Annotated in this window: 59 protein-coding genes (2 of these 59 running past the window's edge); 51 read left to right on the top strand and 8 right to left on the bottom strand. The window is 39.8% G+C overall.

Features of this window, described 5'->3' with window-relative positions:
• The 9 genes from IGJ04_RS08075 to IGJ04_RS08035 all read left to right on the top strand — a co-directional run.
• On the top strand, window positions 1-401 hold the 3' portion of the coding sequence (locus IGJ04_RS08075) for a WxL domain-containing protein (RefSeq protein ID WP_002354838.1). It extends 334 nt beyond the left edge of the window; only the last 401 of its 735 coding nucleotides appear in the window; its start codon lies beyond the left edge, outside the window; its stop codon occupies window positions 399-401.
• Between the two features lie 4 nt (window positions 402-405).
• Window positions 406-1206, top strand: coding sequence for a WxL domain-containing protein (locus IGJ04_RS08070; protein ID WP_002385162.1), 801 nt, complete (start codon window positions 406-408; stop codon window positions 1204-1206).
• Window positions 1207-1965: a WxL domain-containing protein gene (locus tag IGJ04_RS08065; protein WP_002383195.1), complete on the top strand. Its 759-nt coding sequence runs from the start codon at window positions 1207-1209 to the stop codon at window positions 1963-1965.
• Window positions 1966-2070: 105 nt separating this feature from the next.
• A complete protein-coding gene (locus tag IGJ04_RS08060; RefSeq protein ID WP_438840106.1) occupies window positions 2071-3150 on the top strand; it encodes a DUF916 and DUF3324 domain-containing protein in 1080 nt (359 codons plus the stop codon).
• Between the two features lie 104 nt (window positions 3151-3254).
• Window positions 3255-3740, top strand: a complete 486-nt coding sequence (locus tag IGJ04_RS08055; RefSeq protein WP_002372750.1) for a hypothetical protein — start codon at window positions 3255-3257, stop codon at window positions 3738-3740.
• A complete protein-coding gene (locus IGJ04_RS08050) occupies window positions 3715-5196 on the top strand; it encodes a helix-turn-helix domain-containing protein (RefSeq protein WP_438840105.1) in 1482 nt (493 codons plus the stop codon). The genes IGJ04_RS08055 and IGJ04_RS08050 overlap by 26 nt, the downstream gene beginning before the upstream one ends.
• 236 nt (window positions 5197-5432) lie before the next feature.
• Window positions 5433-5930 (top strand): RNA polymerase sigma factor, encoded by a 498-nt coding sequence (locus tag IGJ04_RS08045; protein WP_033625735.1) that lies wholly within the window; start codon window positions 5433-5435, stop codon window positions 5928-5930.
• A 24-nt stretch (window positions 5931-5954) separates the two neighbouring features.
• Window positions 5955-6839, top strand: a complete 885-nt coding sequence (locus tag IGJ04_RS08040) for an RsiV family protein (protein ID WP_010824032.1) — start codon at window positions 5955-5957, stop codon at window positions 6837-6839.
• A gap of 129 nt (window positions 6840-6968) precedes the next feature.
• Entirely contained in the window at window positions 6969-8105 is a 1137-nt protein-coding gene (locus IGJ04_RS08035; RefSeq protein ID WP_002367472.1) for an ArgE/DapE family deacylase, read from the top strand.
• 52 nt (window positions 8106-8157) lie between these two features.
• Here IGJ04_RS08035 and IGJ04_RS08030 read toward each other — a convergent pair whose 3' ends face one another.
• On the bottom strand, window positions 8158-8949 hold the full coding sequence (locus IGJ04_RS08030) for a hypothetical protein (RefSeq protein ID WP_010713701.1): 792 nt from the start codon (window positions 8947-8949) through the stop codon (window positions 8158-8160).
• A gap of 163 nt (window positions 8950-9112) precedes the next feature.
• Here IGJ04_RS08030 and IGJ04_RS08025 point away from each other — a divergent pair, with 163 nt between their 5' ends.
• The 3 genes from IGJ04_RS08025 to IGJ04_RS08015 all read left to right on the top strand — a co-directional run bounded on the left by IGJ04_RS08025 (window position 9113) and on the right by IGJ04_RS08015 (window position 10846).
• Window positions 9113-9496: a YccF domain-containing protein gene (locus IGJ04_RS08025; RefSeq protein ID WP_002358999.1), complete on the top strand. Its 384-nt coding sequence runs from the start codon at window positions 9113-9115 to the stop codon at window positions 9494-9496.
• Window positions 9497-9584: 88 nt separating this feature from the next.
• Window positions 9585-10061: an Rrf2 family transcriptional regulator gene (locus IGJ04_RS08020; protein ID WP_002408372.1), complete on the top strand. Its 477-nt coding sequence runs from the start codon at window positions 9585-9587 to the stop codon at window positions 10059-10061.
• 155 nt (window positions 10062-10216) lie between these two features.
• Window positions 10217-10846 (top strand): NAD(P)-dependent oxidoreductase, encoded by a 630-nt coding sequence (locus IGJ04_RS08015; RefSeq protein WP_016614229.1) that lies wholly within the window; start codon window positions 10217-10219, stop codon window positions 10844-10846.
• Window positions 10847-10924: 78 nt separating this feature from the next.
• Here the strand turns inward: IGJ04_RS08015 and IGJ04_RS08010 are convergent, their stop codons facing one another.
• Window positions 10925-12130: a sunset domain-containing protein gene (locus tag IGJ04_RS08010; protein ID WP_010706981.1), complete on the bottom strand. Its 1206-nt coding sequence runs from the start codon at window positions 12128-12130 to the stop codon at window positions 10925-10927.
• 191 nt (window positions 12131-12321) lie between these two features.
• Between IGJ04_RS08010 and IGJ04_RS08005 the strand changes: the two genes are divergently transcribed.
• The 12 genes from IGJ04_RS08005 to pepG1 (IGJ04_RS07950) all read left to right on the top strand — a co-directional run bounded on the left by IGJ04_RS08005 (window position 12322) and on the right by pepG1 (IGJ04_RS07950) (window position 25882).
• Entirely contained in the window at window positions 12322-13566 is a 1245-nt protein-coding gene (locus IGJ04_RS08005) for a competence/damage-inducible protein A (RefSeq protein WP_438840104.1), read from the top strand.
• A 113-nt stretch (window positions 13567-13679) separates the two neighbouring features.
• Window positions 13680-14726 carry a recombinase RecA gene (gene recA, locus IGJ04_RS08000; protein ID WP_002354860.1) on the top strand — a complete coding sequence of 349 codons (1047 nt, stop codon included), beginning with the start codon at window positions 13680-13682 and terminating at the stop codon, window positions 14724-14726.
• Between the two features lie 396 nt (window positions 14727-15122).
• Window positions 15123-16679: a ribonuclease Y gene (rny, locus tag IGJ04_RS07995; protein ID WP_002354863.1), complete on the top strand. Its 1557-nt coding sequence runs from the start codon at window positions 15123-15125 to the stop codon at window positions 16677-16679.
• Window positions 16680-16838: 159 nt separating this feature from the next.
• Complete coding sequence (locus IGJ04_RS07990; RefSeq protein WP_002354864.1) at window positions 16839-17636, top strand: TIGR00282 family metallophosphoesterase; 798 nt, start codon at window positions 16839-16841, stop codon at window positions 17634-17636.
• A 73-nt stretch (window positions 17637-17709) separates the two neighbouring features.
• Window positions 17710-18096: a RicAFT regulatory complex protein RicA family protein gene (locus tag IGJ04_RS07985; protein ID WP_002359008.1), complete on the top strand. Its 387-nt coding sequence runs from the start codon at window positions 17710-17712 to the stop codon at window positions 18094-18096.
• Window positions 18097-20673, top strand: coding sequence for a DNA mismatch repair protein MutS (gene mutS / locus IGJ04_RS07980; protein WP_002354867.1), 2577 nt, complete (start codon window positions 18097-18099; stop codon window positions 20671-20673).
• A 31-nt stretch (window positions 20674-20704) separates the two neighbouring features.
• Window positions 20705-22837 (top strand): DNA mismatch repair endonuclease MutL, encoded by a 2133-nt coding sequence (gene mutL / locus IGJ04_RS07975; protein ID WP_010713705.1) that lies wholly within the window; start codon window positions 20705-20707, stop codon window positions 22835-22837.
• A 24-nt stretch (window positions 22838-22861) separates the two neighbouring features.
• A complete protein-coding gene (locus IGJ04_RS07970; protein WP_002378827.1) occupies window positions 22862-23416 on the top strand; it encodes a Maf family protein in 555 nt (184 codons plus the stop codon).
• Window positions 23417-23547: 131 nt separating this feature from the next.
• Window positions 23548-23985, top strand: a complete 438-nt coding sequence (gene msrB / locus IGJ04_RS07965; protein ID WP_002354871.1) for a peptide-methionine (R)-S-oxide reductase MsrB — start codon at window positions 23548-23550, stop codon at window positions 23983-23985.
• Between the two features lie 174 nt (window positions 23986-24159).
• Window positions 24160-25131 carry a ribose-phosphate diphosphokinase gene (locus IGJ04_RS07960; protein ID WP_002381060.1) on the top strand — a complete coding sequence of 324 codons (972 nt, stop codon included), beginning with the start codon at window positions 24160-24162 and terminating at the stop codon, window positions 25129-25131.
• A 231-nt stretch (window positions 25132-25362) separates the two neighbouring features.
• Entirely contained in the window at window positions 25363-25506 is a 144-nt protein-coding gene (gene pepG1 / locus IGJ04_RS07955; protein ID WP_002392696.1) for a type I toxin-antitoxin system toxin PepG1, read from the top strand.
• A 232-nt stretch (window positions 25507-25738) separates the two neighbouring features.
• A complete protein-coding gene (pepG1, locus tag IGJ04_RS07950; RefSeq protein WP_002392696.1) occupies window positions 25739-25882 on the top strand; it encodes a type I toxin-antitoxin system toxin PepG1 in 144 nt (47 codons plus the stop codon).
• A gap of 240 nt (window positions 25883-26122) precedes the next feature.
• On the opposite strand, the gene IGJ04_RS07945 is transcribed toward pepG1 (IGJ04_RS07950), so the two are convergent.
• From IGJ04_RS07945 to IGJ04_RS07935, 3 genes are all read right to left on the bottom strand, one after another.
• Complete coding sequence (locus IGJ04_RS07945; protein ID WP_010706987.1) at window positions 26123-26716, bottom strand: PBECR4 domain-containing protein; 594 nt, start codon at window positions 26714-26716, stop codon at window positions 26123-26125.
• A gap of 461 nt (window positions 26717-27177) precedes the next feature.
• Window positions 27178-27828 carry a beta-phosphoglucomutase gene (gene pgmB / locus IGJ04_RS07940; RefSeq protein WP_002354875.1) on the bottom strand — a complete coding sequence of 217 codons (651 nt, stop codon included), beginning with the start codon at window positions 27826-27828 and terminating at the stop codon, window positions 27178-27180.
• A gap of 14 nt (window positions 27829-27842) precedes the next feature.
• Complete coding sequence (locus IGJ04_RS07935; RefSeq protein ID WP_438840103.1) at window positions 27843-30587, bottom strand: glycoside hydrolase family 65 protein; 2745 nt, start codon at window positions 30585-30587, stop codon at window positions 27843-27845.
• 261 nt (window positions 30588-30848) lie between these two features.
• Here IGJ04_RS07935 and treR point away from each other — a divergent pair, with 261 nt between their 5' ends.
• The 3 genes from treR to IGJ04_RS07920 all read left to right on the top strand — a co-directional run bounded on the left by treR (window position 30849) and on the right by IGJ04_RS07920 (window position 33435).
• Window positions 30849-31562, top strand: a complete 714-nt coding sequence (treR, locus tag IGJ04_RS07930) for a trehalose operon repressor (RefSeq protein ID WP_002354877.1) — start codon at window positions 30849-30851, stop codon at window positions 31560-31562.
• Window positions 31563-31941: 379 nt separating this feature from the next.
• Window positions 31942-32640, top strand: a complete 699-nt coding sequence (locus tag IGJ04_RS07925; protein ID WP_033625718.1) for a WxL domain-containing protein — start codon at window positions 31942-31944, stop codon at window positions 32638-32640.
• 93 nt (window positions 32641-32733) lie between these two features.
• On the top strand, window positions 32734-33435 hold the full coding sequence (locus tag IGJ04_RS07920) for a WxL domain-containing protein (protein WP_016618608.1): 702 nt from the start codon (window positions 32734-32736) through the stop codon (window positions 33433-33435).
• 40 nt (window positions 33436-33475) lie between these two features.
• Here IGJ04_RS07920 and mscL read toward each other — a convergent pair whose 3' ends face one another.
• Complete coding sequence (mscL, locus tag IGJ04_RS07915; protein WP_002354883.1) at window positions 33476-33925, bottom strand: large conductance mechanosensitive channel protein MscL; 450 nt, start codon at window positions 33923-33925, stop codon at window positions 33476-33478.
• Between the two features lie 208 nt (window positions 33926-34133).
• Here mscL and yfmF point away from each other — a divergent pair, with 208 nt between their 5' ends.
• The 7 genes from yfmF (at window position 34134) to IGJ04_RS07880 (ending at window position 41380) form a co-directional block, all read left to right on the top strand.
• Window positions 34134-35402 carry an EF-P 5-aminopentanol modification-associated protein YfmF gene (gene yfmF / locus IGJ04_RS07910; RefSeq protein WP_002398177.1) on the top strand — a complete coding sequence of 423 codons (1269 nt, stop codon included), beginning with the start codon at window positions 34134-34136 and terminating at the stop codon, window positions 35400-35402.
• Complete coding sequence (gene yfmH / locus IGJ04_RS07905; protein ID WP_010824020.1) at window positions 35395-36699, top strand: EF-P 5-aminopentanol modification-associated protein YfmH; 1305 nt, start codon at window positions 35395-35397, stop codon at window positions 36697-36699. Before yfmF ends, yfmH begins: the two co-directional genes overlap by 8 nt.
• A gap of 167 nt (window positions 36700-36866) precedes the next feature.
• Window positions 36867-37733, top strand: a complete 867-nt coding sequence (locus IGJ04_RS07900; protein ID WP_010776182.1) for a RodZ domain-containing protein — start codon at window positions 36867-36869, stop codon at window positions 37731-37733.
• Window positions 37734-37857: 124 nt separating this feature from the next.
• The gene (locus IGJ04_RS07895; protein WP_002359021.1) at window positions 37858-38070 is read left to right on the top strand and encodes a hypothetical protein; all 213 of its coding nucleotides are present in this window, start codon (window positions 37858-37860) and stop codon (window positions 38068-38070) included.
• 98 nt (window positions 38071-38168) lie between these two features.
• The gene (gene pgsA, locus IGJ04_RS07890) at window positions 38169-38747 is read left to right on the top strand and encodes a CDP-diacylglycerol--glycerol-3-phosphate 3-phosphatidyltransferase (protein WP_002365382.1); all 579 of its coding nucleotides are present in this window, start codon (window positions 38169-38171) and stop codon (window positions 38745-38747) included.
• A gap of 249 nt (window positions 38748-38996) precedes the next feature.
• Window positions 38997-39596, top strand: a complete 600-nt coding sequence (locus IGJ04_RS07885; RefSeq protein ID WP_002359022.1) for a MarR family winged helix-turn-helix transcriptional regulator — start codon at window positions 38997-38999, stop codon at window positions 39594-39596.
• Entirely contained in the window at window positions 39596-41380 is a 1785-nt protein-coding gene (locus tag IGJ04_RS07880) for an ABC transporter ATP-binding protein (protein WP_438840102.1), read from the top strand. Before IGJ04_RS07885 ends, IGJ04_RS07880 begins: the two co-directional genes overlap by 1 nt.
• Before the next feature lie 258 nt (window positions 41381-41638).
• Here IGJ04_RS07880 and IGJ04_RS07875 read toward each other — a convergent pair whose 3' ends face one another.
• Window positions 41639-42526 carry a MurR/RpiR family transcriptional regulator gene (locus IGJ04_RS07875; RefSeq protein WP_002383224.1) on the bottom strand — a complete coding sequence of 296 codons (888 nt, stop codon included), beginning with the start codon at window positions 42524-42526 and terminating at the stop codon, window positions 41639-41641.
• Window positions 42527-42902: 376 nt separating this feature from the next.
• Between IGJ04_RS07875 and gnd the strand changes: the two genes are divergently transcribed.
• The 13 genes from gnd to IGJ04_RS07810 all read left to right on the top strand — a co-directional run bounded on the left by gnd (window position 42903) and on the right by IGJ04_RS07810 (window position 52966).
• Entirely contained in the window at window positions 42903-43838 is a 936-nt protein-coding gene (gnd, locus tag IGJ04_RS07870; RefSeq protein WP_025188761.1) for a phosphogluconate dehydrogenase (NAD(+)-dependent, decarboxylating), read from the top strand.
• A 12-nt stretch (window positions 43839-43850) separates the two neighbouring features.
• The gene (locus IGJ04_RS07865; protein ID WP_002375530.1) at window positions 43851-44852 is read left to right on the top strand and encodes a D-isomer specific 2-hydroxyacid dehydrogenase family protein; all 1002 of its coding nucleotides are present in this window, start codon (window positions 43851-43853) and stop codon (window positions 44850-44852) included.
• Window positions 44853-44866: 14 nt separating this feature from the next.
• On the top strand, window positions 44867-45970 hold the full coding sequence (locus IGJ04_RS07860) for an iron-containing alcohol dehydrogenase family protein (protein ID WP_002401114.1): 1104 nt from the start codon (window positions 44867-44869) through the stop codon (window positions 45968-45970).
• 12 nt (window positions 45971-45982) lie between these two features.
• A complete protein-coding gene (locus tag IGJ04_RS07855; protein WP_438840101.1) occupies window positions 45983-46819 on the top strand; it encodes a PTS mannose/fructose/sorbose/N-acetylgalactosamine transporter subunit IIC in 837 nt (278 codons plus the stop codon).
• A gap of 20 nt (window positions 46820-46839) precedes the next feature.
• Complete coding sequence (locus IGJ04_RS07850) at window positions 46840-47712, top strand: PTS system mannose/fructose/sorbose family transporter subunit IID (RefSeq protein WP_002354903.1); 873 nt, start codon at window positions 46840-46842, stop codon at window positions 47710-47712.
• Window positions 47713-47733: 21 nt separating this feature from the next.
• A complete protein-coding gene (locus IGJ04_RS07845; RefSeq protein WP_002354904.1) occupies window positions 47734-48240 on the top strand; it encodes a PTS system mannose/fructose/N-acetylgalactosamine-transporter subunit IIB in 507 nt (168 codons plus the stop codon).
• Between the two features lie 76 nt (window positions 48241-48316).
• Window positions 48317-48769, top strand: a complete 453-nt coding sequence (locus IGJ04_RS07840; RefSeq protein WP_002354905.1) for a PTS sugar transporter subunit IIA — start codon at window positions 48317-48319, stop codon at window positions 48767-48769.
• Window positions 48770-48792: 23 nt separating this feature from the next.
• The gene (gene uxuA / locus IGJ04_RS07835; RefSeq protein WP_425134928.1) at window positions 48793-49866 is read left to right on the top strand and encodes a mannonate dehydratase; all 1074 of its coding nucleotides are present in this window, start codon (window positions 48793-48795) and stop codon (window positions 49864-49866) included.
• A gap of 4 nt (window positions 49867-49870) precedes the next feature.
• Complete coding sequence (locus IGJ04_RS07830; protein ID WP_438840100.1) at window positions 49871-50524, top strand: bifunctional 4-hydroxy-2-oxoglutarate aldolase/2-dehydro-3-deoxy-phosphogluconate aldolase; 654 nt, start codon at window positions 49871-49873, stop codon at window positions 50522-50524.
• Between the two features lie 314 nt (window positions 50525-50838).
• On the top strand, window positions 50839-51309 hold the full coding sequence (locus IGJ04_RS07825; protein WP_010713713.1) for an ASCH domain-containing protein: 471 nt from the start codon (window positions 50839-50841) through the stop codon (window positions 51307-51309).
• 176 nt (window positions 51310-51485) lie between these two features.
• Window positions 51486-51704 (top strand): YdbC family protein, encoded by a 219-nt coding sequence (locus tag IGJ04_RS07820; protein ID WP_002381076.1) that lies wholly within the window; start codon window positions 51486-51488, stop codon window positions 51702-51704.
• 16 nt (window positions 51705-51720) lie between these two features.
• A complete protein-coding gene (locus IGJ04_RS07815) occupies window positions 51721-52605 on the top strand; it encodes a YicC/YloC family endoribonuclease (protein ID WP_002383232.1) in 885 nt (294 codons plus the stop codon).
• A gap of 55 nt (window positions 52606-52660) precedes the next feature.
• Complete coding sequence (locus tag IGJ04_RS07810; RefSeq protein WP_438840099.1) at window positions 52661-52966, top strand: hypothetical protein; 306 nt, start codon at window positions 52661-52663, stop codon at window positions 52964-52966.
• 43 nt (window positions 52967-53009) lie between these two features.
• Here the strand turns inward: IGJ04_RS07810 and IGJ04_RS07805 are convergent, their stop codons facing one another.
• Window positions 53010-54491 (bottom strand): DUF1958 domain-containing protein, encoded by a 1482-nt coding sequence (locus IGJ04_RS07805; protein WP_438840098.1) that lies wholly within the window; start codon window positions 54489-54491, stop codon window positions 53010-53012.
• Window positions 54492-54713: 222 nt separating this feature from the next.
• Between IGJ04_RS07805 and gmk the strand changes: the two genes are divergently transcribed.
• The 4 genes from gmk to priA all read left to right on the top strand — a co-directional run.
• On the top strand, window positions 54714-55328 hold the full coding sequence (gmk, locus tag IGJ04_RS07800) for a guanylate kinase (RefSeq protein ID WP_002354915.1): 615 nt from the start codon (window positions 54714-54716) through the stop codon (window positions 55326-55328).
• Between the two features lie 4 nt (window positions 55329-55332).
• Window positions 55333-55635, top strand: coding sequence for a DNA-directed RNA polymerase subunit omega (gene rpoZ, locus IGJ04_RS07795; protein WP_002354916.1), 303 nt, complete (start codon window positions 55333-55335; stop codon window positions 55633-55635).
• Window positions 55636-55785: 150 nt separating this feature from the next.
• Window positions 55786-55932 carry a putative holin-like toxin gene (locus IGJ04_RS07790; protein WP_002383235.1) on the top strand — a complete coding sequence of 49 codons (147 nt, stop codon included), beginning with the start codon at window positions 55786-55788 and terminating at the stop codon, window positions 55930-55932.
• A gap of 345 nt (window positions 55933-56277) precedes the next feature.
• On the top strand, window positions 56278-57196 hold the start of the coding sequence (priA, locus tag IGJ04_RS07785; RefSeq protein WP_002365371.1) for a primosomal protein N'. The gene runs 1514 nt beyond the window's last position; 919 of the gene's 2433 nt are visible here — the first part of the coding sequence; it begins with the start codon at window positions 56278-56280; its stop codon lies beyond the right edge, outside the window.

The following is a 57196-nucleotide window of genomic DNA, read 5'->3' as shown; positions in this document are numbered from 1 at the left end:
CAGGTCCCAACTATGTTCAGGTAACGGATAAACGTGGGACACAAGAAGGCTGGACGTTAAGCGCTGTACAAAATGCGCAATTCAAAACAGCCCAAAATGAAGAATTAGTTGGGGCCGCTTTGTCGATTGCCAATGCAGGTGTGACATCGATTGTTGATGCCGCATACGCGCCAACACCAACAGCAGCACATACCTTTGTTCCTGGAACAGAAGTAGAATTAGTCAAAGCAGAAGATGGCAAAGGAATGGGGACTTGGGTCTATCGTTTTGGGAAAGATGCGACAGAAGGTGCTACTGCCGTGAAATTAAATGTCCCAGGTAAAGCGATTAAATTAGCAAAAGAATATCGTACGACCTTAACATGGACATTGAAATCTGTACCAACGAATGTTGGAGGCTAAGTAAATGAAAAAAACAGTCGTCTACTCCTTGTTATTCGGAACAATGTTGCTTGGCGCCACTGTTCCTGCTGAAGCGGCGACGGTCGTTTTTGATAGCGAACAGTCGATTGTTTTTACCCCAAGCACAGATGGGACGGATCCAGTAAATCCAGAAAATCCTGATCCAGAAAAACCAGTTCGACCAGTCGATCCAACGAATCCTGATGGACCTAATCCAGGTACCCCTGGGCCGCTTTCCATCGATTATGCCTCAAGTTTGGATTTTGGGAGTAATGAGATATCGAATAAGGATCAAACGTATTTTGCCAGAGCGCAAACCTATAAAAATCCAGATGGTTCAGCAAGTGAATTGGCAACTGCTAATTATGTGCAAGTAAGTGATTTACGGGGAACCAATGCTGGCTGGGTTTTAAAAGTGAAACAAAATGGTCAATTCCGTAATGCAGAAACATTACACAAAGAATTAACAGGCGCCACCGTTGCCTTTACTGAGCCCAGTGTGCGCTCAAATGCGACGGACGTATTGCCGCCAACTGCTACCGCAAACATTCAATTAGATGCTGCGGGCGCAGAAACTGTTGTCATGCAAGCCCCAGAAAAGACCGGCGCCGGAACGTGGATCACGCTGTGGGGGCAAGCAGAAAAAGTGACCGAAAAAAATCAACAAGGACAGCAAGTAAATGCCACAATCACACGGGCAATCTCACTAACTGTTCCCGGGAAAACCCCTAAGGATGCAGTACAATATAAAACAACTTTGACTTGGCTACTTTCAGATGTACCAGTAAATAATGGAGGGAAATAAATGAAAAAGACAAAAGTAATGACATTGATGGCAACCACAACTTTAGGCGCATTGGCACTTGTACCAATGAGTGCATTAGCAGTCGACGGTGGTGAATACCAAACAAACGGAGCGATTCAATTTGCACCAAATACGAACCCAACGAATCCAGTTGATCCGACGAATCCAGATCCGGATAAACCAATTACGCCAGTTGATCCAACTGATCCGACAGGGCCTAAGCCAGGGACAGCAGGTCCGTTATCCATTGACTATGCATCTAGCTTATCTTTTGGGGAACAAACGATTACCTCAAAAAATATGACCTACTATGCAGAAACACAAAAATACAAAGATAATGCTGGTGCCGACCAAGAAGGCCCGAACTTTGTTCAAGTCTCAGATAATCGTGGGACTGAAACAGGTTGGACGCTAAAAGTAAAACAAAATGGTCAATTCAAAACTGAAGCCAACCAAGAACTAACAGCGGCTAAAGTAACTTTAAGCAACGGACGCGTGGTTTCAGCTTCACAATCTGCAAAACCAACGACAGCGCCAGCTACGATTGAATTAAACCCAACTGGAGCTGAATCAGTGGTCATGGCTGCTGGCGATAAAGAAGGTGCAGGTACGTACTTAATGAGCTGGGGCGATAGTGTAGATGCCGCTAAAACAAGTATTTCATTAGAAGTACCTGGTTCAACCACAAAATATGCGAAAAAATACACGACAACTTTTACTTGGACTTTGACAGATACACCTGCTAACACAGGAAACTAAGAACGACAGCATACACGCAAGATCGGGATATAAGTCAAAAATTTTTGGCTTATCTTTCGGTCTTTTGGTGCTTATAATACAACAAAGAATGACAGACATAGGAGAATGAATATGAACAGATGGAAAGTATATGCAACGGTAATCGCTTGTATGTTATTTGGCTGGATTGGCGTGGAGGCGCACGCTTCTGAATTTAATTTTGCGGTCACACCAACAATTCCCGAAAATCAAGTGGATAAATCAAAAACCTACTTTGACTTAAAAATGGCGCCTGGTGCCAAACAAACCGTAGAAATTCAGTTACGCAATGATACAGATGAAGACATTACCATTGAAAATACGGTGAACTCAGCGACAACAAATTTAAATGGCGTAGTAGAATATGGCCAAAACGGGATCAAACCTGACAAAACTTTACGCTTTAACTTAAAAGATTATGTGGAAGCACCGAAAGAAATCATCTTGCCGAAGCATTCCCAAAAGACCTTACCTTTAACCATCACGATGCCTAAAGATTCTTTTGATGGCGTGATGGCTGGCGGTATAACACTCAAAGAGAAAAAGAAAGAAACCACGACTTCTGCGGATCAATCAAAAGGGTTAGCTATTAATAATGAATACTCCTATGTTGTGGCTATTATTCTTCAGCAAAATGAGACAAAGGTTCAACCAGATTTAAAATTACTGGGGGTTAAACCAGGCCAAGTCAACGCGCGAAACGTCATCAATGTTTCTTTACAAAACCCACAAGCGGCCTACTTAAACCAATTACATTTAATCAACACTGTTTCAAAAGGAGGCGAAACGCTTTACCAATCCGATACTGAGGATATGCAAGTGGCGCCAAACTCTAACTTTAGTTACCCAATTTCTTTAAAAGGGGAACGATTAACGCCAGGGAAATATGTCTTGAAATCAACAGCCTATGGTGTAAAAGATGAAAAGGGCACCTATCAAGTCAAAGGCGCCAATGGTGAAGAACGGTACCTGTACAAATGGGAATTTACAAAAGAATTTACTATTTCTGGGGACGTCGCTAAAGAATTAAATGAAAAAGACGTAACCATTAAAGGAACCAATTGGTGGTTGTATCTACTGATTGCATTAATCATTATAGCGCTGCTCTTATTGATTTTCTTCTTGTATCGTAAAAAGAAAAAAGAGGAAGAACAACAATCTGAGTAATAAAAAGGGCTATCTATTGACAAAAAGGGTTTTCCTTGTAAAAGTAAAGGTACTTTTACAAGGAATTGCTTCCCATAAAGTAGAGGTAGAGAGAGTGAGAAGCCATGAGAAAAAAGTATCTTTTTTTATTTAGTTCTTTGCTAATTTTTACGGCTGTCGAAATAGAACCAATTCAAACATTGGCGACACCTATTTATAATCCCTTAGAACCAACGGAAGAAATTCAACCAAAACCAGAATCAATCACCCCTCAGGAAAAGTCAGAACCGGAACAACCTGCGCCAACCCCTCAGGAAGATCAAAAAACTACGGTTCCTTCTGAAGAAAAAAAGCCTTCACCCAAGAAAAAAGACAAACCTGTGGAGAAACCGGCAATGTCAAAAGAAAAAAAGAAACAAACAAAAGAAACAACGGCTCATCCCCTACAAGTGAATAAAGATTTTGTCTTTCCTAACGGACTTGGTGCAGGCGGCGATGAAGAATCTGAAAGCTATTTAGCAGCGGTTGGGTACTTTCTTTCAGGAAATGGATTGTATGGGAAAAAAATGGATGTGAGAGAAGTCTATGATATTGATGATGTTTTTAAATAAAGTGGATAAAAGAAAAATCGCCTTATTTCAGTTACTGGAAAATGCACCGATGTTAACAGAGTCAAAAGAAACCGTAATGCAGGAGTTAGAATTATCTGAATTTATCGTGAACAAAACGGTCGCTGAATTAAATGCTGATTTTATTGAATTTGGTTTATCAGAGGGTTTTCAAATTGTGAGCGATGGTATTTTCTTAACGCTTAATGAATCAGGAACGGAAACTTCTGCTACTTTGATTGATTGCTATATTAAAGAGTCGTTACGTTTTGCTATGTTTCAAGATTTCTTTTTTCAGCGTTTTGATTCTGTAAATGAGTTTGCGTTAGAACACTTTGTTAGTCACACATTGGCTTATAAGGAGTTCAAGGAATTAAAGAAAATGCTGGAAAATTATCAAATTACAATTAATAAAGAATTTCACTTGGTGGGAAATGAAACCAATTTACGCGAAGTAACAACACTGGTTTTTTTACAATTATACCAACGTGATTTTTCATTGTACGGTAAAAAAGTTTTAGAGCAGATTCGGAACTTTGAGCTATTTTTTTCTGAGAAGGTTCATCTTAATCAGCGTGCGGGCTATGCACAAGCTAAATGTTTTCATTTTTTGGCGGTTTCTTTAGTACGAACGCAGCAACAGTTTTATGTAGAGAAAAAAGTAGATTCGCAAGTGTTAAAACAATTAGCCGGTGACAATCAGCAGAATGTTTTCAATTGGTTAGAGAGTCTTCAAATCCCAGAACCACAACGAACAAACGAAGGCAATTATTTACTCTTATTTTTAATTGCTGAAGAGTGGCTTCAAGTAGCTTCAGCAGCACTTTGCCAAAGATTTGCAGAAATTCAACAATTGAATCGTGACTTGTTAAGCTATTTAAAAATACAATTTCAGCTTTCCGAGGAAGTCCTGCAAGGTTTTGAACAAAAAGTAACAATCGTACATTTTAAATTGTTCCATTTTCCAATAGAAGCAAACTATAGTTATCGCAAAATGGATATAACCTACTTTGCAGAAACGTATACAGAGTATTTTTCTGCTAGTCGACAATTTATTCAAGAACAAAAAACGAATCCCGCTGTTTGGGATGCCAGACAGTTTTTATTTTATCGGTATCTGTTGTTAATGGTGGATGCGTTACCATTGAAAAAAGTTTTGGCTCCGATTACATTGTGTGTCGACTTTTCCTTTGGTGAAGCCTATAATCGTATGATACAAAAAAATATTGAAAAAATTACGGAATGGAATATCATTTTCAAAGCACATGTAGATGAAAGTGTACAATTAATTTTATCGGATATTCATTTTGTCGATTGGCCTGAGATTACCCAAATTATTTGGCTAGCGCCACCACGTCCTGTTGATTGGTCGCATTTTATTAAAACGCTGAGTGCACTAAGACCGCACTCGGGAGAAGAAAACAAGGTCGGGACAGCACCGCTTAGCTCCGAGAAATAAGAAGAAATTTCCGGAAATTGTTCTTTAATTTTTGGATAATTTCGGCTTATTTCCGAAGGAGCTGGTTCTGTTCCCGCCGTTTATCAGATTTTGAGCGTGGAGCAAAAATCCAAAGTGATTTTTGTACCGCGCTTTTTCTTTTAGAATATAAAAATTAAAAATAATAAAAAAGTTGAAACTTTTTATGCTTGTGATTCGTCTATATAAGTGTACAGGAAAGGAGGTTCCAGAAATCGATGGTTTTCGATGGTTGGAAAAGAAAAAAACAAATTCGTGCGTTAGAAACGCTTGTTGATACCAAATATGAAAAAATGTATCGCATTGCCTTTAACTATACACATTCGAAAGAAGATGCCTTGGATGTGATTCAAGAAAGCTTTGAAAAGGCACTGAAGGCCATCCAAAAAGGACCCGATATTAAGGATTTTGACGCGTGGTTCTTTCGAATTCTGCTTTCTGTAGCGACAGATTATTGGCGTAAAAAGAAACGAGAAGCTGTTCATATTGAAAAAGATGAACATGTGTTAGCTCTTTTAAATAATCCCCAACGCAGTTTTTTAGAAATTGAAGAAATTATTAATCAATTAGATAGTCCCAATCGTGAAATTATTCTATTAAAATTTTTTGAAGGATTTACGCTAAAAGAAATCGCTTTGATCCTGGATATTAACGAAAACACGATTAAAACGAAGATGTACCGCAGTTTGAATGAACTCCGAAGTCTAATGAATTAGTAAAAGAAAGGAAGCGAAAAAATAATGGAAGATTTTGTAAAAAGTGTTGTTAAAAACTTTTCAAAAGAATACCGCCAACAACCGTTGCCAACGGATCTACAAGCGGAAGTCAAAGCGCGTTTTCATAAAGAGAAAAAGCGGTACACCTGGCTTCGTTTTAGAAACCGCTCACTGCAAAGTAGTGTAGTGGTGGCTTGTGGCTTTGTCTTATCAGTCAATTTGTTTCCAGGTTTTAGTGAAGCAGCCCGCAACATTCCTGTGTTAGATAAAATTGTTCAATTAGTCACCATCAAAACGTTGACAGCGAAAAAACAGGAAAGTGAAGTAAACATCGATGTCCCTAAAATCCAAACATCCCAAGAATCTTCAGTAGCCGACACGCTCAACAAAAAATACTTGAAAGAAGCCCAAACAGAATTTCAACAAGTCAAAGGGCAATTGTTTGATGGTTCTCGTGTTTCAGTCACTGGAGATTATGAAAAAGTTGTGGACGACCGTCGCTTCCTAGTGGTCAAACGAACCTTCACAGAAATTAAAGGCAGCTCTGCGACGACAACGAAATATGACACCATCGACAAACGAGCCAATGTTGTCGTTTCACTCCCCTTAATTTTTAAAAATGATTTTTACATTGATGTCATTAGTAGTGAAATTAAACAACAAATAGCAGACCAAATGAAGAACGATAGCAATAAAATATACTGGTCCGAAAAAGAGGATGCCCCCAGTGATGTTCAACCCTTCAAAAAAATTAAAAAGGACCAACCTTTCTATATCAATGAAAAACACCAATTAGTGATTGTGTTTTCTCAAGGAGAGATTGCGCCTTACTATATGGGCACCCCTGAATTTGTGATTCCTAATCAAGTCATTGAGAATGAATTGGCAGCGCCTAATTATTTAAAATAAACTCAGTAAAAAACACGCGACATTTCTTAAAACTGTCGCGTGTTTTTTACTGACCTAACCAAGTCAGTTGCGGTTTTACTGAGAGAAGCGTACACTAGAATTAAGCATAACAAGAAAGGGCGAATGGCAATGGAAAAATCAGAAAAAATTAGTATTTTACAAGATGTGGTTAAAATTAAATCTGTAAATGGAAACGAAGAAGAAGTGGCAATCTATTTACAAAATCTTTTGAAGAAATATGAGATCCCTTCTGAACTTGTTTCTTATGCACCAAATCGTAGTAGTTTGGTTGCTTATTTAGGTGAAAACCGAGAAAAAGTCTTAGGGTTTAGTGGCCACATGGACGTGGTTTCTGAAGGGGACGAAAGTCAATGGACTTTCCCGCCATTTGCGGCCCATATTGAAGGAAATAAATTGTATGGCCGTGGCGCAACGGACATGAAAAGCGGCTTAGTCGCAATGGTTTTAGCAATGATTGAATTAAAAGAAAAGGAAGTTCCATTAAATGGAGCGGTTAAATTTTTAGGTACAGTTGGTGAAGAAGTCGGTGAGCTAGGTGCTGGCCAATTAACTGAAAAAGGCTATGCGGATGATTTAAGTGCCTTAGTCATTGGAGAACCAACCAATTATAACTTGATGTATGCGCACATGGGTTCAATTAACTATTCTGTTGTGTCACACGGAAAAGAAGCCCACAGTTCGATGCCAGAAGAAGGCATTAACGCGATTAATAATTTGAACGAATTTATTACAGAAGCAAACCAACAAATGGCGGAAGTCACAGCAAACTATGAAAATCCTGAATTAGGTCGAACGATTCACAATGTAACCGTCATTAAAGGTGGCACACAAGTGAACAGTATTCCAGGTCAAGCAGCCTTGCAAGGGAATATCCGTTCAATTCCAGAATTTAGCAACGACCAAGTCATTGCGTTATTACAAAAAATTGTCGATGAATTGAACAAAAAAGAAAAACATCAGTTAGAATTAACGATTGATTACAATAAAATTCCTGTAAAAGCTGAGAAAGATTCTGCGTTAATTCAAGCCATTCAAGCCCAATTTGATCAACCATTACCATTAGTGACAAGCGCTGGGACCACAGACTTAGCTGAATTTACTAAATCAGACAATACATTTGATTGCGTTGTCTTTGGACCAGGTGTGACCACTACTGCACACCAAGTCGACGAATATGTCGAAATTGATAATTATTTAGATATGATTGATAAGTATCAAGCGATAGCAAAAAGTTATTTAAATTAAAAAAGTGTCGCGCCTGAATCATAAAAATCAGGTGCGACATTTTTTATAAGGTTTATTCCACCACAGTCCATTCATTTAAAGTTTTGCCGTTCTCATCAACTAGCTCTAACCAGCTGTTTGTTCCAGCAAAATAGAGAAACAAGCCGACTTCATTAACGCTTTTTAAGATGATATCTTCCGTTGTGACAAAGTCTTTAAATTGGCCCTTGCGTTCATCACGAAGTTTTTCACCAAATCTAGCGGAGAAACCGACAGACCCGTCTTTATTTAAAGGGGCTTCTGGCATCATTGTCGCGCCAGCTTTAATAAGCATTTCATTGCGCTTTTGCCAAAAAACAGTTGCTTTGCTTTGTCGAGTATCAATATAAAAAGGAATTTGGCTAACTTCTTTTGTCCATTTGTGGCGTGCTTTGGCTGGTCTGGCTTTCTTCGGCGCCGGTTTTTTAAACAGAGAGTAGCCAAAACGTTCCAAGATAAAGGTGACTGTTTCTTTATAGTTAGTCACTGTCGCTACCGCACTTTTCGGAATTTTGACTGTCGTTGGGGTTGCTTCCAATGTTAAACCACTTTCTTTCGCATCATCTAGGAAAGCTTGCGCTAAATAGGCAAGTTCTGTGTCCCAAGTCGGTTTCAATAAAATCGAGTGATCAAAAGAAACTTCTTTATATGTAGCTTTTTCTTCAGCAAGTCCTAAAGCAACTAGTTGGTTATCTCTTAGCAAGAAAAGAATCGCTGCCTCTTTTTTCGGTAATTTAGTTGTTTGTTCAATGATTAAGTGGGCCTGATCGGCTAAATCAATGAGTGTCTTTGTTTTTTTTAAATCAACGGTTAAATGTAAGTCCATGAAGTCTACTCCTTTATCGTTAGTTTCTTCATTGTATCATGAAACACCGTCTTCGTCTTTTAACGAGTCAGCAACCTTACAATATTGTTTGAAACAAAAAGAAGCTTTCATGGTATACTTACTCACATGCATAATTTTTAATGAGGAAAGTAGAGGAACAAGAATGAAAACACTTGGCAATATTTTATGGTTCATCTTTGGCGGCTTTTTTGGTGGCTTATCGTGGCTATTCGCAGGCGTGATTTGGTGCATTACAATCATTGGTATTCCGATTGGTTTACAATGTTTCAAATTAGCGGGATTGAGCTTTTGGCCGTTTAAAAAGCGAGTCGTGTATAGTGATAGCGGCGTATCTTTGGTGGTAAACATTATTTGGCTGATTATCAGTGGACTACCATTAGCAATTGGGCATTGTATTAGTGGCTTGTTGCTTTGTCTGACAATCATCGGTATTCCGTTTGGGCAACAATCCTTTAAATTGGCGAAATTAGCGTTAATGCCGTTTGGGGCCCGTGTTGTTTCAACAAATGATTTTTATTTTGAATAGTCAGAGGTTTCTCATTGACAAATAAAACGAAACAGCGTATTCTGTAAATGTAACAAATAACGTTACATTTAGTTTGGAGTGATTAGACATGGCCATGTCAACGAAATTAAGTGTTGCGATTCATATTTTAAGTTTGATTGAAACAGGTCCTCAAGAACAAGTGACTTCTGAATACATTGCTTCGAGCGTGAATACGAATCCAGTCGTTGTTCGACGACTAATGAGCCAGTTAAAAAAAGCCGGCTTGATTCATTCCATGCGTGGAGCCAATAAAAATACCTTATTAAAGAAACCAGAAGAGATCTCACTGTATGAAATTTATACAGCGGTTGAATTGGAACGAGAGATTTTCAATATTCATCAAAATCCTAATCCAAACTGTTCCGTTGGGGCAAATATCCAATCGGTACTAGAAACTGAATTTACTAAAGTGCAACAAAAAATGGAAGAAGAATTGAAAAGCATCACCTTAGCAGATGTGATTCATGAAATAGAAGTTAAGAGGTCGGGAAAGAAGTGTTCAGCTCCGAGAAATAAGAAGGAATTTCCAGAAATTGTTCTTTAATTTTTGGAGAATTTCGGCTTATTTCCGAAGGAGTTGCTTCTGTTCCCGCCGTTTATCGGCCTCTAAGCTTGGGAAAAATTCAAAGTGAATTTTTTTCAAGCTCTACTTTTAAAGTGTCAAATGTAACTATTTTAGTTCTATTTAAAAATGAAAGGATGATTTACATGAAAGTAGCAGTATTAGGAGCAACAGGAAAAGAAGGACAATTACTTTTAGCAGAAGCTAAACGTCGCGGGATGGACGTGACAGCCATCGTTCGTAATGCCTCAAAAATAACAGATGGCACACCGACCATTGAAAAAGATGTTTATCAATTAACAACAGAAGATATTCAAGCGTTTGATGTATTAATTAGTGCCTTAGGATTCCCTAATGTGCAAGATTTCCCCAAATCTACCCAGCATTTGATTGAGATTTTAACCAATCAAAAAACGCGCTTGTTTGTCGTTGGGGGCGCTGGAACCTTGTATGTGGACCCAGAACACACAACTCAATTAAAAGATACACCATCATTCCCAGCAGAAATTCAGCCATTAGCTTCGGCGATGGGCGAAGCTTTAAACTTATTGAAAGAAGCTCAAAACATCCACTGGACCTATATTAGTCCTGCAGCCATGTTTGATGCTGAAGGTCCTGCGACAGGCCATTATGAAGTCGCTGGCGAAGAATTAACAACCAATAGTCAAGGTGACAGCTACATTAGTTACGCAGACTACGCCGTTGCCATGTTAGATGAAGTGGAAAGTAATGCACACCCAAATCAACGAATTAGTGTGTATCAATAAAAGAAACAAGAAAAATGGGGCCTCCGTTAAAACAACGGAGGCCCCATTTTCTTGTTTGATTAATTATTGCTAATGTATTTACTGTTTGGGTGCTCGGTATCCTGCTGCTTCTGCTTCTTCAACAGTAGAGAACCAAGCCACTGGATTAGTGGTTCTATTATAATATCTACTTCCAGGCACATGATAAATTCCATTACGTGACCCTTTAATTAAGGCGTTACCGCTTGGTGCTTCCGCAGCAGCCGTCTCGACTTCCGCCGGCGCCTGTGCGGCTTGTTGCGCCTCTGCTTCAGCTTGCGCTTTTGCTGCCGCTTCGGCTTGTTCTTTTTGCGCTTTTTCAGCGGCTAGTTTCTGAGCTTCTGCTTCTTTTCGTTGTTTTTCTTTGTGGGCATCTAATTGAGTTTTAACAACGGCTACCCGTTTTGTTAAAGCTTGATTTGGGGAGTTTAAAGCGTCAATTTGTTTGACCGCTTCATTATAGTAAGCTTCATTGGTTGGTTCTTGTTCAGCTTTTTCAACAGCGGCAGTTGCACTGGCGACTAATTGTTCATTTTTTTCTTTTTCAGCGATAGCGGTTTGAACAGTCGTTAATCGTTGTTGAAATCCTTCTTTGCCAACTGGGGCAGCAGCTACTAATTTTTCAGCTGCTTGATAATCGCTTTTACTTTTAGATTTTTCAGCAGTTGTAACTGCTTCATCAACAGGTACTGCTTTTTTGATTTTTTCAAGGCGATCATTGTATTCCTCGTATTCTTGACTTAATGAAGATACTAAGGTTGCGGCTTCATCATAGTTTTTCTGAGAAGGTTGTTTTTCAGCGTAAGCTAAGGCTTTTTCTGTTTTGGCCAATTCTTGTTCAGAATCTGTGATGCTCGCAATAAATTCTTTTGATGGTGTGACTTCGACTGATTTTTCAACTTTGGTATCTTTCTTCTCAGCCACAAAGGTGATTTTTTGCGTTTTTTCATCGGACAGTTTTACTTTGTAAGCAAACGTTTTGTCTTTTGTTTTTACTTCCTTGCCATTGGCCGTTAGTTTGCTGTTGCCATCGTATTCGCCTTTGATGGTGGCTGAGCCATTGGCATCGGTTTCAACACTCTCTGCATCAAGTGAAAGCGTTGGGGAAGAATCTGTCGTGGCAACCCCACCAATAAATAGAGCGGCACTTGCTAATGCGGCATAGCCATATTGTTTTTTCGGTTGTTTCTTAATTAATGCTTTGATAGTCAGTCCCCCGCTGACAAGTAACCCTAATAGACCCAAAAGTACTAATACTACACTCATTCATTTCTCTCCTTTCGATATAACGTTATTATACAATGTATTGTGAGAAAATGAACATTTTTTTCGTAATAATTAATAAATTTCCTGATAAAAAAATTATTTCCTGAAGCTCAAATTCTTTTGTAAAAATTTTGTTGTGCTAAAATGGAAAGTGAGTTTAACTACGTATGTTATTAGAGAAGGGGAAATCAATGAAAGCAGAAATCATTGCAGTCGGAACAGAGTTATTACTGGGACAAGTAGTGAATACCAACGCCACCTTTTTATCAGAAGAGTTAGCTGCGCTAGGCATCGATGTTTACTATCAGACCGTTGTTGGTGATAACGGCGGCCGCTTAGAAACGCTACTAACAGAAGCAGAACAAAGAAGTGATTTAATTGTCCTTTGCGGAGGGCTAGGACCTACAGAAGACGATTTAACCAAGCAAGTTGTCGCACAACATCTCCATAAATCATTAGTAGAAGATCAAGAAGGATTGAACCGCTTGCACCAGTTTTTCCAACAGTCTAAGCGGCCAATGACGGAAAATAATCTACGACAAGTGTTAGCCATTGAAGGTGGACAAGTTCTTCAAAACCCGACAGGATTAGCGGTTGGTTCTTTCGTAACAGAAGGCACAACAAGCTATTTGCTCTTACCAGGGCCGCCCAATGAATTAATTCCGATGTTCCAACAAGCGGCACGACCTTTATTGATTGATGCGTTTCCACAAGAAGAACAATTGATTTCAAGAGTCTTGCGTTTTTATGGCATTGGTGAATCACAGCTGGTGACCGAGATTCAATCGTTGATTGCGCACCAAACGAATCCAACCATTGCGCCTTATGCTAAGGCTAATGAAGTGACACTTCGTTTAACAGTTAAAACAAAAGACTTAGTAGCTGGCGAAGAATTATTAACAGCGACGGAAGAAAAGGTTTTAGCTAAAGTGGAAGACTATTTTTATGGGTATGGGGATGACAATAGTTTAGCCAAGGTAACAGTGGATTTGTTATTACAAAACGGACAAACCGTCACGGCTGCTGAGAGCCTCACCGCTGGCCTATTCCAAAGTACACTGGGGGAAATTGCGGGTGCTTCGAAGATTTTTAAGGGAGGCTTCGTGACGTATTCGCAAGAAACAAAAGAGAACTTTTTAGGAATTTCTCATGAACTTTTAGAAGAACATGGCACGGTAAGTGAAGCGTGTGCCAAAGAAATGGCAGAGAAAGCGCGTCAGTTAGCTAAATCTAACTATGGTTTATCATTTACTGGGGTCGCTGGTGACCCAATCGAAGGTCAACCGACAGGCACTGTTTGGATTGGGCTGGCGGAAGAAGGCCAACCAACCGTTGCAGAATGTTTCCATTTTAACCGTGACCGAAATTATATTAGACAGAGTGCGGTTATGCGAGGGTTAGATCTTTTGCGGCGCCGAATCATTAATAAAAAATAAATATGCGAATGTTTGTTCGGTTTTTTCTTGCTTTTTTGGTACAAAAGAGATATGATAGACCTACTAACAGGAAATGAAAAATAAGTTTATATAAATTAAAGGAGGATTATCCATTGGCAGATGATCGTAAAGTGGCTTTAGATGCCGCACTGAAAAAAATTGAAAAGAACTTTGGGAAAGGTTCTATTATGAAATTAGGCGAAAAAGCTGATCAAAAAATTTCAACTATCCCTAGTGGTTCTTTAGCGTTAGATGTTGCATTGGGCGTAGGTGGGTATCCACGTGGCCGAATTATTGAAGTATATGGTCCTGAGAGTTCAGGTAAAACAACTGTTTCTTTACACGCAATTGCAGAAGTGCAACGAAATGGTGGAACAGCCGCTTTTATCGATGCTGAGCATGCATTGGATCCTCAATATGCGGAGAAACTAGGCGTTAACATTGATGAATTACTTTTATCTCAACCAGATACGGGTGAGCAAGGCTTAGAGATTGCCGATGCCTTAGTTTCAAGTGGTGCGATTGACATCGTTGTCATCGACTCGGTTGCTGCGTTAGTTCCTCGTGCAGAGATTGATGGTGAGATGGGAGCGAGCCATGTCGGCTTACAAGCTCGACTAATGTCTCAAGCACTACGTAAATTATCAGGCTCAATTAATAAGACAAAAACAATTGCTATTTTCATTAACCAAATTCGTGAAAAAGTTGGCGTGATGTTCGGAAATCCTGAAACAACTCCTGGTGGACGTGCATTGAAATTCTACGCAACGGTTCGTCTAGAAGTCCGTCGTGCAGAACAGTTAAAACAAGGAACAGACATCGTCGGTAACCGGACAAAAATTAAAGTCGTTAAAAACAAAGTGGCGCCACCATTTAAAGTGGCAGAAGTTGATATCATGTATGGCCAAGGGATTTCCCAAGAAGGCGAATTACTAGATATGGCTGTGGAAAAAGACCTTATCAGCAAAAGTGGTGCTTGGTATGGCTACAAAGAAGAACGAATTGGCCAAGGCCGTGAAAATGCCAAACAATACATGGCGGATCATCCTGAAATGATGGCAGAAGTGTCTAAATTGGTCCGTGATGCATATGGCATCGGTGACGGTTCAACCATTACAGAAGAAGCAGAAGGTCAAGAAGAACTGCCTTTAGATGAATAAATAACGAGTGAATACGACTCGTTAAGAAGAAAGACAACACTTACTGAACAGGACAGGTGTTGTCTTTTTTTGTTTAGAACTAAATTGTTAAATAGACTGTTGTCCATGTCCGAACCCATCCACATCAAGCAGCTTAGTCAAACAGCAGACTATGCGGCGTTTGTTCTAAAATTTAAACAATTCGTGACGGCGGAAACCTAAAAATGTGACGTTGTCTAATATTTGCTGCCCTTTCCAAAAGAAAGGGCTTTTTTAAGTTGACACCTTTCGCGACAAACATTAGAATAAAATTGTGTGTATGCACAAATATGCAAGTAGGCATATTGATAATTGATTTTAGTTTATCAAAAAACTACAAGATATGAATTAACAAAAAGATAGTATGGAGGTGGAAATATGGTTTTAAATATTCTCCTCGCTATCGTCGGTTTGATTGTCGGTCTTGGTTTAGGATTTGTTATTGCAAAGTCACGTCATGATAAAGCAATAAATGGTGCAAAAATTTCAGCGTCGAGTATTCTCGAGAACGCTCGGAAAGAATCAGAAACACTGAAAAAAGAAGCATTGCTAGAAGCTAAGGAAGAGAACCAGAAGTATCGTTCAGAAATTGAAAGTGAGTTGAAAGAAAGCAGATTAGAACTTAAATCTCAAGAAAATCGTTTAATTCAACGGGAACAAACGTTGGATCGTAAAGATGACTCTCTTGAAAAACGTGAAGGCTCACTGGAAGAAAAAGAAGAGAAACTTGGTGCTAGACAGCAATTAATTGATGAGCGAGAAAAAGAAGTAGAAAACTTAATTAATCAGCAACATCAAGAATTAGAACGAATTGCTTCCCTTTCAAAAGAAGAAGCAAAATCGATTATTATGAAGTCAACAGAAGAAGAGTTGAATCATGAACTAACCTTGATGGTCAAGGAGTCAGAACAACGTGCCAAAGAAGAATCTGATCGCAAAGCGAAGAACTTGCTTTCCCTAGCAATTCAACGTTGCGCCGCCGATTCTGTTTCTGAAACAACTGTTTCCGTGGTCACTTTACCAAATGATGAGATGAAAGGTCGCATTATTGGTCGTGAAGGACGTAATATTCGTACATTGGAAACATTAACAGGGATTGACTTAATCATTGATGATACGCCAGAAGCGGTTGTGTTATCCGGATTTGATCCAATCAGACGAGAAATCGCTCGAATGACCTTGGAAAAATTAATCCAAGATGGTCGGATTCATCCCGCTCGCATCGAAGAAATGGTAGAAAAATCACGTAAAGAAATGGATGAACGGATTCGTGAATACGGAGAACAAGCAGCCTTTGAAGTAGGTGCTCATACGTTACATCCTGATTTAATTAAAATTTTAGGCCGTTTACGTTTCAGAACAAGTTATGGTCAAAATGTCTTGAACCACTCAATCGAAGTAGCAAAACTGGCTGGCGTTTTAGCCGCCGAATTAGGCGAAGATGTTCAATTAGCCAAACGTGCAGGTTTACTACATGATATTGGGAAAGCATTGGATCATGAAATTGAAGGTTCTCACGTTGAGATTGGCGCAGAATTAGCTGCGAAATATAAAGAAAATTCAGTAGTTATTAATGCCATTGCCTCGCATCATGGTGATGTGGAAGCAACCTCAGTTATTTCTGTTTTAGTGGCAGCCGCAGATGCGTTATCTGCAGCCCGTCCAGGTGCACGTAGTGAATCGTTAGAAAACTACATTCGCCGCTTAGAAAACTTAGAAAATATTTCTAATAGTTTTGAAGGCGTTGATTCAAGTTTTGCTGTTCAAGCAGGACGTGAAGTTCGTGTCATGGTGAAACCAGAAGAAATTTCTGATTTAGAATCTGTTCGTTTAGTTCGAGACATTCGGAAGAAAATTGAAGATGACTTGGATTATCCAGGACATATCAAAGTAACGGTTATCCGTGAAACACGTGCCGTAGACTATGCGAAATAAAATAAAAAGCGAATAAGTATCGCGTGTAGTGTCTCAACGAACAATTGCAAGGATTGTTCGTTGAGACACTTTTTTTAATCTTTTAAAACCAAAACTTTCTTTTCAAAGCGAAAACAACTATAATAAACAAGAGATGTTAAAAAGAGAAGAGGAACCTTTTTGCGTATATTATTTATAGGAGATGTTGTCGGTTCTTTAGGAAGAGAAGCCTTAGCAACGTATGTCCCTAAATTAAAGAAAAAATATCGTCCACAAGTGACCATTGCCAATGGTGAAAATGCGGCATCTGGTCGGGGAATTACTGGCAAGATTTATAAGAAATTTTTGCAAGATGGTGTCGATGTTGTTACGATGGGTAACCATACGTGGGACAACAAGGATATCTTTGAATTCATTGATGATGCGAAGAAAATGGTTCGTCCAGCGAACTTTCCAGAAGATGTGCCTGGTCAAGGAATGGTTTTTGTGAAAGTCAATCAATTGGAACTAGCGGTGATTAATTTACAGGCCCGCACATTTATGGTGCCATTGGAAGATCCTTTCAAGAAAGCCGCCGAGCTAGTGGCTATCGCTCGCAAACGGACACCGCTCATTTTTGTGGATTTTCATGGCGAAACGACGAGCGAAAAACAAGCCATGAGCTGGTTTTTAGATGGCCAAGTTTCAGCCGTTGTTGGAACACATACGCATGTTCAAACAAATGATGCTCGGATTTTACCGAAAGGGACAGCCTTCTTAAGTGATGTCGGTATGACCGGTCCTTATGATGGGATTTTAGGAATGAAGCGTGAACCGATTATTGAGAAGTTTATGACAGCATTGCCGAAGCGCTTTGAGGTAGTCGAAACAGGGCGGACAATTTTATCTGCCTGTATTTTAGAGATTGATGACCAAACGGGCCAAGCGAAGATGATTGAGCCGATTCAGATTAGCGAAGATCGCCCGTTTCAAGAATAATAGAAGAAAAGTTAATCTCGGATAATTAAGAGGTTAACTTTTTCTGCTCTTATAGAAAAAGTGCCGGTGAAAGATGAAGGTGAAAAAAATGGAGCCGTTGAATTTAGATGCACAAAGTAATAAAGAATTAGAAAAATTGTTACATTTAATTGGACAAGATGAAGTCATTCAGCGCTACCAAGCGATTGAAGAAAAGGTAAAGAAAAACAAAAAGCTGACAGAATTAGTGGAAGAAATTAAAGCTGCGCAAAAAGATGCGGTTCAATTTGCTCACTATGGCAAACCAACTGCTGAAAAAGAAGCCATTCAACGAGCTGATGCGAAAACAAAAGAATTTGATGAGCACCCACTCGTTGTAGCCTACCGCGAACAACTGATCGAAGCCAATGACTTAGTCCAACATGTCACGGCGCTCATTCAATACCGCGTGAACGAAGAGCTAGAGAAGGAAGGGAATTAAATGCCACAAAAGACAAAAAATACACCCATGATGGAACAATATTTATCCATTAAGGCCCAATACAAGGATGCGTTTTTATTTTATCGCTTAGGTGATTTTTATGAGTTATTTTATGAAGATGCTATCAATGCAGCGCAAATCTTAGAATTGACGTTAACCAGTCGTAACCGCAATGCGGATGATCCGATTCCTATGTGTGGTGTTCCTTATCATGCCGCGCAAGGCTACATTGATACGTTGATTGAGCAAGGCTATAAAGTAGCGATTTGTGAGCAAGTGGAAGATCCAAAGACTACCAAGGGCATGGTCAAACGAGAAGTGGTGCAGTTGGTAACGCCAGGAACGGTGATGAATAGTAAAGGCTTGGAAGCCAAAGACAATAATTACTTAACCGCTGTGCTAACAGATGGTAATCAGTTCGGTTTTGCCTATGTAGATTTGAGTACAGGCGAATTAAAAACAGCAGTCTTGGCTGATGAAGAGGGCGTTTTGAACGAAGCTTCTGCGTTGCAAACAAAAGAAATGGTCCTAGGTTCAGGGATTCCTGAATCGTTAAAAGAGAACTTAAGTTTACGTTTAAATATCATCTTTTCGACACAAGAAACGGTGGAAGAAAATGCCGAGTTTAGTTTTTTAACCAATGAACTGATTAATCCATTAGAAATTGAAATTACAGGCAAATTATTATCTTATTTATCCGTTACCCAAAAGCGGAGCTTGTCCCATATTCAGAAAGCTGTGGAATATCAGCCAGATCATTTCTTGAAAATGGATCATTATTCTAAATTCAATTTAGAATTGAGTCAGTCGATTCGAACAGGACAGAAAAAAGGGACTCTTTTGTGGCTATTAGATGAAACGAAAACAGCTATGGGCGGCCGTTTGTTGAAACAATGGTTGGATCGTCCGCTAATTCAGGAACGTCAAATTAAGGCGCGTCAAGAAATGGTGCAATCCTTATTAAATGCCTATTTTGAACGCTTAGATTTGCAAGCAGCATTGACGAACGTTTATGATTTAGAGCGGTTAGCAGGACGCGTGGCATTCGGCAGTGTGAATGGGCGTGATTTAATTCAATTACGGACCTCTTTAGAACAAGTACCAACGATTCGACAGTTAATTGTCGGGATCAATCAAGGGGAATGGGATGATTTGTTAGTCGACTTAAACCCTGTTGAAGATTTAGTGGCATTGATTGCGACGGCGATTAATGAAGAAGCCCCTTTACAAATTACTGAAGGAAATGTTATTAAAGACGGCTATAACGACCAATTAGATGAATACCGTGATGCCATGCGCAATGGTAAGCAATGGTTAGCGGAGTTAGAAGCGAAAGAACGCCAAGAAACAGGGATTAAAAACTTGAAGATTGGCTACAATCGTGTCTTTGGTTATTTCATTGAAATCACTAAGTCAAATTTAGCGAATTTAGAAGAAGGAAAATACGAGCGTAAGCAAACATTAGCTAATGCGGAGCGCTTTATTACGCCCGAACTAAAAGAACTAGAACGTTTAATCTTAGAAGCCGAAGAAAAATCAGTTGAACTAGAATATCAATTGTTCTTGGCCGTGAGAGAACAAGTGAAAACGAACATTGATCGGTTGCAAACACTGGCTAAAACCATTAGTGCGGTTGATGTTTTACAATCTTTTGCAACAATTAGTGAACGGTATCAATACGTTCGACCAACGTTAAGAAGTAACACGAAAAACTTGGCGATTGTCGAAGGACGACACCCAGTCGTGGAAAAAGTTTTAGGGCACCAAGAATACATTCCAAACAGTATCCGCATGAACCCAGAAACAGATATTCTCTTGATTACTGGACCAAACATGTCAGGGAAAAGTACCTACATGCGTCAATTGGCTTTGACGGTGGTCATGGCGCAAATTGGCTGTTTTGTACCAGCGGAAAGTGCTGAAATGCCAATTTTTGATCAAATTTTTACACGGATTGGGGCCTCTGATGACTTAATTGCAGGGCAAAGTACCTTTATGGTAGAAATGATGGAAGCCAACCAAGCACTGCGGCACGCCACGCCTAACAGCCTAATTTTATTTGATGAATTAGGACGCGGCACGGCAACCTATGATGGAATGGCGCTAGCCCAAGCCATCATTGAATATATCCATCGTGAAGTACAAGCCAAAACGTTATTCTCTACACATTATCATGAACTAACTGTTCTAGATGAAACCTTAAAAGGCTTGAAGAATATTCACGTGGGCGCTGTCGAAAAAGATGGCGAAGTGGTCTTTCTTCATAAAATGATGGAAGGACCTGCTGATAAGAGCTATGGGATACATGTTGCTAAAATCGCTGGTTTACCAAGCCCGCTTTTAGAACGAGCAGCCACCATTTTATCCGCTTTAGAAGCGGAAGAAACAACGATTCCAAGTTCAGTTCATCATGAAGAAGTTTCAGAAGTCCATGAAGAAACCGAGCAACTTTCATTATTTAAAGAAGTTTCAACAGAAGAATTAAGTGTCATTGACACATTGAAGAAAATGAATCTATTAGAAATGACACCACTAGATGCGTTAAACATGCTTCATCAATTGCAAAAACGTATCTAATTAGGAACCGAACCGGTTAGGAGGTCGTGAAATGGGGAAAATTCAAGAACTATCCGAACAACTAGCCAACCAGATTGCTGCTGGTGAAGTTGTTGAACGTCCCGCTTCTGTCGTCAAAGAATTGGTGGAAAATGCACTGGATGCAGGAAGCACCCAAATTGATATTTTTATTGAAGAAGCTGGCTTGAAAACCATTCAAATTATTGATAATGGTGAAGGAATTGCCAAAGAAGATGTACTGAATGCCTTCAAACGCCATGCCACAAGCAAAATTCATACAAGAGATGATTTGTTCCGAATTCGCAGCTTGGGGTTCCGAGGCGAAGCCTTACCAAGTATTGCCTCAGTTTCTGAAATGATTGTCGAAACTGCCACAGCTGAGGAAGAAGAAGGCAGCTATGTGATTCTAAAAGGGGGCAAGGTCGAAGAAAACCGACCAGCAGCACTCCGTAAAGGCACAAAAATGACCGTTTCTAATTTATTTTATAATACGCCTGCTCGTTTGAAATACGTCAAAACGATCCAAACGGAATTGGCCAATATTGGTGACATTGTCAATCGTCTGGCGTTAAGTCACCCTAAAGTCGCTTTTCGCTTAGTTCATGACGGCCACAAAATGATGAGTACAACAGGCAATGGTGATTTAAAACAAACGATTGCGGGGATTTATGGCATTAGCACCGCAAAGAAAATGTTGAAAATTGAAGGAAAAGACCTTGATTTTACTTTGACAGGGTATGTCTCATTGCCAGAAGTCACACGGGCCAGCCGCAACTATTTATCAACGATTATCAATGGTCGTTATATTAAAAATTTCGCGTTAAATAAAGCAATTGTAGCCGGCTATGGTTCGAAACTAATGGTGGGGCGTTTTCCAATTGCTGTGTTAGAAATTGAAATGGATCCGCTGTTAGTCGATGTCAATGTCCATCCTACTAAGCAAGAAGTTCGTTTAAGTAAAGAAAAAGATTTAATGGCATTAATTGAACAGGCGATTCAAGAAGTGTTGAGCCAAGAACAGTTGATTCCCAATGCGGCAGACAATTTGCGTTTTAAAAAGAAACTACCGCCAGAACCTAAAGCCGAACAAATGGAAATTCCTCTATCGACTGAACAACCTGCGGTAAAACAACGACCGGGCAGCTTAAGCTATAATCCTGCAACGGGTCGCTTCTATGCGGAACATGCGACAGACGAAACACCAGTCTCAAGCGCCCCTGAAACTGTCAACCAGACAGAAAGAGCAGTGGATCCAATGGACGACCCATTTGCGCCGCCAGTGCCAGAATCAACGAGTGTAGCGGAAGAAACGTCAGCTTACGAAACCTCTTCGGCAGCTGCTGATTCCGCAAATCATTGGGAAACAGCTAGTAATGAGCAACAGGTAATAGCCGAAGAAACGAAAATAACTGAAGTGCCTGATTCAGAACCTTCTCTGCGTTCATCAGAGGCTGCTGACGAGGTTTTCCAAGAAGAAATGAAACTTCACCCGGAATTCGATGCCAATAGCGCTGCGAGCCAAAGAGAACTGAAACAAGCCCTGAACAAGTTGGAAGAAGAACGACCGACAGAACGTTTTCCTGAGCTAGAATACTTCGGTCAAATGCACGGAACTTATTTATTCGCACAAAGCAAAGATGGCCTGTTTATTATCGACCAACACGCTGCCCAAGAACGAATTAAATACGAGTACTTCCGTGAAAAAATTGGCGAAGTCAGTGATGATTTACAAGAACTATTGGTACCAATCGTTATTGATTATCCAAATAGTGATGCCTTGAAAATTAAAGAGCAGAAAGAAACCCTTGCGGAAGTCGGCATCCATTTGGAAGACTTTGGACAAAATAGTTTCATTGTGCGGGCGCACCCAACTTGGTATCCTGCAGGCGAAGAGGAAAGCATTGTTCGCGAGATGATTGACATGTTGCTAACAACTGGCTCGGTCAGCGTGAAAAAATTCCGTGAAGCAACTGCCATTATGATGAGCTGTAAGCGATCCATCAAAGCCAATCATTACCTCAATGAGCAACAAGCACGCGTGCTATTAAAAGATTTAGCCTTGTGCGAAAATCCGTTTAATTGTCCGCATGGACGTCCGGTGCTGATTCATTTTACGAATTCAGATATGGAACGAATGTTTAAACGCATTCAAGACCCCCATTAAAAAGAAACGAGGCGTCATCAATTTATGCAAATTATTTTAGCATCCCAATCTCCTCGCCGTCAGGAGTTATTAAAGCGTGTGGTCCCAGCTTTTACGATTGCACCAGCCGATATCGATGAAACTGTTGGCAAAGACGGCTTACCAGCAGAATATGTGGCGCAAATGGCTGCCCAAAAAGCAGCGGCTATAGCAGAACAATCCCCCGAAGCACTAGTCATTGGCTGCGATACAATTGTGGCATTGGCGGGAGAAATCCTCGGTAAACCGACTTCTCGGGAAGACGGTTATCGCATGTTGCGCCTGTTAAGTGGCAAAACACATGACGTGTATACAAGTGTGACGTTGAAACAAGGGGAAAAAGAGCGCTCCGCGACAGTTCATTCAACCGTTACGTTTTATCCACTGACAGACACGGAAATCCATGCGTACTTAGATACCGCAGAATATGCCGACAAAGCAGGCGCTTATGGTATCCAAGGACAAGGGGCATTACTAATTGAAGCAATCGCCGGCGATTATTACGCCATTATGGGCTTACCAATTGCCAAAGTAGCCCGACTACTAAAAGAATTCAACTAATAAAAGACAGTCCTTTTCATTCGTCAAAAGAGAAAGGACTGTCTTTTACTATGCAAACTATTAGGTGCCTGTTTGGCAAACGTGGTATCATTGAACCCAATAAATTGAACAGAAGAAAAGGAGTGGACAGAATGACAAAACCAACAGAAGAAGAATTAAAACAAACCTTGACGGATCTTCAATATGCCGTCACACAAGAAAACGCAACAGAACGCCCTTTTTCAGGAGAATATGATGACTTTTACCAAGACGGAATCTATGTAGACATTGTTAGTGGCGAGCCGTTGTTTAGCTCCCTGGACAAATACGATGCTGGTTGCGGCTGGCCATCCTTTACCAAACCAATTGAAAAACGTGGCGTCAAAGAAAAAGCTGATTTTAGTCACGGCATGCACCGAGTAGAAGTTCGCAGTCAAGAAGCAGATTCACATTTAGGGCATGTTTTCACTGATGGCCCACTCCAAGAAGGCGGCTTACGTTATTGCATTAATGCGGCAGCTTTGAGATTTGTGCCAGTGGCAGATTTAGAAAAAGAAGGCTATGGCGAGTACCTTTCTTTATTCAAATAATCCTCATTTTTTAGACAAATACGATAAAATAGTTAGAAGAAAGCGACTTTTGATGAATATCTTGTATGAAATACAGAAAATCTCTTGATTTATTTGGCTAGGACTACTATTATTTTAGAAGGAAAGTATTGTTCAGTTTTAACGAATTGGCTGAAATAGAAAGTGGAGGTTCTAATGTCGAAACATTATTTTGATCCAAGATTGAAAATCTTTTCTTTGAACTCTAATCGTCCCTTAGCAGAAAAAATTGCGGATGCTGTGGGTGTGGAGCTAGGAAAGTGCTCTGTAACACAATTTAGTGATGGCGAAATTCAAGTGAATATTGAAGAAAGTATTCGTGGTGCACATGTTTACGTCATTCAATCAACAAGTAGCCCTGTTAACGATAACTTAATGGAACTATTAATCATGATTGATGCGTTAAAACGTGCGAGTGCTAAAACAATTAACGTGGTTATGCCTTATTATGGGTATGCACGTCAAGACCGTAAAGCACGTGCCCGGGAACCAATCACTGCTAAACTTGTTGCAAACATGATTGAAAAAGCTGGCGCAACAAGAATGTTGACATTGGACTTACATGCGGTCCAAATTCAAGGATTCTTTGATATTCCAGTGGATCATTTGATGGGTGCACCATTAATTGCCGATTACTTCATCGAACACGGCATTCAAGGCGATGACGTCGTTGTCGTTTCCCCTGACCATGGTGGTGTAACGCGTGCGCGTAAATTGGCAGAATTCTTAAAAGCACCAATTGCGATCATTGACAAACGTCGTCCAAAAGCGAACGTAGCAGAAGTAATGAATATCATTGGTCATGTGGAAGGCAAAACATGTGTCTTAATTGATGACATGATTGACACAGCGGGGACAATTTCTCTTGCTGCAAACGCATTGAAAGAAGCCGGAGCAAAAGACGTTTACGCTTCTTGTACACATCCCGTTTTATCAGGACCAGCCTTACAACGTATTGAAGATTCAGCAATTGAACGCTTAGTTGTAACAGACTCTATTTACCTATCGGATGATCGTAAAATTGCAAAAATTGACGAAGTCAGCGTTGGTGAATTAATCGGAGATGCGATTAAACGTATCCACGAAAACAAACCAGTTAGTCCGTTATTTGAAACAAAAAATAAATAATTACAAAAAACCGCCTACATCATTTTTCTGATGTGGGCGGTTTTTTCTCTAAATCATTTTATCTAAAAATATATTTTAACCTGAATATTTATTAGGCATTCATGATATACGATAAGTGTAGAGAAGTTAATGCGGAGGCAAGCGCAAAGGAACATGCGCTTTGCGACGAGCATCGCAACAAAGTGAGAAGCGTAGGAGCAGAGACTTTCCTCTTTCGGTGAGGTGGTGCGTATGAGCGTACTTCCAAAATTTACAGAAAGGAGAGGCCTTTTGTCAGCATATGAAACAATTCAGACGATCCTAGGGTTTGGTATGTTTACCATTGCTTTGATTGCACTGATTGTGAAATTGCTTAAAAATGACAATAAAAAATAACCGTCAACTTTGACCGAGTACGGTTATTTTTAAATAATTCAAAAAGTCACCGTCTTAAACGGCTCTACATCAGAGAGGTATGTTGAAGCATATCTCTCTTTTCATTACTATCATAGCACAATTTCCTAAAAAAATATATTTGAAACTAATTATTTTTTAGTTTCACATGGTATAATCTAAGTGTAGAGAAGTTATGGCGGTGGCTATCTAATCTGAAAGTGAGGTGGTGCGTATGAGCGTACTTCCAAAATTTACAGAAAGGAGAGGCCTTTTGTCAGCATATGAAACAATTCAGACGATCCTAGGGTTTGGTATGTTTACCATTGCTTTGATTGCGCTGATTGTGAAATTGCTTAAAAATGACAATAAAAAATAACCGTCAACTTTGACCAAGCACGGTTATTTTTAAATAATTAACATGGTCACCGTCTTAAACGGCTCTACATCAGAGAGGTATGTTGAAGCATATCTCTCTTTTCATTTTCATTATAGCACATTTTCCCGAAAAGTACGAATAAATTTAGCGTTAATCCGTGAAATCCTAAAAGCTGTTAAAGAGGAGAAAAACCTCTGGGCTTTTTCTCTTTGCCTATAGTCTGTTTAGCCCGCTTTTTTGTTAAAATTTATCGTAAACTTCAATTACTGAGGTGCTATTCAGCTCAGACTTACTTATTTTAATTACTTCATGGGATTCAGTTAAAGATTTCGATTGGCTCTTTCGTGGCTGATTTATTAACGATAATAAAGATTGTGGGACGTACTTTTTGTTATTCTCTTTACATGTTAACGCCACAATCATTTTGCCTGAACGAATTGCTTTTTCATACTGTAAATTATAAAATTTTCCTCCATCGCATATTCGTACACCTGGAGAAATAAGCATTTCTAATAGAGAAATTACTTGTAATTTTTGGCCTGTGGTTCCATCATCTTTAGGTTTAATCCCGCGCAGTGAAACTTTATTATTTTTTAAAGCTCTGTAAAATTGAGTAGCCTTAAAACGAAATTTACAGCTCCCTTGTTTATCTATTTGATAATAGTCAACTCCGCATAAATGCATAAAATTCCCAGCTTCAAATTGAACGTTCATTTCTAACAATTTCTTTGTTTTCCGATGTTGATATGTATAAGTGAACATATGATTATTGAAGTTGGTGTCATAAATTAAGAACGCCTTTCTAATTGTGTCAAAATCTTTTTTCTCAATCATTAGTTTCTCCTATAAATAAAGAAGCCAAGCTTAGCTTGCCTTCTTTAAACTTCAAATATAATTCAGGTTTTTCTGTTGCTCACCAACTATTGGCTCTACGTCCAATTCTATATCGAGTTTTTCTGTTGCTCGCCAACTATCGGCTATTACTTCCGATTTCAGTATTGAGTTATTATGATGCCTGATCATCAAGAAACATCTACTTGTTTCTAATAAAAGTCTACCACAGAACCACGTTCAACTCAATCCTTTTTAATCCAATAATGGAGTGTAATGACAATAAAAAATAACCGTCAACTTTGACCAGCACGGTTATTTTTAAATAATCCAAAAGGTCACCGTCTCAAACGGCTCTACACTAGAGAGGTACGTTGACGCATCTCTCTCTTTTCATCTACATTCTAGCATAGATACAATGTAGATGAAAAGAGGTGCCTGCTGCTAAAGGTTCTTGTCCTTCTTTAGCGATTGAGCAGTGCATCAACGCTTAGTTCAGTCATTTCAGAGACTTGCATGTCGGCTCCGATTAAGGGTTGGCTGGCCGACAAGCCGACGGCATAGATGCCCGCGGCTTTCAAGCCGTCAATGCCTGATTGTGCATCTTCAAAGCCAATGGCGTTTTGCGGTAGCACGCCAATACTGTCAGCGGCGGCTAAAAAGATTTCAGGATCAGGTTTGCCTTTGCTTAACGAGTCGGGATCGACAATTGTGGCGAAGTACGCGCGCACGCCTAATTTTTCCAAAATCAGGGGGGCGTTTTTTGAAGCCGAAGCCACGGCACAGGGAATGTGACGTGCTTGGGCTTGCTGTAGCAATGGCACGACACCAGGTAAAACATCTTCTGTCGTTAAATGTTCTAATAATTGAACGTAGTGGTCATTTTTTTGCTGAGCTAAGGCTTCTTTTTCTGCTGGAGTAAACGCATTTTCACGGTGGCCATGGGCTAAAATGCGGTCCAAGGAATCCATCCGACTAATGCCTTTTAATGTTTCGTTGAAGGTTTCGTCAATGGAAATGCCTAGCGAATCGGCCAACGCTTTCCAAGCTTGATAATGAAATTTGGCGGTGTCAGTAATGACACCATCCAAATCAAAAATAAATCCAATCGTCATTGTGGTTCGCTCCTTTATTGATAATGTACTTCTTTTGGTCGTTCGGCGGTTAACGGAATCAACGCGCTCTGAACCAATAATTGTGTATCTTTATCTGCTGTAATCGTGACACTGGTTTGTGTTAATGAAAATTGATACGTCACGCCTTGATGAATAAACTGGAAGGCCAGCGCTTGCCAATGTTCAGGTAAGTTTGGACAAATTGATAACTCGTTCTGGCGCGTGTCAACGCCTGCATACGTCGCTAAAGTAACGTGAATCGTCGCAGCCATGACCCCTGTATGAATCCCTTCAGCGGTCGTGCCACCTTGAATGTCACGATAATCGGAATACAACGCTTCTTGATAAAGTTGCCAAGATAGCTCATGGAATTGCGCCATTTCTGCCAATTGGGCATGAACAATTCGTGATAAAGTCGAACCATGAGACGTCCGTTTTAGATAATACAAAAGATTTTTTTCCAAATAATCCGCAGGCAATTGATACCCTAAATCTTCTAAAATTTGATCCACCCGAGTTTTGTCTAAGTTGTAGAACAACATTAACGTGTCGGCTTGTTTCGCCACTTTGTAATCATCGGGGGATTCTCCTTCGGCTTTTAAAATTCGATCCATGCGGTAAATATTGCCGTATTTCTCTTTCATCGCCGCCCAGTCAATCTCTTTTAAGCCGAAATACCCTTCATATTGTGCAATAATGCCGTCAGAATTAACTTCAATTTCCAGTGAATTTTGAATTTGCTGCATGCGGGCTAAATCAGCCGAAGTAGTCTGAGTTTTGGCAAAAAGTTGTGCCTGTTCTTCCTCAGAGAAAAGTGCCAAAATGTTGGTTAATTCTTCGAATAGCCAAACCACCATCAAATTCGTATAGGCGTTGTTTTTCAAGCCGCTTTCCGTTTGGTCTGGATAGCCCTCGTGAAACTCATCAGGTCCCATCACTTTATCAATAAAGAACCGTCCTGTTGCGTCATCTAACGTCGCAGCGCTGTTCCAAAATTGAGCGATTTCTAACAACATTTCGCCGCCATATTGTTTCATAAATTCATGATCCTGTGTACTATGCCAATACAACCAAGCATTGTAAGCAATCGCCAAGGACATATGCCGTTGCAGAATACTATGATCCTCGCCCCAATGTCCATTCAACGGATTTAAGTGAAGTTTTTGCGTGGTTTCACACCCGTCACGTCCTGATTGCCACGGATACATTGCGCCACGATACTGGCTAGCCGCCGCATTTTCCTTCGCCTTCTCTAATCGATGGTAGCGATACAGCAACAATTGTTTCGCCGTGTCAGGATAATGTTGAATATAAAAAGGTAAAATAAAAATTTCATCCCAGAAAATATGTCCACGATACGCTTCACCATGCAAGCCTCGGGCGGTAATCGAGACGTCCAATGCTTGGGCTTGGTTACTAAAAGGCGAAGCCGAAGCCAGCAAGTGATAACTGTGAATCCGTAAAAGTTTTTGAGACATCAAATCGCCTGTCACAGTAATGTTGGCTTGTTGCCAAAGAGTTTGCCAAGCGCAGGCGCTTTCCTGAGCGGCGGCCGCAAAAGAGTCTTTCGGCGTAAACGGTACCTGCCAACTTTGTTCGGCGTGGCTGGCTTGCACATAGACTTGTTTTTCTAGCGTATAGCGCGTGCCTTGGTGCGCCATCACGGTCACCACTTGGGCGATTTTTTCCGCTTCTTCTTGAATCATAATGGCTTCTTTTTCAAAAAAATCACCGGTTATCAAGGCCGTTTCTCGGACGCTCAAGTTAGATTGATTGGTACAAACCTCAATCACGGTTTTGTTTTCCTGCGCGCTTAATGCTGTCACCTGAAAATGTTTCGCTGTTAAGTTACGATACCGCGCCACGTTGTAGTTGTAGACACTGCCATCCGTGACGGTTTTCAAAGTAATCGGGGCCGAAAAGTTTAACGGCTCAAACGTATATTGCAGATGATAGTCATTCGGCTGCGCCATATTGGCGATTTTTTTCGTCGTTAATTTAATTTGCTGATTGTGGGCATCTTTCAAAATCATTTCTGCGACAAACAACCCCGTTTTCAAGTTCAATTGACGATGTACTTGTTGTAGCGTGTCTGGAGAAATCGTTAACCAGTCAGTGGCATCGCCAATTTTTAAAGCGATGTGTTGTTTGTCAGGAGCATTGACGAAATCTTCATTTTCCACTACTTGACCCGCAACTTCCGAAGCCGCTGTATTATAAAGCCCCGCAATGTAGGTCGCTGGATAATGATCATCAGAAATCGTCATCTCAGGTGTCGTGCCGCGTAAGCCTAAAAAGCCATTGCCGACAGTTAACAGGGACTCCACCGCATATTCATTTTTCCCAGGCACGTAGCCATAATAGTCCAAATGCCAAGCCAAATACTGCCGTTTTTCTTCAAATGCTGCCAGCAGATTCGGTGCCGCCGCTTGTTCGGCTGCTGTTAAAAGTGGCGTGTTCAACTGTTCTGCGAATGCTTGAATCACCGCTTGCGGAACCAGCGCCAACGTTTCCTCTGGCGAAAAGAAGTCCGCTGGGAAATCAGCCACAATTCCCCCCAGAATCGGCGCAGCCTCTGCCACAATCAATTGGCACAGTTCAGGAACCGTTTCTTCGATAGTCAAGGCTTCAAAAGGGAACGTTTTTTGGTGAAGCGGTTCCAATTTATGGTTAAAAAAAGTCGTCGTTAGTTGGTTCGTTGCGAATGTTAATTCTAAAATGGTCATGTTTGGCGCCTCCTTGTGAACTTGTATAGACATGTTTCGTTTGACTACAGTATAGTATGAACGAATCAGAATTACAAGGATTTTCCCTAGATTCTTGGGAAAACTTTTCCAGAAGGGGGCAGCAACAGACTACGCTGGGTCCGAAAAAAAGGCGGTCAAGCAGTGGTTTGGCTGGGGGAGTCAGTGGCGTAAGCAAGGCAGAAAGTGCGGGGGATTTTTCTGACCAGCTCTAGGTTTTTCGGAGGGAATATGCTATGCTTTTAGAAAAGAAATTGTTGGTAGAGGAGGATCGGCATGAACAAGTTTCATGACATATTTTTAGAATTAGAACAACAAATTGTCCAAGGCGACTATCAGCCAGGCGATTTATTACCTAGTGAAAATCAATTAGTGGAAACTTACAATGTTTCCCGTGAAACAATTCGGAAAGCCTTGAATTTACTGATTAACGCTGGCTACATTCAGAAAAAGCAAGGCAAAGGCTCGATTGTCTTAAACTTTAAAAAATTTAATTTTCCTATTTCAGGGGTGACCAGTTACAAGGAGTTACAACAAACGCAACATATTGAAAGTCATACTCATGTGGTTTCCTTAGAAGAAATTCCTGTAGAGCGCAACTTGGCTCAGTTGACTGGTTGGACCGAAGGGGCCCCTGTTTGGCGCTTAGTTCGGCAACGGGAGATTGAAGGGGAAGTCGATATTTTAGATATTGATTACTTGATTAAAGAGATTGTCCCTGAACTGCCGAAGCATCGTGCCGAAGATTCGATTTTCGATTATTTGGAAAACGACCTTGGCTTGGCGATTAGTTATGCCCAGAAAGAAATTACCGTGGAACCGCTCACAGAGATGGACAAGCAACTGATTGGTGAAGTCGAAGGCAATCATGTCGTCGTGGTCCGCAGTATCATGAACTTGGAAGATACTCGCTGTTTTGGCTATACGGAATCCCGTCACCGCTTAAACAAATTTAAGTTTGTGGAATTCGCCCGTCGCCGCAAGTTGTAAGGCGCAGTGACTAGCAAACACAAAAACGGCTGTCATTAAATGAAATTTGAAGATTTTTTCGCCGAAATCGCGGATAAATTTATAAGAATTTAGGAGAAAACGTCAAAAGGTAAGAGTTGAACCCTTACTTTTTGACGTTTTCTTGCTGTTTATTAATCGATTTTGCCGCGAAAATCATTAAATAACACTTTCAAATGTCAAAAAGTGTTGAAATTTATGTTTAAAACCAAGAGATATCATTGATATTAAAAGAACTGTTGATTTTTTCTATGCGCGGTTAAATATTTAAAATCACAGACACAGGGGAATCTTGTATAATTAAGGCCATAGCTTCAGAAGTACATTCTGGAAATTCTTAAACAAAAGGAGACGTACATAGATGAAAAAGAAATTATTTGCAAGTTTACTCGTTGGCAGCGCAGTTGTTGGGGCTAGCTTGGCGCCTCTTTCGGCACAGGCTGTCACGACAGGAAATACACCAGTACAGGTAGAATTTGAAGGTGGAACATTGCAAGATCAGGGGGATGATACTGGCCCAATCGTAGATCCCGATCCGACGCAACCGAATACGAATTTTGACTTATTAGCCATCCCGAAAATTTTTGACTTTTCTCCCGTAAAAATTGGTGAGGATGTAACCGCTATTAGACCCATTTCAACTGCGCCAAAATCGATCATGGTGGGTGATGTCCGCGGAACCAAAGAAGGTTGGCATGTCACTGGCGAAGTAGTGGGCATGAGCAATGGCACAGATACATTAGATGGACAGATTACTTTTGGAATGACACCATACTATGCCATATTCAATGAAAGTACGAGTTCTTACGGGGGCTTCAATACTCTGAATGGCATGAATATCGCTAATGATCCAACGGCCCCTAGCTTTAACGGTGCGAGCCTTAAGATTGGTGGCGGCGCCGCGGCTTTAATTAACGCTCCTCTAGGAAAAGGGCAAGGGACTTGGTCAGGTCGTTTAGATAACTTAACGTTAAATGTAACGACACCGATGCAAGAACTGAAAAAAGGCGCGTATACAGGAAATGTCACCTGGAATCTTGTCGCAGGACCAGCGATTTAAGCATAAACAGGTAAACAATAGCGGACGAAAGAGCTGTTTAAATGGTCTTCCATCCGTTCTTAAACAATCAATTAAAAAAGAGAGGTATGCAAAATGAAAAAGAAATTACTCGCAAGTTTGTTGGTAAGTAGCGCAGTGGTTGGCGCTAGTTTGGCACCACTGTCGGCACAGGCTGTGACGACAGGGAATACGCCAGTGCAGGTGGAGTTTGGTGGAGGATTATTACCAGACCAAGATAATAACAGTGGTGGGTCGACAGCACCTGAACCAGGAACACCCAACACGGATTTTGATATACTTGCTATTCCAAAGTATATAAATTTTGCTCCTTCAAAAATAGGGGAAGATCTTTCAGCTATTAAAACTAGCTTGGTCCGTAAACTTGTTCATGTCGGCGATGTACGTGGAACAAAGGAAGGTTGGCATCTAACTGCAGAAATCCCACAAATGATTAACGGAACCGACAAATTAGACGGAGAGCTTAACTTTAACTTGTCCGCTTATTATTCTGTATTTAGACTGGAAGAATCAGGAGGGCGCTACGTAATTTCAGCAAATCAAGATGGGACTAATATTCAAGATGACCTTAGCGCTCCAGATTTTATTGGAACAAATATAAAGTTGGGGAGTGGCGCTGTTACATTAGTTAATGCACCGACAGGCAAAGGGCAAGGAATGTGGGCTACTGACTTGGAAAATCTAACGTTAAACGTTACAACCCCAATGCAAGAGCTGAAAAAAGGCGCTTATACAGGTAACATCACCTGGAATCTCGTGGCAGGACCATCAATTTAAGTCCAAACAAAAAAGTCATCCCCTCAGGATGACTTTTTGCTTATTTCTCTGTGAAGGTGCTGTCTGTTTTGACAGTTTCAGCAGGCGGTGTTTGCGCCGCTAGCAAGTCGCGAATTTCTTTTAAGTAATCTTCGCTCGTTGGTACCACTTCTTCTTCTGCCGCTTCTTCTTTTTTGCCACGGTTTTTCATTTTGTTGGCCGCTTTGACAATCAAGAAGAGGACGAAAGCCGTAATTAAAAATGTAATAAGTGCACTAATCACGCTACCAATATTGAATTCAACGCCTTCGACTTTATAAACAAGGGCACCTAATGCATCGTCGGCACTCTTTTTCCCAGTCGTCAAGACAAAAATCAGACTAATTAACGGGGTAATCAAGCCTTCCACCACTTGTGTCACGATTGCAGTAAACGCACTACCAATGACAACACCGACGGCTAGATCTAAGACACTTCCGCGCATGATAAACTCTTTAAATTCTTTAATCATTCTTTTTTCCCTCCTCACTTTAAAAACAGTATACCGAATCTTCTTGAAAATTTGAACTGAAAAACTCTTATCATTCAGAAAGCACCTGAAGCTGTGTTATAATGGAGCTATTGGAAAAAACATTAAAAAATGCTTTAGAATTTACGCGATACATATATTTCACAGCATTCTTTAGGTAAGATGAAGCAAATGAAGGAGCGATGCGGCAATGTCTGTTCAATTAGTTAAAGGCGTGAATTTACACGTCATTCCTACAGAAAAATATAAAACGGTGCGTCTTTTAGTCCGCTTTAATACACGATTAAATCATGAAACCATTACAAAAAGAACGCTGTTGTCCAGTTTGATGGAAACCAACAGCTTGAATTACCCGAATCAAGTCAAGTTAAGTGAGCGTTTGGCGGAACTTTACGGCGCCAGTTTTGGGATTGGCGTTTCCAAAAAAGGCAATCAACATTGGTTTAATATTTCTATGAACATTGTCAATGATCATTATTTACAGGATAGTCAGGTGCTTGCCGAAGCGGTGGATTTTTTGAAGGAAATTATTTTTGCCCCCAATATTCAAGCGGGCCAATTTGAGGCGGAAACCTTCCAACGGGAGAAAGAGAACTTGAAAGCGTACTTGGAAAGTATTGTGGAGGATAAGCAAACCTATGCTTCTTTGGCGCTTCAAAGTGTCTATTTTAATCAATCGGAGGATCAAAAAATCCCTAGTTTTGGGACCGTTGCGGCGTTAGCTGAGGAAACAGCGGCGTCATTAGCAGCGTATTATCAAAAAATGCTGGCGGAAGATCAAGTGGATATTTTTGTTTTAGGTGATGTCAATGAGGCGGAGCTAGTGCCACTATTCAAGCAATTACCGTTTACGCCTCGTGAAGAAGGCAAAGCCGCGATTTTCTACAATCAACCAATTCGCAATGTGATTGAAGAGCGGACCGAGCGTGAGGTGTTAGCCCAATCGAAATTAAACTTGGCTTACAACACAGATATTTATTATGGCGATAGCTATTATTTTGCGTTGCAAGTGTTTAATGGGATTTTTGGCGGTTTCCCGCATTCTAAATTATTTATGAATGTCCGTGAGAAAGAGCATTTAGCGTATTATGCTTCTAGTAGTATCGACACCTTCCGTGGCTTCATGACGGTTCAAACAGGAATCGATGGCAAAAATCGGAATCAGGTCTTGCGTTTGATTTCGACAGAATTGGAAAATATTCGCTTAGGTAAGATTAGCGAATTAGAAATTGAACAAACGAAAGCAATGTTAAAAAATCAGTATATCTTAGCGTTAGATAATGCAGGCGCGTGGCTGGAAAAAGAATACTTGAACGAATTAATGCCGCAGACAATGCTGACGGCGGAGGAATGGATTGCGCGGATTAATGCCGTGACTATTCCAGAAATCCAAGAAGTAGCCAAACGCTTGGAACTTCAAGCGATCTTCTTTTTGGAAGGAGAAACGGAAAATGATTAAAAAAGACTATGCACAAATTAAAGAAACATTGTATACAGAAACACTGGAAAATGGGTTAAAGGTTTACCTATTACCGAAAAATGATTTCCAAAAAACGTATGGCTTGTTTACGACCGATTATGGTTCCATTGACAATACGTTCGTGCCAATTGGTCAAGAGGAAATGATTGAAGTGCCTGACGGAATCGCCCACTTTTTAGAACATAAAATGTTTGAAAAAGAAGATGGCGATGTCTTCCAAAAATTTGGGCAACAAGGGGCTTCAGCGAATGCCTTTACCAGTTTTACGAAAACGAGTTATTTGTTTTCAACGACGGATCAAGTGACACAAAATCTAGAAACGTTGCTTGATTTTGTGCAATCGCCGTATTTCACGAAGGAAACGGTCGAAAAAGAAAAAGGCATCATCGGACAAGAAATTCAAATGTATTTAGATGATCCTAACTGGCGCTTGTTCTTTGGTATTTTAGGTAACCTTTATCCGAAACATCCATTGCATATTGATATAGCCGGCACAGTGGCAAGTATTGCGGAGATTACCGCAGAGGATTTGTATACATGCTACAATACGTTTTATCATCCAAGTAATATGACCTTATTCGTGGTAGGGAAAATGGACCCTGAAGCGTTAATGGCGTTCATTCGTGAAAATCAAGCGGCGAAAGAGTTTCCTGCCGCCCAACCTATTCGTCGGCATTTTCCTGAAGAAACAGCTGCCGACATTGTCAAAGAGAGCGCCATTGAAATGGCGGTCACACGGGCAAAAGTGCTTGTTGGCTTGAAAGGCTTAGATGAAGTGCCAACAACGGGTCGTGACTTAATGAAATATCAAATCACCGTGAACTTGTTGTTACAATTATTGTTTGGTAATACCTCTCAAAACTATTTGGCTCTTTATGATGAAGGCTTGTTAGATGATAGTTTTAGTTATGACTTTAATTTAGATCGCAGTTTCCATTTTGCGGATATTGGCGGCGATAGTGAGCAACCAGAAGTCTTAGCAGAACGAATTGAAGCTATTTTATTATCTGCCACAACAAGTCCAGAATTAACGGAAGAAAATTTGTCCTTATTGAAGAAAAAAATGATTGGTAAATATTTCCAATCCTTAAACTCTTTAGAGTATATCGCCAACCAATTTTCACAATCATTGTTTGGGGAAACCACGCTGTTTGATAAGATTGAAGTCATTGAAAGTATTCAATTAGCCGACGTCCGCCAAGTAGCAGAGACCTTTATTCGTGAAGAAGGATTGAGCCGTTTCTACATGTATCCTAAAGGAGAAACCGAGCAATAAACCAACTGTTTAAGAAAAAGAAAAATCTTTGAAATCTTTCAATTTTGTTATCCTCAGTTGGCTTCTTTTGTGGTATTCTTAAAGGACGGGAATGTTTTCCTTGGCAATTGAAAAAGACTGATGAGACAATCGATAAATTAACAAAATAGACTGGAGAAGATGGACGAGTGGCCAGCGTAAATATTGGAGAAACACTAAAAGAAGCAAGATTGCAGAAGAACATCACAATTGATGAACTGCAACAAATGACAAAAATTCAAAAAAGATATTTAGAAATTATTGAACAAAACGATTTTGAGTCCTTACCAGGCACCTTTTATGTGCGGGCGTTTATCCGCCAATATGCAAGTGCGGTCGGCTTAGATGGCAATCAATTGGTAGATATCTATGATGGCAAAGAGCCTGAAATTGTCGAAGAACCCAAGCCAGTGTATGAAGAGCTTGAAGGATCACGTAAGCAATTGCATGACGAAGAAAAGCAATCCAGTTGGTTACTGCGGAACTTACCAGCCATTGCCTTTTCGTTAATTGGTTTAGCCATTGCGGTCGTAGTGCTGTACATTATGTGGCAAGATCAAAAAGCCGAACCGATTATTCAAACACCGGCAACTAGTGCCAGTGTGGAAAAACCCAAAGAATCAAGTCAAGCCCCAGAAAGTAGCACACAAAGTAGTACACCGCCGTCTTCTTCAAGCGAACCAGAGAAGAAAACAGCTGTGGCTGTGGTGAGTGATGCTAACAATCAAGTGACTGCAACGGTTAAAGATGCGAATAGTCCAATCAACATTACCTTTAAAGGCACTGAAGGCTCTTGCTGGATTGGCGTGATGGTCGATGGCAACTATACGTACCAACACACCCTGCAAGCAGGAGAAACAGAAACAACAGCTTTACCTGCGAATGCCGCCAATGCAACACTGATTTTAGGCGCCTCAAATAACGTCGCCATTCAAGTCGATGGCGCCGATTTAACACTGGAAAAAACGCCAGTTTTAATTCGTAAGGATGTTACATTAGGGATTACGTATCGTTAGAAATGGTGTAAGAAGAATCTGGATAAACTGTCAAACGGCAATTATTCCAGATTCTTTTCTTTTATAATTAACAGCGAATGGTTAAAAAGACGACAATAATAATTCAAGAGAGAAGGGGTTATCAATGCTTAAAATAGTTAATAAAAAATTTAATCTTATCACCATATTTTCAATCGCTCTGTTGGTCATGGGCTTCTTGATTGTTGGCTTACAACTGTATTTCTACTTTATCTATGGTTCTAAATTTTTAGACAGTATCACATTGATTGGAATGATTAATTTAGGTTTAGGCTATTACCAGCTCTTTCTAAAAAAAGGCAAGAATATTTCTGAATAAACGGTCAAACGGCAATTATTCCAGATTCTTTTCTTTTTTTCGTGACACTGCCAGCAAGATAACGTAAAATAGAACAGGAGAAGGAAGGGGCAATTGAAGTGAATTTACCAAATAAATTAACAGTTTTAAGAATATTTATGATTCCGATTTTTATTATTATTGTGTCAGTGCCAATGGACTGGGGAACGATTAGTTTTGGCGACACAACGTTAGCCGTTACCCAATTAGTGGGCGCGATTATTTTTGCAGTTGCTAGTTTTACAGACTGGTTGGATGGCAAAATTGCCCGTGCGCAAGGCTTGGTGACGAACTTCGGAAAATTTGCGGACCCATTAGCGGACAAAATGCTAGTGATGACCGCTTTTATCGTCTTAGTTGGTCAAGGCAAAGTACCCGCTTGGATTGTAGCAATTATTGTTTGTCGTGAATTGGCAGTAACTGGTTTACGGTTGTTATTAGTCGAACATGGCGAAGTAATGGCAGCAGCTTGGCCGGGAAAAGTAAAAACAGCTACCCAAATGGTTGCAATTATTTTACTATTCATTAACAACATTCCATTTTCAGCACTTCATCTACCACTAGATCAAATCATGCTATATGCCTGCTTGATTTTCACCATTTACTCTGGTGTTGATTATTTTGCTAAGAATAAAGATGTTTTTAAAGGTTCGATGTAAAGAGAGAATCAAAACGCTTGGCTTGTGCCAAGCGTTTTTTTAGTATTCATGATTGAATGGACAAATAGATTTTTAAGTAGAGGAACAGATGAATCGATAAAACAAATCGGCAGTTTCTGTATGCTATTTTTCATTTTGGTTATATCTACATACAAATAATTAGTTCGTTGTTGACAAAGTAAACTAAATAGATTACTATTTAGTTCGTTAGCTTATATATAAACTAAATAAATTTTTTTGGAGGAAATTATGAAAAAAACAGATATTTTAAATAAACTATTAAAAATTGCTCAACAACCTTACTTAATCTTTGCTTCTAGCATAGAGGAGAAACCAGATAACACTTTTGAAACGTTAAAATTGCTTGCTTCTGAAGAAAATGTAACAGCTGGAAGAATCGCTGAATATTTAGATATAAAACCTTCTAGTGTGACACAAATCATAAAAAAATTAGAGTCTGTTAAAGCAGTTAAACGAGTCAAAAATGAATCAGATGCTCGGGTCACATTCGTTGTATTGACCGATAAGGGACGAGAAAGTTTAAGTACTCAAGGAAATATTTCCAATGGATTTAATGAAGAAATGTTTAAGGGCTTTTCAGAGGAGGAACTAGAGTCTTTAAATAATTATTTAGAACGTATAGAAAAGAATATTTCTAGTGAAGAATTTTTAGATAAAATTGAAACAATTTTTGGCGACGATAAAAATTGGGAACATTTCAGAAAAATATCAGCTAGATATGGTAGAGCTAGAGAACAGATGATGGGACATGATGGCTTTGGTAGATTTGGTGAATTCAATGGTGAATACGGTGGCTTTGAAGGATGGAAGAGAGGTCGGAGAAGATAATGGCAGTAGGTGGAGGCGGCAAAAATAGTCATGATTCTATCCGAGCAGATAAAACAAAATTTTCGTTTAAAGAATTTTTAGGCTTAATCAAGATGACAGAGCCTAACTATTTACTGCTTGGCATTGGGATGATATTTCTTGTGATTTCTTCTAGTATCCAAGTGTACGTTCCAAAACTTGCTTCAAGTTTAGTCAATAATTTTCAAAAGGGAGTAGATTATAGTTTATTAGGTAAAGTTGTTGGATTATTTATATTTTCAGCACTCGTTTCTGCATTAGGAGGGACAATTTTAGGTATTTTTGGTGAAAATGTCATCCAAAATATGCGTAAACGCTTATGGAATAAATTAACTATTCTAAAAGTTTCTTATTTTGACTCTGTTAAAGCGGGTGAAATATCCAGCCGGGTCGTAAATGATACTAATCAAGTTAAGCAATTGTTAGCCGTTACTTTTCCTCAAACAGTTGCCAGTGTGATTACAGTTATTGGTACGGTATATATGATGATTAAAATGGATTGGCATATGTCGCTTGCTATGGTAATTGCTGTTCCTGTTGTAATCCTTTGTATGATTCCAGTAATGGCATTTGGTTCAAAAGTTAGTCACATTCGCCAAGATGCTATGAGTCAATTTAACGGACTTGCTACTGAAACGTTGAGTGAAATTCGTTTAGTCAAAACTTCTAATGCTGAATCTCAGGCGCAGGTTCGTGCTGCAAATGAAGTGGATCGGTTATTTAATGTAGGGAAAAAAGAAGCAATATTTGATGCATCTATGCAACCAATTATGATGATGGTCTTTATGAGCATGGTATTTGGGCTATTAGCATATGGGATGCATCGAATTGCCGTTGGTGTGATGACAATCGGAACATTGATGAGTTTCTTAATGTATCTATTTAATCTTATTGGTGCCATGCCAATCATTGCGACGTTATTTTCTGAAGTAGCTAAAGCAGCAGGATCAACGCGACGAGTGCAAGAATTGTTATCTAGAGAACCTGAAGACTTTGAAAGTGGACAAGATATTGATTTATCGGAAAAGACTTTATTAGTTAAAAATGTAAAATTTTCTTATGAAGATGCACCAGAGGAACCTATCTTAACAGACATTTCTTTTACTGCTCAGCCAAACCAAGTAATTGCTTTTGCTGGCCCATCAGGTGGCGGGAAATCGACGATTTTTAGTTTAATTGAAAGGTTTTATGAACCTACAGAAGGACAAATTAAATTTGGAGATATTGACATAAAAGATATCAAATTATCAGATTATCGTCGTCAAATCGGCTTTGTATCACAGGATTCTGCGATTATGGCAGGGACAATCAGAGATAATCTAACGTATGGCTTAGCAGAAAACTTCTCAGATGAACAACTATGGGATGTCTTGGAACTAGCATATGCGCGAAAATTTGTAGAAGAAATGCCAGATAAATTGAATACGGAAGTCGGTGAACGTGGCGTTAAAATTTCTGGAGGACAAAGACAGCGTATTGCAATTGCTCGTGCATTCTTGCGGAATCCCAAGATTCTAATGTTAGATGAAGCTACTGCTAGCCTAGATTCAGAATCTGAGATGAAGGTTCAAGAGGCATTGTCCAATTTAATGAAGGGCCGAACGACATTGGTTATTGCCCATAGATTGTCGACAATTGTTGATGCGGATAGCATTTACTTTGTTGAAAAAGGGAAAGTAACTGGTTCAGGAAAACATGATGAGCTAGTAAGTAAACATAAAACTTACGCTAAATATGTGTCCGAACAATTTAAAGTAATGGAATGAACGAAATAAGCAAACTTAAAATGAAGCTAAGACAACACATGCATTTAACTAATTGTCTTAAGATTTAGAAAGAACTTGGACATAACCCCCAGGTTCTTTTTTCTAATTTATTTTTACCCACAAGATAAAAAGCGACCAAAAAATTGGTCGCTTTTTAAATACCTCCATGGTAGTTCACTTGCTTCATAAAATGTAGAGTCACGGTATAAAGCCAATTTGCGAGGACCGATATTACAAAAATAAGCACCATTCAGATCTTTACGACAAATAATGCGGATCGGTCTTAGTTGTGCTAATGTTATCACGGATTTTTTTCAAGGAATCGGCATTTTGATCAAAATTGTGATACATCGTATTTGTGTATAAAATATCCATTACCGTTAAGTAACTAATCCGTGAAGCCAAGGATTCCGCACGAAACAAGCCTTCTTCGGTGACGACAATAATTGCTTCGTCGGACAAGCCTGCCAACTCTGAACCGCTGTTACCGGTTAACGTAATCATTTTTGCGTTGGTTTTTTTAACTTGTCGTGCTAGGTTGATTGATTCTTTGGTTTTGCCTGAATGGGAAAAAATAAACACGCAATCTTCACTGGTTAATTTTGTGACAAAACTTAACTGCATGTGGTAATCAAAAATGTAGTTGCATCGATAGTTGGTCCGAATGAATTTATGGAAACTATCAAAAGCCACAATAGAGGAGCCGCCTTGCCCAAAAAAGTGAAGCGTTTTGGCAGAGTACATCAAAGCCAACACGTTATCTAACAGCTCTTTTGTTAAGAACTGTGTGGCGTTACTGAGGGAATAAATATTGGCTTGTAAGACTTTTTTAGCAATCGTAATACTATCATCATCTGGTGAAATATCATCGGCGCCATTCACGCTATTGACGTTTTGAAAAGTCGGCTGATAATTAGAATTTCTGGCGATATCAATTTTAAATTCTTGGAACCCAGAATAGCCAATCTTTTTTACAAATTGATATACGGAAGATTGGGAGACGCCAATTTCGTTGGCCAGACTTTCTAACGTCATTTGTGTCAATAATGATTCAGAATGAACAAAGTAATCGGAAATTTTCTTTTCTGTGAGGCTCAAATTCGGTTTTTTGATCCGAATCCGTTGATCCAAATAGTGGTTTTTCATTAACACGTTCCTCCAATCTTATTTTTTAAAAATAGAATGAATGCCTTTTCATTGTTGGTATAGACTGATTATAGTGGAAAAAGAGGACAAATACAATTTCTCTTTTTCTCCACAAAAAAGAAATTCTTTAAAAAAAGCCCAAAAAAAATAAATAATCTTTTTTCTGAAAAATGAAGGGGTCTTGAAAAGACTTCTCTCAACTAAAGAAAGTAGCCAGTAAAAAGAACGTGATACCAAGAGATTTACTTGTGTTTTTTGTATGAAAGCTCCTTAAAAATAAAAACGTTTTACCTTTTGAGTAGGCAAGATTTTTGCTAAAAAATAAAAAATATTTTTTTAATTAGTGTAATCGTTTACATTATTTTTTTTATCCTTTATGATTGAAGTATCAAAAGAGGCAGGTGAAAGAAAAATGGACATTGGCTTTATTGGACTTGGGAAAATGGGTTTGAACATGGCATTAAATGTTCACGAACAAGGCTGGCCCATTATTGGCTTTGATGTGACAAAGGAAGCAAGAGCGACTGCTAGAGAACAGGGTCTTTCCGTTGTAGATTCGTTGTCAGAATTGTTGAAAGCGCTTAACAAAAGGAAGGTGATTTTTTTAAGTACCCCCGCTGGTCAGATTACCAATCAATTAGTGGCAGAATTGGTAGAGCAATTAGCACCAGAGGATATCATTGTGGATAGTGGCAATTCAAATTTTCATGATAGTGTCGCGAATGCTCAGCTTGCTGAGGAAAAAGGAATTTATTTTATTGATTGTGGTACTTCTGGTGGCATCAAAGGAGCGCGGGAAGGAGCGTGTTTAATGGTTGGCGGTGCGCCTGAAGCTGTCAAGGTGTTAACCCCATTTTTTGAAGATTTAGCTTGTGAACAAGGGTATCTTTATGCTGGAAAATCAGGAGCTGGTCACTATTTGAAAATGGTGCATAACGGGATTGAGTACGTCATGATGCAAGCCATGGGCGAAGGATTCAATTTATTAGAAGCTGCTGAATATGATTTTGCGTTGGAGAAAGTAGCCGATGTGTGGAATCACGGCTCGATTATTGAAGCTCGCTTGATGGGCTTAGCGAAAGAGGTTTTTGCGGAAAATCCTACGTTAGCCAATCTAGAAGGGAAAGTTGCAGCAAATGGCGAAGCCAAATGGATGATTGAAGAAGCATTACGTTTGGAGATGCCCGTCCCAACGACAGCGTTGTCCTTATTTACTCGAAATGAAAGTATGCTAGCAAATCATTTTTCAAACAAAGTGGTCGCTTCTTTGCGACAAGGATTTGGCGGGCATGAAGTCGTAAAAAGTCAGTAAAGGAGTTTAGTCATGTTAAAAAAACAAAAAATTGCCATAGTGAATTCCAGTAGTTTTGGTCAAATTTTTCCTGAACACTTGACGCGCTTAGAAAAAATAGGCACCGTGAAGCATTTTACAGTCGACAGTGAAATTGGTGGCAAAGAGTTAGCGGAACGTTTACAAGGATATACGATTATTATTGCTAGCGTGACGCCATTTTTCACGAAAGAATTTTTTGAACATAAAGATGAATTGTTGCTGATTTCTCGCCATGGTATTGGGTATAACAACATCGATTTAGACGCTGCAAAACAGCACGATACAATTGTTTCCATCATCCCAGCTTTAGTAGAACGAGATGCCGTGGCGGAAAACAATGTCACAAATTTACTAGCTGTTTTACGGCAAACCGTGGCTGCAGATGCCAGCGTTAAAGCAGATCAATGGGAAAAACGAGCGAATTTTGTCGGTCGGACATTATTTAACAAAACTGTGGGTGTCATTGGTGTTGGGAACACAGGAAGTTGTGTCGTGGAGACGTTACGAAACGGATTTCGCTGTGACGTGTTAGCGTATGATCCCTATAAATCCGCCACTTATCTGCAAAGTTATGGAGCCAAAAAAGTAGACTTAGATACGTTGCTAGCTTCAGCAGACATCATTTGTTTATGTGCTAATTTAACTGAAGAAAGTTATCACATGATTGGCTCGGCGGAAATTGCCAAGATGAAAGACGGCGTCTATCTTTCCAATAGCGCACGAGGCGCCTTGATTGATGAAGAAGCCATGATTGCCGGTTTACAATCGGGCAAAATTGCTGGGCTTGGGACAGATGTTTTAGAAGAGGAACCAGGTCGGAAAAATCATCCTTATCTTGCGTTTGAAAATGTAGTAATGACGCCGCACACCTCCGCTTATACCATGGAATGCCTGCAAGCGATGGGAGAAAAATGCGTGCAAGATGTGGAAGACGTGGTGCAAGGTATTTTACCTCAACGGGCAGTGCAAGAAGTCAGTCGTTACGTTAGTTAAGAAGGAGGAGGAGCATGTTAACTGATTTAAAAGTGAAAGTTGGACCGCAATTTTATCGTTACCACGAAGGCGCCTTAGCTTCGGTGCCGTCACTTTTCAAGGAATATCACGCCCAACGAATTTTGGTGGTGCATGGCACCGTATCCTTTGAAAAAGCTCAGCCATTTTTGCCCTTCTTGGCAGATTCAGAGTATCAATTCTTCTATCACACTTACACAGGAGAATGTAGTTATTTTGGCGCCGAACAAATTTCACAGCAAATAAAGGAACACCAGATTGACTTTCTTCTGGGAGTCGGCGGCGGTAAGTTAGCCGATTTAGTGGGCTACAGCGCCCATTTAAACAATCTGAATTTTGGCTTGGTCCCTACTTTGGCTAGTAACTGTGCGCCGTGGACACCGTTAGCTGTGATGTATCAAGAAAATGGCGCGGCCGAAGGCAAAACGGAACATTTCTTTCGCCAAGCTGCGTTTTTAATCACTGATCCTAAGTTGCTTCTTGATGCGCCCCGTGATTATTTTGTCGCTGGTTTAGCTGATACGTTAGCGAAATGGTATGAATCAGAGACCATTTTACGCCAAGCCCATTTGCAAGGGGAACCCTTTTTACAATTAGCGGGAGCGACCGCCAAGCTTTCGCAAGAAGCGATTATGCGGGACTCAAAAGCAGCCTTAGCAGCGATGGACGAGGGCAAACTCACGCCTGAATTTGTCCATCTTTCAGAAATTGTTTTCGCCGTTTCCGGATTAGTCGGCGGCTTCGGTGACAAATACGCCCGCAATGCAGCAGCACACGCCATGCATGATGCTATGAGTAAATTTTTACCAAAAAGTCATGACTATTTACATGGCGAAAAAGTAGCTTACGGCATCTTCTATCAATTAGCATTGGAAAAAAGGTGGGCCATCATAGACGCATTAATCCCTTTTTATCAAGAGCTAAACTTGCCCATGTCGTTACGACAAATGGGCCTTTACCCAGAAGAAGCAGTACTCGATGCAATGGTTCAATTTATTGATTCAAAAGAAAAGGTTCATTTAATTCCTATTGAGATTTCGGAAGAACGTTTACGTCAAGGGATTGAAGAGCTAGAAAAGTATATCCAAAACCAAGGATAAGAAGGAGGAACTATGGAAACGTTAAGTGTTTTACAAAGTTTGATAATGGCGCTTTGGGTGGCAGCAATTATGTCCAGATGGCTTGGAGGAGGAGCAACGTTAACGTTGCGTTTCTCGCCCTTAATGACAGGGTTAGTAGCAGGTTTAGTGATGGGCGATGTCCCGAAAGCGATGATTGTCACCGCAGCATTACAAATGATTTACATGGGTGTTTTTTCACCAGGTGGCTCTATGCCAGCAGAACCATCAATTGCGGCAGCGATTGCTGTGCCAGTTGCGTTGCTAGGGGATTTGAAGCCGGAAGCGGCTATTGCCGTAGCGGTTCCTGTCGGTCTTTTAGGAAGTTATTTATATCAATTCCGTTTCTTTATTAACACGTTTTTAGGGAAGTATACCGATCGTGCGGTGGCTGAACTAAATTCTAAAAAAATTGCCCGCTCAATTATCTGGTATCCAACGATTGCCTCATTTATTTTATTCGTTCCATTAGTCTTTTTTGCTCTTTATTTAGGGGCACCAGTCATTGCCGATATTATTAAAGCATTAGAAGGAACCGTTGTGATTCACGTGTTAGAAGTAGTCGGTGGTGGTTTAGCCGCAATTGGGATTGCGACAACGGTCTATGTCATTGGTCGAAAAGATTTCTTGGTTTTCTTTTTCCTTGCATACTTCATGAGTATCGTCTTTAAGTCATTGGAAATTACCATGGTAACGTATGCCATCTTTGGCGTAATTATTGCGTTAATTTTTGTGCAAGTCCAAAAAGGCAAACCTGTAGCAGAAAGTGCTGGTTCCGCCAGTGCCACCACTGATTTTGATGATGATGACGATTACGATGACGGGTTTTAAAAGAAAAAGGAGGAACTGAAATGACGGAAACAACAGAAAAAGTCGTGCCGAAAACAACGAATTTAGCACCAGAAGAAATTACCAATAAAGATGTTACAAAAGCCTATCTCCGTTGGCATTTTGCCAATGAAATCCCCCATTCCTTTGAACGTTACTTGGCGCCTTCGTTATTGTACGCAATGATGCCACTTTTAAAGAAATTATATAAAGACGATGAACAATTAAAAGCCGCTTATATGCGTCAATTGCTGTTTTTCAATACGCAATTAAGTTGGGGCGGCGGGGTCATTACTGGGCTGATGGCTTCCATGGAACAAGAGCGGGCCAAAGAAGAACATGAAGGCCGCGAAATCATGATGCAAGATGATTTAATGTATAACACCAAAGCTGGATTGATGGGCGCGTTAGCGGGGATTGGTGATGCGATTGACTCAGGCACGGTTCAATATATTTTTATTGCGATTGCGGTGCCGTGGGCGCAACAAGGTAGCGCATTAGGTGCGATTTTCCCATTTGTGGCGTTTGCCCTTTATCAAGTACTGTTAGGTGTGTTCTTTGCGAGACAATCCTTCAAAATGGGGCGGAATGCCACAGGCTTAATGCAAAGTGCGGGGATTCAAAAAGCCATTGAAATGTTATCTGTTTTAGGGTTGTTCATGATGGGAATTTTAGCTGGTAATTATGTCAAAGTTTCTTCAACCCTTCAATTTAAACTTTCTGGCCGTGAGTTTGTGGTCCAAGATATCCTTGATCAGATTGTCCCAGGACTCTTGCCGCTAGCTGTCGTAATGGGCGTGTATTGGTTCTATACGAAAAAAGGCTTGAAAGTTACGCAAGCATTATTGTGGTTAACAGGTATCTTAATTGTCTTAGCAACAGTCGGTATTTTATAAAAAGAAAAGGACGTGAATCAGATGGGCGTAGTAAATTTAGCAAGAGTAGATGAACGATTAATTCATGGACAAGTGATGGTGACCTTGTCCCAAAAAAGTGGCGTTAATTCCATTTTCGTTGTCGATGAAGTGGTGGCAAAGGATAAATTTATGCGTGATTTATACAAAAGTGCAGGCAGTCGGACAGGACAAAAAACCATTGTCATTACGCCGGAAAAAGCTAAATTTTATTGGGATGAATACCAATTCAAAGAGTACAACTGTATTTTAATCGCTAAAACCGTCTCTGTAATTTATGACTTAGTAAAACACGGAGTCCCTATGAAGGAGTTAAACATCGGCGGTATTGCACAGAAAAATCCAGAAAAAGATTTATTAGTAACCAAATCAGTTTATTTAAACAAAGAAGATGCTGAAAAATTAAAAGAACTACATGAGGTGTATGGCGTAGAAGATATTTATTTCCAAGCAACGCCTTCTGCACCAAAAACTAGTTTAAAAGAGGTTTTAGGCAAATTTAATTTATAAAAAGGCCAGTCGCTTGAGTCATTGCATGACTGTTTGAAGTAATGACTCAAGCCACTGAATTGAAGGAGGAACTTTTATGTTAGGGATTGTGATTGCTACACACGGTGCACTAAGTGACGGTGCGAAAGACGCAGCTACCGTGATTATGGGCGCAACCGAAAATATCGAAACTGTTAATCTAAATAGTGGAGACGATGTCCAAGCACTAGGCGGACAAATTAAAACAGCGATTGAGAACGTCCAACAAGGGGATGGCGTGTTGGTCATGGTTGACTTATTAAGTGCGAGTCCTTACAATCAGGCAGTTTTAGTGATTAACGAACTCGAACCAGCACTACAAAAGAAAATCTTTGTGGTGAGTGGTACCAACCTACCAATGGTCTTAGAAGCGATAAACCATCAATTATTGGGCACACCGATTGCTGAAGCGGCGCAAGCGATTGTTGCGCAAGGCAAAGAAAGTGTGCAAGCATGGGATATTTCTATGACTTCCTTTGAGGACGAAGAGGATGAGGACGATGATTTTTAAGAATGTAGTAAAGGGTGAAAGCAATGAAATGGGGATTTAGATGGTACGGAGCGGCAGGCGATGCCATTCCGTTAAAACATATTCGACAGATTCCAGGAATTACTGGCGTTGTCGGTACCTTGTTAAATAAACTACCAGGTGATGTTTGGACAGTAGCCGAAATTCAGGCACTTAAACAATCGGTGGAACAAGAAGGATTAGCACTTTTAGGAATTGAAAGTGTCGCTATTCATGACGCCATTAAAGCGGGGACGGATCAACGAGACCACTATATTGATAATTATCGCCAGACGTTGCGTAACTTGGGGAAATGCGGAATTTCCTTAGTGTGCTATAGTTTCAAGCCTATTTTTGGTTGGGCTAAAACGGACTTGGCGTATGAGAATGAAGATGGCAGCTTATCGTTGTTATTTGATCAAGCTGTGGTAGAGAACATGCAGCCAGAAGACATGTATCAATTAATTCACAGTCAGTCAAAAGGATTCCGGTTACCAGGTTGGGAAGAGGAGCGTTTGCAACAATTTCAAGAATTGAAAGCCATGTATGCCGGCGTAACAGAAGAAGATTTGGTCGAAAATTTGCGCTACTTTTTAGAACGTGTGATTCCTGTCTGTGAAGAAGAAAATATCAAAATGGGGATTCACCCCGATGATCCACCTTGGGAAATTTTTGGTTTGCCAAGAATCACTAAAAATTTAGCGGATTTAAAACGGATCCTTTCCTTGGTGGACTCACCAGCAAATGGGATTACATTTTGTACAGGTTCCCTCGGTGCGGACCCGACGAATGATTTGCCTACTATGATTCGTGAAATAGGTCACAGAATTAATTTTGTTCATTTCCGCAATGTGAAGTATTTAGGTGAGCATCGTTTTGAAGAAACGGCGCATCCGAGTGTCGCTGGTTCGTTAGATATGGTGGAATTAATGCAAGCACTGGTAGACGTAGGGTATGAAGGCGTTATTCGCCCTGACCATGGGCGGGCAATTTGGGATGAAAAAGCGATGCCTGGTTATGGTTTATATGATCGAGCAATGGGGTTGACCTATATTCAAGGACTGTACGAAGCAACCAAAGCCAAACAAAATAGGAAGTGACAGAATGGAAACAAAAGTTGAAAAAAATCAACTGTATCAACAATTAGCGACATGCAAACTTTTACCACTATACACTGCAACAGATTTACGCTATTTGCCACAAGTAGAATCAGTCTTAGTAGAAAACGAATTACCGTTTATTGAAGTCACTTTTCGGAGTCAGCTGGCCTTGCCTGCCATCAAACAACTTGCTGCTTCAGGGAATTTAATTGTGGGTGCAGGAACTGTTAGAACCTTGAAAGAAGCCCAAGAGGCAGTAGCGAACGGTGCACAGTTCATTGTTTCACCAGCGATTGTTCCAGAAGTCATTGATTTTTGTCTGGCAAATGAGGTTCCTATTTTTCCAGGAACAGCTACGCCTGGGGAGATTCAGCGAGCGCTGGCGTATGGCTTACGAGTGGTTAAATTTTTCCCAGCCGATATTTACGGCGGGTTAAAAGCCATCAAAAGTTTAAGTGGCCCGTTTTATGATGTTCAATTTTTACCAACTGGTGGGATTGATGAAACAAACTTTATAGAGTATGTGGAAGCCAAAGAAGTATTAGCAGTGGGCGCCTCCTTTATTTTATCGGAAAAGATGCTTCAAGAAGATGAAGCTTCGGCACGCCAGCATGTTCAATCTTTACTCACGAAAATCAAAGAACGACAAGCAAAATAAAAAGATGAGGTCGGGACAGAAGCGTTTAACTCCGAGAAATAAGAAGGAATTTCCGAAAATTGTTCTGTAATTTTTGGAGAATTTCGGCTTATTTCCGAAGGAGTTGCTTCTGTTCCCGCCGTTTATAAGTTTTTGAGCGTGGAGCAAAAATCCAAAGTGATTTTTGTCCCACGCTCTCTTTTTTTTTCTGTCCAAATGTTACTGACATTATTTTAGTTTTCATTTTGTAAAAATAGTATAGGAGAAAAGCAATCAGTTATGTATAATTAGTGAAAGAAGGTTGCGTGAAGTAAAAATAAAAAGGAGAGCAAAGGATGTTAAAAAATGTAGAAGTGTTCTGGCAAAACTTTTTAGATAAACATGAATTAGATATGTTGATGCCCGATGTGTGGATGTTTGGTGATGGCTCTTCTGAGATGGGTAATCGTTTGGGTCAATTGGTTGTTTCTGGTCGTAAGACAGCGACATGTTCTTCTTTAGATATTTATAAGATGGAAGAAGAACAACTCCCTAAAGCTGGTCAATACGACATAATTTTAGATGGTCAGTCTCAACCTCTGGCTATTATTCGAACAACCAAAGTTGAAATTATGCCCATGAATAAGGTCTCAGAATCTTTTGCGCAAGCGGAAGGTGAAGGAGATTTGACGTTGGATTATTGGTATGAAGAGCATGCGCGGTTCTTTAAAGAAGAACTGTCCCCCTATCAGTTACAATTTTATCCCGACATGTTATTAGTTTGCCAAAGTTTTGAAGTGGTGGATCTTTATACAGAAAAAGAATAGACAGAGAAGCGGTGACTGACACGATTGAAACGAGCAGTTGTCGCTTTTTTTTACTGATTTTTTGAAAAAGTTGCGTATGTTTATATAGACAGGGTGATAGAAAAAAGATGTGTATTTTAAGTGTCGAGGAAAAGATGGTACAATAACCTAAGGAATACTAACAAGGAGTGAATGTTATGAAAGAAGAATTTTCATATGAAATTTTAGAAGAAGTCGCTGTGTTATCTGAGAATGCTCGTGGCTGGCGTAAAGAATTGAATTTAATTAGTTGGAATGGTCGTCCACCAAAATTTGATTTGCGTGAGTGGGCCCCTGATCACGAAAAAATGGGTAAAGGCATCACCTTAACCAACGAAGAATTTGCTGAATTAAGCAAAACAATTAAATCCATGTAAAAGGAGCACCCTGTCAATGAAAAGTATGACTGGATTTGGAAAAAAGACCATTCAAAATGAAAATTATCAATTGGATATCGAAGTCAAAAGTGTTAATCAGCGGTTTTTAGATATTCAATTGCGTATGCCAAAGGAACTGAATGCCTATGAACTGGTGATTCGGCAAGTAATCAAACGCACGTTAAAACGTGGACGTGTGGAAGTCTATGTAAATCTCCAAAAAATCGGCAACAATCAAAAAGAAGTGCGCGTGCAGTGGGACTTAATTGATCAATTATTAACTTCGGTAGATCAACATTTAAAGGAAAACTATCCGGAAGCAACGTTTGATGCAGGGGACACGGTCAACCATTTATTAAAGCAAAATGATTTTGTCGAAATAGTGGAAGCAGAAATTGCTGATCAGACATTTGAACCATTTCTTGTTCAAGCATTTGAAGCAGCCATCGCTAGTCTTGACCAAAGCCGTGTGCAAGAAGGAACGCAAATTAAACAAGTCCTGCTTGACTATGTAGCAGTGTTGACCCAATCAATTCAAGAGCTGCAAGCGTTTGTGGGCGTTTTTGAACAAGAATACCGTCAACGTTTTGAAGCGAAATTAAACGAATGGTTAGGGAGCCAAGTGGATGAAACACGCTTATTAACAGAAATGGCCATTTTATTGGAAAAAGGCGATATTCATGAAGAATTGGATCGTTTGGATATCCATATTGATAAGTTGCATCAGTTGCTTGACGAAACAGAACCAGTGGGCCGAGAACTAGATTTCTTAATTCAAGAAATGAACCGTGAAGTCAATACGATTGGTTCGAAATCAAGTCCAATTGAAATAAAAAATAGTGTCGTTCAAATGAAAACAACCTTAGAAAAGATTCGGGAACAAATTCAAAATGTCGAATAGAGAAAATGGTTTCGTGTTTTTCCAGAAAACGCTATAATATAGAAGTAACGAATAAATGACAGAGGTGAAAGCAATGACTAAATTTTATGATGTAACCTTTCAAGAATTAAGTGGTCGTTCTGTGGTAAAAACAGAAGTCGCTTCAGACAGAGAACCATTTGACGTCTGGCAAGATGCTTGTGCAAGCTATTCTGAAACAGAATTAAATATCCAAATTAACGAAGACATGTTTGTTACTTTGAATCGTCACTTTGTTGTTCGCATTGACGTGAAAGAAGTTGACGGCCCTGTCGACAAACAAGTTCGTCGTCGCGATGAATTGATGAACGTGGTCAATACGCTTTCTAATATGGGCTTATAAAAAATACCACCAAGCATTTCACGCTTGGTGGTATTTTTTTTAATTAGAATAAAAGAAACAAGCCAACGGCGCATAGGAAAGAAAGAACTGCGGCACTTAAAAAGATTGTCCGCATGGATGCAGTTTTACTGCTTTCTTTGCCGTGTTTTTTCTGACGTTCTAAACGTTTTTGAAGCTGACGGGTAATTACTGAGAAGATTAGCCCGAAAAGGACTAAAACACTTGTGGCAATCGATTTGGGAATAAAATGATTCGGTTCTGCAACGGTGGTATCCCCAGAACGTTCGTTTGATTCTGACGCAGCTTCCGCTGTTGTTTGTTTTGGCTTAACTTCTTGGTAAGCCACTTTAGGCGCTTGAACAGTACTATTTAACAATGTCAAAGGCGTGTCGACTTGCACCTGCCCTGCTACTAATTTAAAAGTAGGCTGACTGCCTTTGGGAACGACACCGTATAAATCGTTAGCCAAAGTGACTTTTTTGTGATCAATGGTTTGTGGTCCTTTGTCTAAAAGTTTTTTGCGTTCGTATGTCGTATAGGCATAGTCCAGCAAAGCATTCCCAGCCACATGCCGTTCGTATTCACCATCTTGGTTTTGCCAATTACCAACGCCTAAAATGACTTCAATTAAACGGAAATCTCCTTGTTTGACAGTCGCAATATAGTTAAAGCCGCCTGTTGGACTAGAGCCTGTTTTTAAACCATCCACGCCTTGATAACCATACTTAGCGCCTGGTAAAGAATAATTGTACGCTTCAAACGTTTCCTCGTAAGGCGTGCCGACCATTGTTTTCACCACTGGTTTATTGGTGATTTCTAAAATTTCTGGATAATTTTTCAGAAAATGATAGGTTAGTGAAGCTAAATCTCTAGCTGTAGAGACGTTATCGCCATTTGGGTCAATTCCTTGCATTTGATACAGGCCGTTAAAGGCACTTGCTTGCGCTCCACTGCAGTTGTAATAGGTAGTATTTGTCATCCCTAATTCAGCCGCTTTTTGATTCATTAAATGAACAAAGTCAGTAGGCTGGTTCCCTGAAATTAAGTTTGCCAACATGAGAGTCGCCACATTAGAAGAGGGGACAGCAATCATTTTTAACAGTTCACGGACTGGATAAGCAACACCTAACGTAATTTTGTTATTACTAATGGCATATATTTTAGAAATATCGACATCTTTTTGCGTAGCAGTCACAGTCGTATCCATTGTAAATTTTCCTTGCTCCATTGCTTCAAAGGCCAAGTACATGGTCATCACTTTGGCAATACTGGCAGGATTCCACGCTAAATCTGGTTGCTGCGACCAGAGAATTTCTCCAGAATCAGCATCAACAACGATGGCTGCTTTGGGAATGCCATCCGCTTTCAGGGTTGTCCCCATTTTTTTAGCAATTGCGGTAATATCTTCTTCTGCGTGAGTCACAGTAGGTTGGGCAAAAAAGGCCCCACAACTGACAACTAAGCCTAGCAGAAACAATGTAAATAGTTTAATTCGTGCGATGTTTCTCAGTCCTTTCTTATTCACGTTTTTTCATCCTAAAGGAGTCATCACTTCATTTTACTAAAAAAATGGCTGCCTGTATAGGAATTCTAGGTAATTTGTTTAAAAAAAGAACAAGTTATGAAAGCCAAATTAAAGAAGAAATGTTATTTTTTCAGTGAATCTCCAAGAAAGTCTTGAAAATTGCAGAAAAAAAGTGCAAAATAGAACTAATACTGTGAAATTATGTTTTGAAAGGAAGTCGTTATGTCAGAGCGCGGGTTATTAATCGTATTGTCAGGTCCTTCAGGAGTGGGGAAAGGGACTGTAAGAAAGGCTATTTTCGACAGTGAAGAAAATGATTTTCAATATTCAATCTCAATGACCACTCGGAAACAGCGAGAAGGCGAAGTGGATGGAGTAGATTACTATTTCCGTTCAAGAGAAGAATTTGAAGCGATGATTGAAGCTGGAGAAATGTTGGAATATGCGGAATATGTTGGTAACTATTATGGGACACCATTAACGTATGTTAACCAGACGCTAGATGAAGGCAAAGACGTCTTTTTAGAAATCGAAGTCCAAGGGGCTAAACAAGTCAAAGACAAAGTGCCTGATGGCGTATTTATCTTTTTGACACCCCCCGATTTAGCGGAATTAAAATCAAGAATTATTGGCCGCGGAACAGACGAAATGTCTGTGATTGAAGAACGAATGGCTGTGGCCAGAGAAGAAATCGAAATGATGGCGCTGTATGATTATGCGGTAGTGAATGATGAAGTTCCTTTAGCCGTGCAACGAATTAAAGACATTATCGCGAGTGAGCACTTCCGTGTTGACCGTGTAATTGGAAAATATATTAAAATGTTAGAGGAGATGTAGCCTTATGATGTTAAAACCGTCAATTGACTCATTATTAAAAGAAGTCCCTTCAAAATATTCTTTGGTTATTTTAGCAAGCAAACGTGCGCATGAATTAGATGAAGGCGTTCAACCAACCGTTGAATCCTTTGATTCTGTAAAAAGTGTAGGTCGTGCGTTAGAAGAAATTGAAGCAGGAACAGTGATCAGTGATCCAAATCCTGAAGAAAAACGCGAACGTCTACGCATTGAACGTGAAGAACGCAAACGCCAACGTGAACAAGAGCAAAAAGAATTAGAAAACCGTTTACGTGACGAAAAAAATTAATTGAATGAAAAACAAGTCTATGATTGAAGCTTTCTTCAAGTAAAGGCTTGTTTTTTTTTGTGATTGCAAATGTTGTGGGATGACTTTTGTGGTATACTGTTTTTGTAGATAAGTTATGACGGTGGCTACTTCTGGAAGGTGGTGGTGCTTATGAGCATAAGTACTGAAATCTATGAAAGGGGAAAGCCGTATTTGTCCGCATTAGATGTAATCGGACTAATTTTCGACTTTGGTTTATATACCATTGCGTTGATTAGTTTGGTTGTCACTTTGCTAAAAAAAGACAAAAAGAAATAACCAGTCATAAACTTTGAACGGTTAACTGGTTATTTCTTTTTAATTAAGTAAAAACTAAGTTACTGTCATGATTCTACAGTTAGAGAGATGGACCAACATTTCTCTTTCAAAATGATTATACCATAAAAAAATGTAGAGTGCTAACACTAGTTAGCAGTGTAAGTTTTAAAGTATTTTAAGAGGATTACTAAAAGCTACTTTCTTAGATCATTTGTTTAGGAAAGCTAGCTTTTTATATTTTAAGGGGAAATTAACTAAGCTTAACAACAGCGAGACACACAAGACAAATCAGTCAATCTTTAGTACAATAGGCAAAGAGAATTTACATAAAAAGGAGGACGCACCATGCAAAAAGTAGCCAAAGTTATTGTGGATGTACCAACGATGCAAACCGATCAACCATTCACTTATTTAGTTCCTGAAAATTTAAATGAGCAATTGGCTGTCGGCATGCGTGTAGAAGTGCCTTTTGGTAACGGTAATCGGCATGTTCAAGGGTTTGTTTTAGCCATTGAACCAATGGCTGCAACGGTTCTTGACGAAACCAATGTTCAGTTGAAAGAACTAGTGGCGGTGTTGGATTTAAAACCTGTTTTAAATACAGAAATGTTGGCTTTAGCTGATTATATGAAGGAAAAAACGTTTGCTTTTAAAATCACTTGTTTGCAAACCATGTTGCCTAGCGTAATGCGTGCCGATTACCAAAAATATATTTATTTAACGGATGAGCTTTCTGAAGAATTACAAGATCAGTTATTTTATGGTTTAGAGGAAATTTCGTGGGACCAAGCGCAAGAACGTGGGCTTTTGCCTCAACTAATGGCGTTGCGTAAACAGCAAAAAGTCGATATTCGCTACGAAGTTACGACGAGAAATAAAGTCAAAATGGTCCGCTTCATTCAAGCCGCTAAGGAATTTGAACAATTAGAGGAAATTCGTTTGGGTTTACGCAAGGGAGCTAAGAAGAAAGAGCAACTTCTTTACTATTTACAACGCTTAGGCACTGAAAAAGTCACCGCTGTGAAGGAAATGAAAGAATTAGGTTTCAGTACCGCGCTTTTAAATGAAGCGGCCAAAAACGGCTGGTTAACGTTCATTGAAAAAGAAGCGTATCGTGATCCGTTTGCTAATCAGACGTTTGAAAAAACGACTGCGTTATCTTTGAATGCAGAACAACAGGTGGCTGTGGAAACAATCTTACAATCGGTCCAAGAACAGCAAAGCCAAACCTACTTATTGGAAGGTATTACAGGAAGCGGGAAAA

It is taken from the genome of Enterococcus sp. AZ050 (assembly GCF_051715085.1).
GTDB classification, from domain to species: Bacteria; Bacillota; Bacilli; order Lactobacillales; family Enterococcaceae; genus Enterococcus; species Enterococcus faecalis.
Note: the sequence above shows the minus strand (reverse complement) of the source record. Positions and strands in the feature narration are given on the sequence as shown.

Bases quoted from the DNA above. Each gene is read 5' to 3' on its own strand.
- IGJ04_RS08070 (WP_002385162.1), top strand. From the start codon at position 406: ATGAAAAAAACAGTCGTCTACTCCTTGTTATTCGGAACAATGTTGCTT.
- IGJ04_RS08065 (WP_002383195.1), top strand. From the start codon at position 1,207: ATGAAAAAGACAAAAGTAATGACATTGATGGCAACCACAACTTTAGGC.
- IGJ04_RS08060 (WP_438840106.1), top strand. From the start codon at position 2,071: ATGAATATGAACAGATGGAAAGTATATGCAACGGTAATCGCTTGTATG.
- IGJ04_RS08055 (WP_002372750.1), top strand. From the start codon at position 3,255: ATGAGAAAAAAGTATCTTTTTTTATTTAGTTCTTTGCTAATTTTTACG.
- IGJ04_RS08050 (WP_438840105.1), top strand. From the start codon at position 3,715: ATGATATTGATGATGTTTTTAAATAAAGTGGATAAAAGAAAAATCGCC.
- IGJ04_RS08045 (WP_033625735.1), top strand. From the start codon at position 5,433: ATGGTTTTCGATGGTTGGAAAAGAAAAAAACAAATTCGTGCGTTAGAA.
- IGJ04_RS08040 (WP_010824032.1), top strand. From the start codon at position 5,955: ATGGAAGATTTTGTAAAAAGTGTTGTTAAAAACTTTTCAAAAGAATAC.
- IGJ04_RS08035 (WP_002367472.1), top strand. From the start codon at position 6,969: ATGGAAAAATCAGAAAAAATTAGTATTTTACAAGATGTGGTTAAAATT.
- IGJ04_RS08030 (WP_010713701.1), bottom strand. From the start codon at position 8,949: ATGGACTTACATTTAACCGTTGATTTAAAAAAAACAAAGACACTCATT.
- IGJ04_RS08025 (WP_002358999.1), top strand. From the start codon at position 9,113: ATGAAAACACTTGGCAATATTTTATGGTTCATCTTTGGCGGCTTTTTT.
- IGJ04_RS08020 (WP_002408372.1), top strand. From the start codon at position 9,585: ATGGCCATGTCAACGAAATTAAGTGTTGCGATTCATATTTTAAGTTTG.
- IGJ04_RS08015 (WP_016614229.1), top strand. From the start codon at position 10,217: ATGATTTACATGAAAGTAGCAGTATTAGGAGCAACAGGAAAAGAAGGA.
- IGJ04_RS08010 (WP_010706981.1), bottom strand. From the start codon at position 12,130: ATGAGTGTAGTATTAGTACTTTTGGGTCTATTAGGGTTACTTGTCAGC.
- IGJ04_RS08005 (WP_438840104.1), top strand. From the start codon at position 12,322: ATGAAAGCAGAAATCATTGCAGTCGGAACAGAGTTATTACTGGGACAA.
- rny (WP_002354863.1), top strand. From the start codon at position 15,123: ATGGTTTTAAATATTCTCCTCGCTATCGTCGGTTTGATTGTCGGTCTT.
- IGJ04_RS07985 (WP_002359008.1), top strand. From the start codon at position 17,710: ATGAAGGTGAAAAAAATGGAGCCGTTGAATTTAGATGCACAAAGTAAT.
- mutS (WP_002354867.1), top strand. From the start codon at position 18,097: ATGCCACAAAAGACAAAAAATACACCCATGATGGAACAATATTTATCC.
- mutL (WP_010713705.1), top strand. From the start codon at position 20,705: ATGGGGAAAATTCAAGAACTATCCGAACAACTAGCCAACCAGATTGCT.
- IGJ04_RS07970 (WP_002378827.1), top strand. From the start codon at position 22,862: ATGCAAATTATTTTAGCATCCCAATCTCCTCGCCGTCAGGAGTTATTA.
- msrB (WP_002354871.1), top strand. From the start codon at position 23,548: ATGACAAAACCAACAGAAGAAGAATTAAAACAAACCTTGACGGATCTT.
- IGJ04_RS07960 (WP_002381060.1), top strand. From the start codon at position 24,160: ATGTCGAAACATTATTTTGATCCAAGATTGAAAATCTTTTCTTTGAAC.
- pepG1 (WP_002392696.1), top strand. From the start codon at position 25,363: ATGAGCGTACTTCCAAAATTTACAGAAAGGAGAGGCCTTTTGTCAGCA.
- pepG1 (WP_002392696.1), top strand. From the start codon at position 25,739: ATGAGCGTACTTCCAAAATTTACAGAAAGGAGAGGCCTTTTGTCAGCA.
- IGJ04_RS07945 (WP_010706987.1), bottom strand. From the start codon at position 26,716: ATGATTGAGAAAAAAGATTTTGACACAATTAGAAAGGCGTTCTTAATT.
- pgmB (WP_002354875.1), bottom strand. From the start codon at position 27,828: ATGACGATTGGATTTATTTTTGATTTGGATGGTGTCATTACTGACACC.
- IGJ04_RS07935 (WP_438840103.1), bottom strand. From the start codon at position 30,587: ATGTCTATACAAGTTCACAAGGAGGCGCCAAACATGACCATTTTAGAA.
- treR (WP_002354877.1), top strand. From the start codon at position 30,849: ATGAACAAGTTTCATGACATATTTTTAGAATTAGAACAACAAATTGTC.
- IGJ04_RS07925 (WP_033625718.1), top strand. From the start codon at position 31,942: ATGAAAAAGAAATTATTTGCAAGTTTACTCGTTGGCAGCGCAGTTGTT.
- IGJ04_RS07920 (WP_016618608.1), top strand. From the start codon at position 32,734: ATGAAAAAGAAATTACTCGCAAGTTTGTTGGTAAGTAGCGCAGTGGTT.
- mscL (WP_002354883.1), bottom strand. From the start codon at position 33,925: ATGATTAAAGAATTTAAAGAGTTTATCATGCGCGGAAGTGTCTTAGAT.
- yfmF (WP_002398177.1), top strand. From the start codon at position 34,134: ATGTCTGTTCAATTAGTTAAAGGCGTGAATTTACACGTCATTCCTACA.
- yfmH (WP_010824020.1), top strand. From the start codon at position 35,395: ATGATTAAAAAAGACTATGCACAAATTAAAGAAACATTGTATACAGAA.
- IGJ04_RS07895 (WP_002359021.1), top strand. From the start codon at position 37,858: ATGCTTAAAATAGTTAATAAAAAATTTAATCTTATCACCATATTTTCA.
- IGJ04_RS07885 (WP_002359022.1), top strand. From the start codon at position 38,997: ATGAAAAAAACAGATATTTTAAATAAACTATTAAAAATTGCTCAACAA.
- IGJ04_RS07880 (WP_438840102.1), top strand. From the start codon at position 39,596: ATGGCAGTAGGTGGAGGCGGCAAAAATAGTCATGATTCTATCCGAGCA.
- IGJ04_RS07875 (WP_002383224.1), bottom strand. From the start codon at position 42,526: ATGAAAAACCACTATTTGGATCAACGGATTCGGATCAAAAAACCGAAT.
- gnd (WP_025188761.1), top strand. From the start codon at position 42,903: ATGATTGAAGTATCAAAAGAGGCAGGTGAAAGAAAAATGGACATTGGC.
- IGJ04_RS07865 (WP_002375530.1), top strand. From the start codon at position 43,851: ATGTTAAAAAAACAAAAAATTGCCATAGTGAATTCCAGTAGTTTTGGT.
- IGJ04_RS07860 (WP_002401114.1), top strand. From the start codon at position 44,867: ATGTTAACTGATTTAAAAGTGAAAGTTGGACCGCAATTTTATCGTTAC.
- IGJ04_RS07855 (WP_438840101.1), top strand. From the start codon at position 45,983: ATGGAAACGTTAAGTGTTTTACAAAGTTTGATAATGGCGCTTTGGGTG.
- IGJ04_RS07850 (WP_002354903.1), top strand. From the start codon at position 46,840: ATGACGGAAACAACAGAAAAAGTCGTGCCGAAAACAACGAATTTAGCA.
- IGJ04_RS07845 (WP_002354904.1), top strand. From the start codon at position 47,734: ATGGGCGTAGTAAATTTAGCAAGAGTAGATGAACGATTAATTCATGGA.
- IGJ04_RS07840 (WP_002354905.1), top strand. From the start codon at position 48,317: ATGTTAGGGATTGTGATTGCTACACACGGTGCACTAAGTGACGGTGCG.
- uxuA (WP_425134928.1), top strand. From the start codon at position 48,793: ATGAAATGGGGATTTAGATGGTACGGAGCGGCAGGCGATGCCATTCCG.
- IGJ04_RS07830 (WP_438840100.1), top strand. From the start codon at position 49,871: ATGGAAACAAAAGTTGAAAAAAATCAACTGTATCAACAATTAGCGACA.
- IGJ04_RS07825 (WP_010713713.1), top strand. From the start codon at position 50,839: ATGTTAAAAAATGTAGAAGTGTTCTGGCAAAACTTTTTAGATAAACAT.
- IGJ04_RS07820 (WP_002381076.1), top strand. From the start codon at position 51,486: ATGAAAGAAGAATTTTCATATGAAATTTTAGAAGAAGTCGCTGTGTTA.
- IGJ04_RS07815 (WP_002383232.1), top strand. From the start codon at position 51,721: ATGAAAAGTATGACTGGATTTGGAAAAAAGACCATTCAAAATGAAAAT.
- IGJ04_RS07810 (WP_438840099.1), top strand. From the start codon at position 52,661: ATGACAGAGGTGAAAGCAATGACTAAATTTTATGATGTAACCTTTCAA.
- gmk (WP_002354915.1), top strand. From the start codon at position 54,714: ATGTCAGAGCGCGGGTTATTAATCGTATTGTCAGGTCCTTCAGGAGTG.
- rpoZ (WP_002354916.1), top strand. From the start codon at position 55,333: ATGATGTTAAAACCGTCAATTGACTCATTATTAAAAGAAGTCCCTTCA.
- IGJ04_RS07790 (WP_002383235.1), top strand. From the start codon at position 55,786: ATGAGCATAAGTACTGAAATCTATGAAAGGGGAAAGCCGTATTTGTCC.